Genomic DNA, 57671 nt, shown 5'->3' on the forward strand with positions numbered 1-57671 from the left:
TATTTACACGGATTATGTTATTTAATTAATTATTAATAATATCTATATCATTAACGGACCGAAAAATATTTCATGGCGGCCGCATGAGATTTAATCAATTCAGGCATACATGAGAAATTTAAAAACCATCACTGTAAACATGACATATTACTCAGGGTAATATTGGTGAGTAAGTTATAATAAATAACTATTTATCTTAACAAAAAGTCATCACACATTGTTTTTGCGGAAGTTTTTGCGGAAGTTTTTAGCAGAACAGTATTAAGGAGGCTTGCAGAATTTGAACATCGGGATGAGGAGCAGGTGGCGTCAGGAAAGAGATTTTCAACACGTCGGCGACCGCCACATTGATGCTGCCGGTCGCCGTAATGTTACCTGGTGTTATCAGAAGCTGTAGTTTGCCGTCACCGACAGGTTACGCGGTTCGCCGTACACCACATACTGATTCACGCTGGTGTCGTACTCTTTATCAAACAGGTTGTTGACGTTCGCCTGCACCGACAGTTGTTTGGTGACCTGATAGCGGCTGAACAGGCTGACCAGCGCATAGCTGCCTTGTTCCGCATGACGGGTGCCATCGCCATCCGGGCCTGAGACGTCATCCCAGACGTGGGTCTGCCAGTTCACACCGCCACCGACCGTCAGATCCTGCAACATCGGTAAACGATAGCTTGTAAACAGCTTCAGCTGGGTGCGCGGCAGGTTCGGGTTCACCGCTTCACCATTTTCATCTTCTGCAATATAGCGGGTACCGCCGAAGGTCATCTGCCAGTTGTCGGTCACCGCGCCATTCACTTCAAATTCCACGCCACGGCTGACGGTGCCGTTTTTCCCTTCATAGGCGGCATCTGTCGAGCCAGGAATGGTACGGCCTGTGGCCTGGGCGACGTTATCCAGCTCGGCGCGGAAAATTGACACCGAGGTGGTCAGACGGCTGTTCATCCAGTCGGATTTCACACCGGCTTCGTAGTTTTTGCCGATGACCGGCGACAGGTACGCGCCATTGATATCGCGGTAAGTCTGCGGCTGGAACACCGATGTGTAGCTGGCGTAGGTTGACCAGTTTTCGCTGATGTCATACACCAGACCGGCGTAAGGCGTGATGTTGTTCTTCTCGATCTGGTCCGTCAGGGTGTGCGAATTCCAGTTGGTGTAACGCGCGCCCAGGATCAGGTGCAGCGGATCGGCGAGAGAAAGGCGGGTGGCGACATAGCCGGATTTCTGGCGAATGGTGTCTTCCTGCGACAGGCTGCGCGGGCTCCATTCGGTTTCCGGGAACTGGCCGTTAAAGTTATTAAAGTTACCCAGCTCTTCCGTGGAGATATTGGCGAAGGCGCTGTAATAGGTGTTCTGCTGCTTGCTGTAGCTGATTCCGGTCATCAGCTCATGCTCACGTCCAAACAGCTCAAAGGGGCCGCTGGCGAACGTATCCACGGAATCCACTTTACGCTTACCGGTGTTGTAGCCGGTACCGCCCACGACCGGATAACCGGCGTAAGAAGAGACGCCCGCGCCGGTGGTTTTATCGAAATAACCGTCGATATACATCTGTTTGCTGTCGATCAGCGTTTCGTTATGCGTGCCGTTCAGCGTCACCACCCAGCCGTTATCAAAGGACTGTTTGAGGGTGGTGAACAGTTTTTTGCTTTCTTTATTGTTGTAGGCCCAGTCCGGTGCGGAGTTAAACCCGCGACGGTAATTTGTTTTGCTGCCGTCTATGTACCAGCGCGGCATTCCGCCCCAGGTCGGGCTGTCGGCGTCGGTCTGCTGGAATTCGTAACCGGCGGAGAGCAGGGTGGAATCGGTCACGTCGGCATCTACTGCGGCATAGACGAACTTTTTGGTTGCGCCGTAACGTTCGACGTAGCTGTTATTGTCCTGATAACCGGTGATCAGACGGCCACGCACGTTGCCCGATTCACTCAATGGTGTGGACAGATCGGCAACATAGCGCTGTTTGTTCCAGCTGCCGTAGGTGGCGGAAACGTTGCCGGTGAATTCTTTGCTGTCGGCGTGTTTACGCACCATGTTTACCGACGCGGACGGGTTACCCGGCCCGGTCATCAGACCGGTTGCGCCGCGCACCACTTCGATACGTTCGTACAGCGCGGTGTCAGATTCGGCATCGCCCAGGTTCCAGCGCGGCTCAAACACCGTAGGAATACCGTCGGTCATGTAGTTATCGATGAGAAAACCGCGCGAGTAATACGTGCGGCGATCCATATCCGCGACGTTTTGTGTAATGCCGGTGGTGTTATTGAGTACCTGACCGAGCGTTTGCAACTGCTGATCCTGCATACGCTGTGTGCTGATGATGCTGACCGACTGAGGAATATCGCGCTGCGTCAGCAGCATTTTGGTGCCTGCGGTGGTGACGGGCACGCTGTAATCTTGCGCGGTGCTGCCGGTGTCGTTGCCCGTCTGACCGGTGACAACCACGGTATCGTCGGCGGCTTTCGGCGCGGCGGTTGGTGCAGCCTGCACGGAATGGATCGAAGAGGAAACAAAAACGGCAATAACGGAAAGCGAAAGCTTCCGGCCTAAATGGTTATTCCCCTTACGGGCTGATTTCACTGTATGACTTTCTGTTAAGGACGGCCCTGAAACGAACAACATTGTTATTCTCCAAACGATTATTTATTTTTTGATACTGCTTTTACGTCGCCACTGCTTTTATGTTTTATGTTCGCGTTACCGCCCGCCATTTTTCGCCAAACCCTGATAAACACCGGGATGGAGGGGCAGATAATGGGTGTGGACAATAAAGCGAATGAGAATAATACGCATTGAGCTTTCAGGTGTAAATAAATATAACAAAGGTAAAGTTCGTGGCGGAATTGGGAAAGGGCAGGGATAAGGCATAAATTTTATAATGATGATACTTAAGTGAAATATCAGTGCAGAAATGCCGGAGAACCGGCTTTTATCATTGCGTTCATTTATTTGCGCTTTGCATCGCATAGTTGCGATGAATGTTTTTTTGCATAGTTTAGCCATTAAGAAATCTAGACATCTAAACGTTCGTTTTGTAGAGTGGAGCCACCTCGCGGATCAACATCACGCAGCGCTTGATTCGGTTAAGAAAAACACCAGGTGACGACACAATGATCAGTAACATTAAAATCCTCGATGGCGGCATGGGCCGCGAACTGGCCCGCATGGGCGCCCCCTTTCGTCAGCCTGAATGGTCGGCGCTGGCGCTGATGGAAGCCCCGCAATTTGTCCGGGCTGCGCATGATGCCTTTATCGCCGCGGGTTCTCAGGTGATCACCACCAACAGTTATGCCGTCGTGCCTTTCCACATCAGCGAGCCGGTGTTTGCAGAGCAGGGCGCGGCGCTGATTGCGCTCTCCGGCAAACTGGCGCGTGAAGCGGCAGATTCGTCACCGTCTGCCGTGCAGGTCGCGGGTTCGCTTCCTCCGGTTCTGGGATCTTATCGTCCGGATCTGTTCGAACCGGTAGCCGCCAAAAAATTGCTGCGCGTGCTGGTGGATAATCTGACGGATTACGTCGATGTCTGGCTGGCCGAAACGCAGAGTTCTGTGGCCGAAGTGGAAGCCGTTCGCGAGGTGCTGGGCAATGACCCGCGCCCGCTGTGGCTTTCGTTCACCCTGCAGGACAACCTTGATGAATTCGGCAACGCGCTGCTGCGCTCGGGTGAATCAGTGAATGTCGCGGTAAACGCAGCATTGCGGGTGTCTGCGGGGGCGGTGCTGTTTAACTGCAGCCGCCCGGAAGTGATGGCGACGGCGGTCAACACGGCACGCGCCGCGCTGACGGCACAAGGTTCCGCACTGGATATTGGCGTGTACGCCAACGCATTCGAGCCTTCCGATAACAAACGTGGCGCGAATGAAGGGCTGAGCAAAATGCGTCAGGACACCGATCCTGCCGGTTATCTCGACTTTGCCAAAGACTGGGTGGCGCAGGGCGCCACCATGGTCGGCGGCTGCTGCGGCATCGGGCCGGAACACATTGCCGCGCTGAAACAGGCATTTACTAAACAATAACGCATAACAAAACGTCAGAACGTATTGACGACATTTGAGGGCGCAGGCCCTCCCTGACAGGGGAAAACCATGATTGATCGTCGTTCATTTATTAAAAGTGCGGGGGCACTTTCCATTGCGGCTGCCACCAGCTCCACGTGGCTGGGCAAAGCCTTCGCCGCTGAGGCTGAAAAACCGAAGAAGGGCGGCCACTTAGTGGTGGGCGTCGATAACGCCTCCAGCACAGACCGCCTCGATCCGGCGTTCTGGTTCGAAACCTACATGTATTTTGTCGGTTCACAGCTGTTCAATAATCTGGTGGAAATCGATGAAAACGCCAGACTTGCGCCATCGCTGGCCGAATCCTGGGCATCCGCTGACGGCAGCAAAACCTGGGTACTGAAAATCCGTCAGGGCGTGCAGTTCCATGATGGCCGCTCGCTGGGCGCGAAAGACGTGGTCTACTCCCTCAATCACCACCGTGGCGAAAAATCCACTTCACCGGTGAAGGGATACTTAGAATCCGCCAGCTCGATTGAGGCTACCGGCGAACATGAAGTGACGATCAAACTGAATGCGCCGGATGTCGAATTTGTCTGGCTTCTCAGCGCCGTGCATTTTGCCATCACCGCAGAAAACGAAAGCTTTGATAAAGGCATCGGCACTGGCGCGTTCATTCTGGAAAAATTCCAGCCGGGCGTCACCACGTTGACCAAACGCAATCCGAACTACTGGAACAGCGAACGCGGCCACGTCGATTCTGTCGAAACGCTGGCGATGAACGACTCAACCGCGCGCGTGGCGGCGCTGGTCAGCGGCTCTGCGCAACTCATCAACCGCGTGAACCCGCGTATTGTCAGCCGTATCGAACGGATGCCGAACCTGAAACTGGTGCGCGCCAAAGACAGTATGATTTATACCTTCCCAGGCCTGTCGAATCTGGCACCCTTTGATAACGTCGATGGCCGTCTGGCGCTGAAATACGCCATCGACCGTCAGCAAATCATCGATACCGTGCTCGGCGGTTACGCCAGCGTGGCGAACGACAACCCGATCTTCCCGTCGAACCGCTACTTCGCCAAAGACATTCCGCAGCGTCCGTACGATCCTGAAAAAGCCCAGTTCCACTGGAAAAAATCCGGCTTCAGCGGCCCGTTGACCCTCAACGTGGCGGATGCCGGTTTCCCCGGTGCCGTCGATGCTGGTCAGCTTTATCAGCAGTCAGCGGCCAAAGCGGGCATTAACCTGAATGTGGTGCGCGTGCCGGACGATGCGTTCTGGAATGATATCTGGCAGAAGAAAGCCTTTGTGTCGTCGAACTGGGCAAACCGTCCGACCGCGGATGCACTGCTTTCACTGGTATTCACCAGCCAGTCTTCGTGGAATGAATCGGCGTGGCACGTACCGGCCTTTGATGCGATGGTCAAAGCCGCGCGCGGTGAGCCGGACGAAGCGCGCCGCAAGCAGATTTACCACGACATTCAGGTCATGCTGGTGGATGAGGGCAGCGAAATCATTCCGCTGTACGCCGATGCACTGGACGGGTGTTCCACCAAAATCAAAGGGTTCACCTCTGTGCCGGGGATGCCACTCAGTGGCAACCGTGCGGCAGAGAAAGTCTGGATCGAAAGCTGAACCGGGTAAAATAATGTCAGATTTGTCCTCTCAAAAAGTGACACAACGGCCTGCGGGCCGTTTTTCGCACTCCCGTTCCGGCCTGCTGAGCATGGTGCTGGTACGCCTGTTTTACGGCGTACTGATCGTCCTCGCGGTGTCGGTGCTGATTTTCGCCGGTGTGCAGTTGTTACCGGGTAACGCCGCCACGGCGATCCTCGGCCAGAGCGCCACGCCGGATGCCATTCGTGAACTGAACCTGCAACTGGGGCTGGATAAACCGGCGATCAGCCGTTATCTGAGCTGGCTGTTTGGCATCCTGCACGGCGATTTCGGCACCAGTTTCTCCACCCGCGAAGCCATCAGCGGCCCGTTGTTTACCCGCCTTGGCAATACGCTGTTTCTGGCGGGCTGCACCGCGGCCATCGCCGTACCGCTGGCCCTGCTGATTGGCTTTATCTCGGTGCGCTTTCACGGCAGCTGGGTAGATACCCTGCTCAACGCCATCACCCGCGCCACCGTTGCGCTGCCGGAATTCTTCTCCGGTTATCTGTTGATCCTGATTTTCGCCATCACGCTGGCGTGGGCGCCGAGCAACAGTAGCATCACGGCGGACATGCCGCTGGCGGCAAAACTGTCGGCGATTTCCCTGCCGTGCGCCACGCTGGTGCTGGCGATCCTCGGGCACATGAGCAACATGACCCGCGCCGCGCTGATTGCCGCGCAAAGTTCTGCTTACGTGGACACCGCGCTGCTGAAGGGGCTGTCGCCGTCGCGCATTCTGTGGCGTCACGTTCTGCCCAACGCGATCGGCCCGATCATTAACGTCGTGGCAATCAATCTGGCTTATCTGATGGTCGGCGTGGTGATTGTCGAGAACGTGTTTGTGTATCCGGGGCTGGGACAGTACATGGTCGACAGCATCAGTAAACGCGATATTCCTGTGATGCAGGACTGTGCGTTGTTACTGGCGGGGATTTATATCCTGTTGAATTTGCTGGCGGATGTGATGGCCCTGGTTGCCAATCCGCGTTTGCGCCACAACCGTTAAATCTTAGGAATTGCTGCAATGCCCGCTTTCGCTTCACTCAGACCCGCCTCCGCTCTTGGCCTGCTGGTGCTGAGCCTCTTTATTCTCATCGCTGTTTTTGCGCCGTGGCTGGCACCCCATGCGCCGGATCAGACTCTCGGTATGTCGTGGGATTTGCCGGGGCCGGACGCCATTCTGGGCACCGATAATCTTGGCCGCGATCTGCTTTCGCGCCTCATCTGGGGAACGCGCGTTTCTCTCGGCGTGACTGCACTGGCGACGCTGGTGGCTTTCGCCGTCGGCTGCACCTTAGGCTTTATTGCCGGTCTGCGCGGTGGCTGGCTGGATCAGGTGATTTCACGCTGTAACGATATTGTGATGGCGATACCCACGCTTATTCTGGCGCTGATCGTGCTCGCGGTGCTGCCAAAAACCATTCTGGTGCTGACGCTGGTGCTTGGCCTGCTGGAATCTACCCGCGTGCTTCGGGTGGCGCGGTCCTTAGCGGTGGATATCAGCGTGATGGAGTTTGTTGACGTGGCGCGGCTGCGCGGCGAAAGCCTCGGCTGGATCCTCTGGCACGTGATTTTACCCAACGCGTTGCAGACGCTGATCGCCGAATTCGGCCTGCGTTTCATCTTTATTTTGCTGTTTCTCTCGGCGCTCTCGTTCCTCGGTTTAGGCATCCAGCCGCCGACCGCAGACTGGGGCGGGCTGGCGCGTGATAACAAAGACGGCATCTTGTTCGGCGTCTGGGCGGCACTGGTGCCGGGCGGTGCGATTGCCGTGCTGGCTCTGGCGGTGAACGCCGTGGCGGACTGGCTGATGAGCGGCACCACGCGCGTCTGGGGGAGAAAAGCATGAGCGGGAATTTACTGAGCGTCGACAATTTACGCGTGGTTTCACAGGGAAAAAATCCGCGCACGCTGGTGGATAATGTGTCATTCACCGTAAATCGTGGCGAAGTGCTGGGGCTGATTGGTGAATCCGGTGCCGGGAAATCGACCATCGGGCTGGCAATCCTCGGCCATTGTCGTCAGGGGATGCGCATCGAATCCGGCAGCATTTTGTTCAACGGTCAGGAGCTGACCACGCTTTCCGATCGCCGTTTACGTCAGGTTCGCGGGCGGCATATTGCCTACGTGGCGCAGTCTGCCGGGGCGGCGTTTAACCCGGCGATCACGCTGGGCGAGCAGGTGATAGAAGCCGCGCTGAAACATAAGGTGGCGGATCGCCGGCAGGCGCAGGCAAAAGCCCTCGAGCTGTTTGAATTGCTCGGTTTGCCTGAGCCGCAACAGTTTTATCAGCGCTATCCGCATCAGGTGTCGGGCGGCCAGTTGCAGCGCGCGATGATTGCGATGGCGCTGTGCGCAGGCCCCGAATTGCTGATTTTCGATGAGCCGACGACCGCGCTGGACGTCACCACGCAGCTCGGCGTGCTGAAAGCCATCCGCGACGTGATCCGCCTTTCCGGCGTGGCGGCGATTTACATCAGTCACGATCTGGCGGTGGTGGCGCAGTTAAGCGATCAGATCATGGTCCTGCAACAGGGTAAAACCGTCGAACAGGCGCCCACTCCTCAGTTGCTGACGCAACCGCAGCAGGATTACACCCGGCGGCTTCTTCATGCGCAGGGAGAGGTGAAAACGCCGCAAACCGGCGACGCACCGGCGGCCCTGACGATAAACAACATCAGCGCCCGTTATCATGCGCAGCCGGTATTGCGCAGTGTGTCGCTGCGTCTGCCGCGCGGGCGCACGCTGGCGGTGATCGGTGAATCCGGTTCGGGGAAATCGACGCTCGGCAAGGTCATTTGCGGCCTGCTCAGCCCGGAGTCGGGAGAGGTGAGCCTGGGGCAGGAGCGTCTGCCTGCGAATCTGCGTCAGCGCAGCCGCCTGCAACTGCGTGACGTGCAGCTGATCCATCAGATCCCCGACACCGCACTGAACCCAAAAGAACGCGTCGGCAGCCAGATCGCCCGCGTGCTGAGCTGTTTTTCCGATCTCAACCGCAGCCAGCGCGATGCCCGCGTCAGGGAGCTGCTGGCGCAGGTCGGCCTGCACGCTGAACTGGCAGAACGTTTTCCGGCCGCACTCTCCGGCGGGCAGAAGCAGCGCGTCTGCATTGCGCGGGCGCTGGCGGCAGAGCCAAAACTGATTGTGTGCGATGAACCGACATCGGCGCTCGATCCGCTGGTCGCGCGCGACGTGCTGGCGCTGCTGCGTCGCATTCAGCAGGACACCGGTATCGCCTATTTATTCATCACGCATGATTTACAGGTGGTGCGTGAAATCGCCGATGAAGTGGCGGTTCTGAAAGAGGGCGTGATTGTGCGTCAGGGGCCGGTGGCGTCGACGCTGGTTGAACCGCTGGATGAATACACCCGCGAACTGCTGCGCTCGGTGCCTGAAATGCGCGTCGGCTGGCTGGAAGAGAGGTTTGCCAGCGTTATTCTCTGACCTTAATCCTCCTCACACATCCTCCCTCTTTGCAGGGGAGGATGTGACCCCGCTTTGTTCAGTAACGTTATAAATTCATTCACCTCTTTTTACACTTTCCATTCTGCTGTGCGCCTAAAGTTCCCCTTATTTCTACCGATAACCCCTCTGAATTAAATAAGATATTTGAAAGTAGTTTCGCTATGTAATCGTCAATATTTTGAATTATTTTTGATGGTATTTGTTTTTTATAGTCAGGAAATAAGGGAAAAAATGTTCAATTTTATCAGCAATATGAAGGTAGGCGCTCGTCTGGGCGCCGCCTTCGGTCTGGTTGTTTTGTTATTAATCATCGTCAGCGTTACCGCCATCACCAAAATAAGCAGCATTAACGACGCCGTAGAACAAATTATCGGCGATCGCTATGTCAAAGTGCGTCTGGCTTTTGATGTTCGTGACAGCGTCAATTCACAGATTAAATTCCTGCGCGGCATTGTTATTGATATTAAAAACCCTGAGCAAAATAAAAATCGTTATTTGCAGCTTGATAGCGCAACTCAGGAAACGAATTCCTCAATGAATAAAATTGCCGCGATCCAGAGCACGGTGACCGGAAAACAAAAAATTCAGGTGTTGCAAAAGGCCGGTGAAACGTTCGAAACCGCCAAGCAGGAGCTGATCGCACTCACCCGCGCCGGGGATGTGGACGGCGCCAATGAATACGTGTTGCGTAAACTGACCACCTCGCAAAACGCGTTCTTAGACCTGGCGAACGCGTTCGCGAATTCACAGGACCAACAACTGCGCGCCGAAGGCAAACAGGCCGTCGCAGAGGGCGCAACGGCCATTCAGCTGACGCTTATCTTCTCCGTCATCGCCGTTCTGCTGGCGATGATCATGGGCTATTTCCTCACCCGTTCCATTACCCGTCCGCTGGGCACGGCGGTGCAGGTGGCGGAAAGTGTCGCCGCCGGGGATCTGACTACGGACATTCGCGTGACCTCCACCGATGAAACCGGCCAGCTGATGCAGGGGCTGAAAAATATGAATGAAAACCTGCTCAGGATCGTCACCGAAGTGCGTTCGGGTACGCAGGCCATCAGCAGTGCGTCCAGTCAGATTGCGGCGGGTAACCTGGATCTCTCTTCCCGCACCGAACAGCAGGCCAGCTCGCTGGAAGAAACCGCGTCGGCCATGGAAGAAATGACCGCCACCGTGAAACAGAACGCCGACAACGCGCGTCAGGCGAATCAGCTTGCCGCACAGGCTTCGCGTGTTGCCGTCGAAGGCGGTGAAGTGGTCGGGCAGGTGGTCAGCACGATGGAAGGCATTAACGTTTCCTCACGCAAAATTGTCGATATCATTTCTGTGATTGACGGCATCGCTTTCCAGACCAACATTCTGGCGCTAAACGCCGCGGTAGAAGCCGCCCGCGCGGGTGAGCAGGGGCGTGGATTTGCGGTGGTGGCCTCAGAAGTTCGCAACCTCGCGCAGCGCTCCGCCTCTGCGGCAAAAGAGATCAAAGTGCTGATCGACGATTCTGTGTCGAAAGTCGATAACGGCACGCAACTGGTGGCGAAAGCCGGTGCCACCATGGCGGAAGTGGTGTCCAGCGTGAAGAACGTGACGGATATCGTCGGTGAAATCTCCATCGCCAGCCATGAGCAAAGCACGGGGATCGAAGAGATCAACAAAGCCATCACCCAAATGGACGAAGTGACCCAGCAGAACGCCGCGTTAGTGCAGGAAGCCTCGTCGGCTGCGTATTCCCTTAACGAGCAGGCCGAGCGTCTGGCGGAGTCCATCAGCATCTTTAAAGTCAGCGCGGCGGGAGTGAACACGCCGGTGCGTCAGGCGCCGCCGTTGAAAAGACCGACGTTGCTGTCTCACCGCATGAATTCTCCGCTGGACAAAAGTGATGAAGGATCCTGGGAGACGTTTTAATTCCGGGTTGATCGTCTCTTTCCGATAAACCGCTGACGCCAGCCCACGGGCGTCAGAGGTTGCTCAGCCTCTGTTTCTTATTTTGATAGCCGCTTTTTCTCCCGCTGAAAACCTCTTTCATTGATCCCGCCGTATAATGCGCGCCATTAAAAATACGCATCAAAAATTTAAATGTATGATGTCAGCGTTACCCATTGTTGATATACTGTGTATAATTACAGTATAAGGAGTGAAATCATGGCTGTTGAAACAAAATTTGTGGTAGTCAGAAAAGGTGAAGAAAAAATGACATTTGCCAATAAGAAAGAAGCAGACGCCTACGACAAAATGCTCGACATGGCAGATACTTTTACTGACTGGCTGTTACAGAGCAACATTGAAATCGACGAAGCGCTGGCGGAAAACATCGCCATGCACCTCGCCGAGCAGAAAGACGCCGTTCAGCACATCCTGCGCACCAGCAAACTGCCTGAAACGGAAAGTGCCCCGGCGAACGTCGCAGCTCAATCAGACGTGACGGAAGAGGCTGATGCACAAGACGAGCATACCGAAGACGCGCAAATGGAAGAACAGCCGGAAGAAGCGGTAAAAACCAAAAAGGTACGCGCCGTCAAAGCGGCCTGATGACCTGACGATAACGCCCTGATCGCGGTTTCCCGCTGTCAGGGCGTTTTTGCGTGGGCAGGCGGGCGACGCGCACTGACACCGGGATCGGATCAGGAACACATCTCTATACAGAAACCATAATTGTCCGCGTTATGTAACGCGTATTGTGGATCTTTATCGCGTAAGTTTTTTGCCTCGTGGGCATATTTCTCGGCAGAGTAGTTGCCCGTTTTCCGGTTAGTGCCAATCACCAGATGAGAAAGCTCGTGTGCCAACGCAATAATCTGCACGCCGTTGTTATTCCGGTTTTTCATCAGATATTTCACCCGGTCATTGGTCTGTGCGGTACAGAATTTCCTGGTTAAATAAATGGCGGGAACACGTAAAGGATCATCGAGACGCCGGGAATAAGTATACGCAATCGCGGTGGGAATATTGGCAAGGGGATCAAAAGCAATCGTCAATGGCTTGGTTGAATTAACGAAGTTCTGTAATAACGTCAGCCTGGCCAGAAGTTCCGGTGACGACTCCATGTGCTTTCCAAACCAGCTTTGCCGCGCCCAGCGCGCTCTGGCGGTATCCTGAGTGCAATATTGCAGGCCTGCCACCACTGCATTCCATGCCTGCATAATCACTTCGCGCGGGGCGATATGTTCAATGACATCGTGGGTAATATGAGGAGTCATAAAAACCTTAATTATGTGAAGCGATCCCGCCTCGTTATCTGAATGGACGAGTAGCATACCTTTTTATTCAGGCTGTTTTTAGCCGGGCGTCGTTAATTCGTTATTCCGGAGGGCGTTATTTCAGAATGATATTTTTCAGGTTGGCGGAAACAATTCAATAAATATTTATGCCATCAATTATTTTTAATTCATATATTCTAATTTCGAATGTATTTTTTCATTATTACGGGCGCGGCATCACGGCTTTGCTTTTTCGCGCGCACCGACCTCTGTGGGTAAACCCACGAAAATCCTCATAAAAAACAAGCATAACATCGCCCTGCGGGGGTAAACTGTTTGCGTTCATGAACTGACTTCATGAGTGCCACCTTCTGCCGCCATGCTTTTTAAGGAATACGCCATGCTAAAAGAAAACTTCAATGAGCTTCAGGTCTTTCTGGTTGTTGCCAGAGAGAGAAGTTTTACCAAAGCAGCGGGTAAACTGGGCGTCTCGCAGTCAGCGTTAAGCCATGCGATTAAAGGGCTGGAAGAGCGGTTAAACCTTCGTCTTCTCACCCGTACCACCCGCAGCGTCGCCCCGACGGAAGCGGGAGAGAGCATTATTGCCTGTCTTGAGCCACGCCTTGCCGATCTTGAGCAGGAACTTGACACCCTTCTTCAGAGCAACCGCGCCCCGTCCGGCAATATCAGGATTTCTGCGGGTGAGCATGCCGCCCAAACTCTGCTGTGGCCAAAGCTAAAACCGTTCTTGTGGGAATACCCGGAAATTAATGTCGAACTGGTGGTCGATAACGGCTTCGTGAATATCGTCGATGGCCGGTTCGATGCCGGGGTTCGTCTGGGCGAGAGTGTGGATAAGGACATGGTGGCGGTCAAAATGGGGGGAGACATGCGCATGGTGGTGGTCGGCGCACCGTCGTATTTCAGCGATTACGGCACCCCGCGTACGCCGCATGAATTGCAGGATCACCGGTGTATTAACATGCGGCTGCCTACTGCCGGAGGCATATACCACTGGGAGTTTGAAAAAGAGGGCAAACCGTTGCGCGTGAGGGTCGAAGGGCAGCTGATTTTCAATCATCTGGCTGAAAGAATTGATGCCGTGTTGTCCGGATTTGGTATTGCCTGTGTGCCGGAAGATTTGGTGGCAGAGGCGGTTAAATCGGGAGCCCTGATCCAGATCCTCGACGAATGGTGCCCGTCATTCCCGGGCTATTACCTGTATTACCCGAGCCGCAAGCAGCACCCACCGGCTTTCGCCCTGATGATTGATGCGCTGCGCTACAAAGAATGAATGACCGGCGGAATCTGCGAGAAACCGCCGGTCAGATGGCTTAACGCCCGACCCGCGCCTGCAATGCCGCCGGATAGCGCTCGCCGGTAATGTTGACTGAGTCCAGAGCCTGCGAGATTTTTTGCAAATCATCCGGTGAGAGCATCACGTCGGCTGCGGTCATGTTCTCTTCCAGACGATGCAGCTTAGTGGTGCCGGGGATAGGAACAATCCACGGTTTTTGCGCCAGTAACCAGGCCAGCGCAATTTGCGCGGAGGTAACGTGTTTTTCTGCCGCCAGTTTGGCCAGCAAGACCGTCAGGTGTTCATTGGCCTCAAGCGCTTGGGCGGCAAAACGTGGCACTATGCTGCGGAAATCATCCTCGCCAAAGGTGGTACCCGTTTTGATGGCCCCGGTCAAAAAGCCTTTCCCTAACGGGCTGAACGGCACGAAGCCAATGCCCAGTTCTTCAAGCGTCGGTAAAATCTCTTGCTCAGGCTGACGCCACCACATGGAGTATTCACTTTGCAGTGCCGTCACCGGCTGAACCGCATGAGCCCGGCGAATGGTTTCAACACCCGCTTCGGACAACCCGAAATGCTTCACTTTCCCTTCGGCAATCAGGTCTTTTACCGCTCCTGCCACCTCTTCAATCGGTACGTCAGGATCGACACGGTGCTGATAAAGCAGATCGATAACATCCGTTTTCAACCGACGCAGTGAACCTTCAACCGCCTGACGAATATGCTCCGGGCGGCTGTTTAAGTTCTGCTGTTTATTATCGTCGCCAAAGGTGAAGCCAAACTTGGTTGCAATAACGACCCGGTCGCGAAACGGTTTTAAGGCTTCGCCGACAACATCTTCATTCAGATAAGGGCCATACACTTCGGCGGTATCAAAAAATGTCACGCCGCGCTCAACGGCGGAACGGATTAACGCGACTGCCTCGCGGGTATCCGTCGCCGGGCCGTAGCCGTGGCTCAACCCCATACACCCCAGGCCGAGCGCTGAGACTTCAAGCCCTGAATTACCGAGATAGCGTTTTTGCATTGTTCAGTTCCTCACGATTTAGGTGAATCACAGGCGATGACATATCGCGGTGATGAATGAAGAGTAGCGGTAACCCATTAATAAATAATGGCGTGTAAACGGATAGACTCTATGAACTGAGCTCATGAATAGGGCGTTCACCTGACAATGACGTCATGCCGGGCACGCATGGCTGAGACTACATGGCGTCTGCCAGAGCAGGGTGCGGAAAGCGTTGCTATGCGAAAAAGGCGCTGATTATCTTTTTAGTGAGATCAAGCTGATAGTCCTGCGAACGAGAGGAGCGGGGGTTTATCCACGCCAGGAGCATTGATCTGAAAATCTCATCAACTATACTGTATATAAACACAGTAATTGATGTGAGAACCCCTTATGATGCTTTACAAGATCGCCGCGCGGCAGCAAAAAACGAATATTCCTTTGTATTTAAACAATATTTCAGCAGGTTTCCCCAGCCCGGCTGCCGACTATGTGGAGAAAGGGATCGATCTGGTGGCGCATCTGATCGCCCATCCTTCCTCTACGTATGTGCTTAAGGTGTCCGGGGATTCTATGCGGGACGCAGCGATTATCGATGGTTCCATGCTGCTGGTCGATTTCAGCCTCAAGCCTGCCCACAATGACATTGTTGTAGCCAGCCTCGATGGGGAATTCACCGTCAAAAGGCTGATGCTTCATCCTTTTCCGCATCTGCGCGCTGAAAATCCGGCTTATGCGCCGATCCCTCTGAATGAGGACCGAGAAGTCGAGATCGTCGGCGTGGTGACAACCGTTATCAGCATGATGCATCGCAATGTACGCACTCGCTGATGTGAACTCGTTTTACGCGAGCTGCGAAGTGGCCTGGCGGCCCGATCTGCAAGGCAGACCCGTCGTGGTGCTTTCCAACAATGACGGCTGCGTGATCGCACTGTCTGCGGAAGCGAAAGCGCTCAACATAAAAATGGGCGCGCCATACTTCAAACAAAAAGCCATTTTTCAGCAACATAACGTGGTGGTGTTCAGCAGTAACTATGAACTTTACGGAGATATGAGCCAGCGCGTGATGGATACGCTCGAGCAGATCTGTCCACAGATTGAAATTTATAGCATTGATGAAGCCTTTCTCGATCTTCGCGAGTTACCTCACAACACGGATTTGCACGCATTTGGCAAAAAGATACGGCAGACCGTGGGGCAGCATACCCGCCTGAAGATCGGCGTCGGCATCGCGCCGACCAAAACGCTGGCAAAACTCGCCAATTATGCCGCCAAAAAGTGGACTCAGTCCGAGGGCGTGATTGATCTGTCTGATCCCGCACGCCAGCGTAAACTGATGGCGCTTCTGCCCGTTGACGAGGTGTGGGGCATCGGGCGAAGGACATCAAAAAAACTGCATGATGCCGGTATCGATAAAGCCCTCAAACTGGCCGAATGCGACCTGGGATACATCAGGAAAAACTTTAGCGTGGTGATGGAAAGGACCGTGCGTGAACTGCGCGGAGAACCCTGTCTCGGATTTGAAGAATTTGCACCGGCTAAACAGCAAATTGTGTGTTCGCGCTCTTTCGGCACTCGGGTCAGCGCCTATCAGGAGATGCGCGAAGCCATCTGTTTTCACGCCAGCCGCGCGGCTGAAAAACTGCGTGGCGAGCATCAGTTTTGCCGGCAAATCTGCGTATTTATTAAAACCAGCCCTTTCGACAACGGCGGCATTTATTACGGCAACCTCGCCAATACCCGGCTGATGACGCCGACGCAGGATACCCGCGACATTATCTCGGCGGCGTTACGCTGCCTGGATAACGTCTGGAAAGAGGGCTACCGCTACCAAAAAGCGGGCGTGATGCTGGGTGACTTTTTCAGCCAGGGTGTGGCCCAGCTGCATTTGTTCGATGAGTCTCCGCCCCGGCCCAACAGCGATGCACTGATGACACTTTTTGATGACATCAATAAGAAAAGCAAAGGCACGCTGTGGTTTGCCGGGCAGGGCACCGACCGGCGCTGGCAGATGAAGCGCGACATGCTTTCACCGGCCTGGACCACCCGCTGGAGCGATGTGCCGACCGTGCGTGCGTGATGCGGGTGCAGCGGCCAGACGGGAGCCTGGCCGCGGAGAAAAGTCCCGTTACGCCAGTTTCTAAAACTTCTCAATAACCTCAGCTTAACTGGATAAAAAAACACGTCAGGTTCCACTGTCTGCATGAGGGTATTTGCAGATTTACTGCATCAGTGACAGGTCGAATTGCTTAAAAGTATCTCTTACTCTTTTGAATTACTTGATATTTAGCACAGCTTAATCGCATGTAAGTATTTGTGCTTTGCTCATTTCAGGCACGCGTTGTTACTATGCACTCCGTTAAGCAAACGCTCTAAAACAAAGTTAAAACCCAGCGAGCAGACTCTGCTACGCTTCACAATGAAATTCTTTGGTTTTGGACGTTTTTTTAACTACATCAAACAGGGGTTTGAGACGGCATATGGTGAATAAAGAATTTATTTCTAATATCCAAAAAATGCATGGTTTTGATTTAAATCTCCTGTTGGTTTTTGAAGTCGTGTTTACCTACAAAAGCGTCACGAAAGCCGCACAAGTTCTTAATGTGAGTCCTTCCGCGATCAGTCAGTCGCTGACCAGGCTCCGCGATTTCTTCTCTGACGCATTGTTTATCCGTAGCGGAAACGGGTTAGATGCGACAAAAACCGCAAAAGACTTGCACGTGCATTTGAACACGAACTTCAACCTTCAGCAGTTATTGGGAAGTTTGAACGATTTTTCCAACGTCATGGCAAAGAAAAAAATCGTTATTCATGCCACGCCTTATGTCGCATTGAGATTATTGCCTGCCATTTATACCGCAGTGGATAATGCAGGGCTGAATTGTGAAATTGTTCATATCAGTGCGGATTTAACCGAGAACAGCGCTGAAGATATTTTGACATACAGAAAGGCGGATATTGTATTTGATATAAAGCAAAATTATTCGTTCGCTACGATTTCAAAACATCTTTTGTCTGAAAAGGCTGTGCCTATTTGCAGAAAGAATCACCCGCGATTAGGAACGACATTAAGTCCGGAAGAGATGCAATTTGAGAAGTCTACGTTCCTGAACGTAAACTCTGATGGGCTTAAGAAAACCCAGGCTGATATTCAGAATTATTTTAGTAGTCGCAATTTTTTGTTCAGCAGCGGCTCGATGTTCGTGAATGCCAGCATTGTTGAAACCTCGGATATTGTGAGTTTTGTTCCTAAATGGTTTGCGGATAAATTCGCGACCAGCTTTAATTTTAAAGTACTCGAGTGTTTATATGAGCCTGAGCCAGTAGATTTTTATATGATATATAATAAAAAATCACTTGATGACAGTCATTTTGTAGAGCTTTTAGAAATAACCGATAGATGTAAAGAATCAAACGTATGGAACCCTGCGCAGTAAAGGAATTACTTCAAATAGTCGTTAATTACTGAAGGAATTAATCTATCGTCATTGCACGATAGATCCTTCTGTTATTCAACTCATAAATCAATCGGCAATCACTATCTTCTGTTTTGCTATCTTATTCTGTTTTATTACAGAAGGCATGTCAGCAAAAAAACAGAATAGGATCGGAATCAAATGAAAAGAAAATGTGAAAAAGTCTTTATATTAAAAAAACTATATAAAGAGTTGTCGTCTGCTTGTAAATCAATGCAGCACAACAATATGAATAATGCCTTTACTGGTTCTGAAAACATAACCCGTAATACTCTGATCAGTATTCTGGGTGGCGGCGCACTGCTTTTGGGCGGCTCTGCCTATGGTGCATCTGCCGACTGGACAGGTGCGGCTGATGACAACTGGAGTGAAGCATCAAACTGGTCATTATCATTGGTGCCAAATAGCGCAGGGACCAGTGTTAACTTTATTCATAATGATGCTGTTAAGATTGATGGAAAAACCGTTTCCCTCGGAACGTCCACCAACACGATTGGCTCGCTTTCCATTGCGTCAACCGACATTTCCGCTATGTCGAATTTTGGCATTTCCGGCGGCACACTGAATTTCGATAATCTCGGCTCTGACTCGCTGATTTCTCTCTTAGACAGTATTAACGCGACGATTGATTCGAAAATCACCACCAGCAACAACCTGAATATTACCAATGACAGCACCTACGGCGCAAAACTGACGCTGAATGGGACGATTAATGGTGGCGGGAAAAAATTAACATTTGAAGATGGTACAAATACCAAGATCATTGTTAATGGGGCAATATCTAATGCATCTTCCGTTAATAAAGAGGGTGTGGGAAGCCTGGCTTTAAATGGCGCGAACTCCTTCAATGGTCAGTTTAATTTCAATGCCGGTATCGTTGCTGTGGGTAATAATGCCGCATTCGGAAATTCTACCATTGTTTTAGCCGACGGTGGCGATCAAGAATTCGATGTTTCATCCGGCAGTCGTACCCTTAGCAACCAGGTTACGCTTAATGACGGATTCAGCGTTGCCGGCGCAGGTAAAACGCTAAAATTAAATGCTAATGAAATCGCCACTCTGACAAAAGACTTAAATCTGGAAGCCGGTAATGGCGCAACATTAGATTTCGGATCTAATTTCGCATTGCAGGGTAGCAGTGCCATCAACAAAACCGATAAGGGCACCCTGGTACTTGAATCAAAAAATAACACCTTCTCCGGTGGCCTGAACATTCAACAAGGCGCTGTCGGCACTGGCACAGTTTCCGATACATTAACGATCGGTAATGCCAGTGGCACCAACCATATGCTCGGCACCGGCGATATTGACGTTTCGAGCGCATCTTCAATTCTGAATATTAATACCTCTGCAACAGGCAATGTCGATTTTGCAGGCAGCACCACCAAAATAACAGATGGTGCGACGATTAATGTGTTGGGCGGAGGTACGACTACATTATCTGGCGGTACTATTGATTTTGGTAATAGTGCAACCAAAGGAAGCCTTCACTCCAGCGGCTCAGTTGTTTTGGGCAATACCACTTTACTTAATAGTAATGGCGTAATACTGGATGTAGGGAAAGACCTGACGATATTGTCAGGTTCTACCAGTGTGCAATCCGGAATAGGCATTACTATGGATTCCGCCTCAGCACAGAACATTAACGGTACGGGTGCCATTACAGGCGTCGGGGCGTTGACGAAGTCAGGAAAAGGCACCCTGACTGTGCAAAGCGGAATAACCGATTTGAGCCTTCTGTCGCTCACCGCGTTAGACGGAACTCTGGATCTGGGCACCGCCAAGATAGCCACCTCTACCGTCAATTTAGGCGGCGGTACGCTTGTCATGAATCAGGCTGATCAGATTTCCCCGTGGATGGATCTCAATTTAGTTCAGGACACTGATTCAACACTGAATTTTAACGGCTATGATCAACACTTCACCGGCGTAAACAGCGGCAATAACAGTTCACTGACCGTCAATATGGGCGGTACAGGGGGAAGCTCCAACCTGGTTGCTTTGGGTACGCTTTCCGGTGCAAGCGATGCACTGCGTATCGGTGGCTGGGAAGGCAATCTGGGTTCATCGCTGGATCATGTCACTGTTGATAACACGCTGACTGCCGATCAACTGAGTTCTGTCTGGTTCCAGGGCTTTAACCAGGGCGCAGTTCAGGTGGGTGACGAACTCCGTCCGCTTGAAAACATGACGGCAGAATGGAGCGGTGCGGCAGGAAGTTCTGTGTGGGGGGACGGCAAAAACTGGGTTGGAGGAGATACCTATAATATTCCTGACCACGCAGGTGCATCTGTCATATTTGGTGCCTCCGCAACCGGCCTCAGCAGCCTGAGTTTAGGGGGCACAGGTCGTACCATTGGTTCATTAACCGTAGGTACTGGCGCAGCTACCGGTTATGCCATGACGGTAAGCGGAGGAGCTCTGATTCTTGATAGCGGCGATGCTAACACGCAAGCGGCTATCACCCTGAGCGATCACGATGGTACGTTGAACTTTAACAGTGTTCAGTTAAACAGCGATACAGTAGTGACCACCGACTCACAAAGGTCAATCGGGGCTGTGGGCGTTGGTTTTTACAGCGTAATGACAGGTGCCGGGCAACTGATCGTCAATGGTCTGGTAAATCTGGGCCAGAGCCTCGATTCTTCTAATTTCAGCGGCGATATCACTCTTCTTTCAAACTCTATGCTTCGACTCGCTAATTCAGTGGGCACCGGCGAGATAACAATTGAAAACGGGGCATCCATTGTTTCCAATAATATCGGGCTAGATTCGATTGCTGTCGTGGATAACGCACTGAATATCAACGGTGATTTCTCGGCGCAAAATATAGATTTCACCCATGCTCAAGATTTCAACTTAGACGGTATTGACAGAACGATCCGTGTAAATGGGCAGGTCACCTTTGAAAGCGGGACCAACTTCACCGGAAATGGCTCTCTGACGTCAGTATCCAATGGCTATGGCGGCGGAGTTTTAAACCTGGAGAGCGCCAATAATACCTTTGGCGGCGGTCTGTTTGTCACGAACACGGGAAATGCCGAGGGAGGGGTTACAACCTCATTAACCAGCGATTTGAATATCGGTCAACTGGAAGCCGGTCATAACTACCTGGGTTCCGGCAATATTACCGTGAGTAACGGCAACAAGGTCACGATAGACAGTCATGGCTATAACACCACGCTCAACGATTCCACACTGACGCTGCAAAACAACGGTGGATTGGATTATTTAGACGGCGGCAATTTCACTCTGGCCAGTGGTGTACTGGACGGCGGGACGGCGAGTAGCAAAGGAACGCTGGGCGTATCAGGGGATCTTATTTTCTCTGGCACGACGCTGGTCAATACACCCAATATCGTTATGAGCAGCGAAGATTCAAATACCATTAGCTCAACGGTTGGCGGCACAATTTCTGGTTTGGGGCATGTCTCTAAATTAGGCTCCGGCACGGTAAAAATTGATGACAGCATCACGGATTTATCTGCCATCGACCTGAATATTACCGAAGGGACAATCGAATTATCCCGGGATAACCAGATCACCTCGTCTACTAATCTGGTGCTTAATGGCGGTGCGCTGGATACCGATAACTATCAGCAAAGTTTAGGCTCATTATCCTTGCTGGATAACTCCACTATTCTGATGGATAACGGTGGAATAACCGTAGCCTCACGTAATAAAAAATCCAATGGTTGGATCGACGGCAAGATATTAACGCTGGCAAGTTCCAGTGCCTGGGATCAGGTGGGTGGCTCGTATCTGCGCTTCGCCGCGGACCCAACGTTTACCACTAAGCAATTATCTAATGTGGCGTTTACCGGCTATGAATCCGGTGCGTATGTCTCAAACTCGCTGTATAGCGGTTACTGGACGCTATTACCGAATGGCGATGCGACCAACGAATGGAATGGCGCGACGTCAAATTCCGATTACCTCTGGAGTGATGCAGCAAACTGGCTGGCGGGTATCGTGCCTGATGCCGTCGACCAAAGTGCAACCATCCGCGATCTCGATGGCAAGTTAAATGGTAAAACCATCAAGGTCGATGGCGATTATACGGTAGGCCACCTTATGATTGAGGCGGTCGGAAAGGAAAGCTTTACGCTGGGAGGGAATGGCTCTCTTACCTTTGATGACAACAGTGACGCCATCCTGCACCACTCGGGTAACAACATCGTCACTTTCGCTGCCGATGTGCATCTGGCTGATACGCTTAACTATATTGATGATGTTGCCAAAACCGTCGGTTATCTTGACTGGACGGGCGATGTCGATGGCAGCGGTGGCATCAACAAAACTGGCACGGGTACGCTGCGTATTTCCGGCGGGTCGGCAAACTCTTATACCGGCGGGTTCTTCTGGAAAGATGCCTCGGTTATTCAAATTAACGAAGACGGTTCACTGTTCGGCACCGCGGGTTTAACCGTAGGTAACGGCGCCGCCGGCACCTATACGCTTGAATCTCGTGATGGGGATCATACCGTGGACGGGCCGTTAATCATTGACGGTAATCTGGCATTACGTCGTGATACGGATGCCGGCATCATCAGCACCAATGGCGGTGACCTGACATTTACAGGTTTAACAACATTAGCCGCGGGTCAGCATTCCCTTGATGTCGGCTATGGAAGCCAACTGATTCTGGATGGCGATATCTCCGGCTCGGGTGGTATCAGAAACATCGGCTCCGGTACGCTGGTTCTGAATGGCGCTAATAATACCTTCACCGGTGGTGTATTGCTCGATGGCGCTAATGTGGTGGTTGCCCACGACCAGGGGTTGGGAACGGGTACGATCTCTGTCACTAATGGTTCTGTAAGCCATGGGATAACCTATAACAGTACCGGTAAATCTGACTTCCTGGAGTTAAGTAATGAGCTGAATTTAGCCGGCGGCATGACACTGTCAGGCAATATTAACTTCGACCACCAGGGGACCAGTATCGTTTCTAAAGTTAACGATATGGGTGCGAGTAGCGGTTCTCAGGTCGCATTTGGCAAGGACCATATTCTGGATGGTGCCGGTGGGTTTAACTTTGGTCGTATCGGTTCATACACAAACTCCGGCAGCTTCGTATTTCTGGGGGAAAACACCTTCAGCGGCGGGGTTAACGAGGCGTCTGGTCAGCTATATGTTGGCGCGGACTCGGTTAAAGATGCTTCAGGGAATATCATCAGCGGTGCGTTGGGGACCGGTGCGTATACCTCGAACGGTGGCTGGCTGGGCGCTTACAGTGAAACCGGCAGCGGGATCACCTCTCGCCGCATGTCTAATCAGATTGTCCTCGCGGGCTCAAACATCGGTATTACAAGTAGTGGCGATGCCAAAACCCTGATTTGGGACACCTCAACGATCGATTTGTCATCCACGAATATGACTTTATCGAATAACACCACCCTTTCTGTAGAGTCACAGTTTGTCGACAATCAGACGGGTAAACCCAGCCTGCTTGCGATAAGTGGTCCAGGTACTGTGGAATTAAAGAACGGCGACAATCAGATTTCAGCTGGCATTAAGGTCGGTACTTTGTCTACGTTGCTGGCTACAGCAACGGGCGATGTGACGACCGGAGCAGTCGACCAGGGGCATAACTACTTCGGTACAGGCCATCTCAACCTTGATAACGGTTTGACCAAAATTGTCACCGCAGACGGTTCAACTGTTCGCCTTTCTGGTGACGGTATGACCATGAGTAATGGTGCAAAACTGGTCATTGAGGGGGGCGCGAACACTAACACCGTGTTCGATGGTAACTCAGCCTTTACCGGTACGAATACCACAGGCTCTATCACGACCTCAGGTAAACTGATTAAGAAAGGTGCCGGCACCACCACATCTGTGGGTGCCAGGTTGATTACCCCTGAATTGCTGATTGAACCTGATGCCATTCTGTCCCTGACGAATGCCAATCTGGTCGGCGTTGTCGGAACACTCACTCTTAACGGCGGCACTCTGGCGGTGAACGGTCTTAATCAGACCTTCAGCTCAGCCTCGCAAGTGGTGCTGAACGCTGACAGCCATATCGATTTTGGTGATGGTGCCAGTATCGTTACCGTGGGTTCCCTTAATATGACCGCCGACGGAAAATATGTCGGTCGCTCAGACCTGACCTTAAACCTTGATAACTGGGACGGTAATGCCAGCTCAGGCGGCGGTGCGGATCAGTTCGTGGTGCTCAATGGCCTGACGGACAATCAGAAGATCCAAAACATCTGGTTCACCGGCGGGTATGCGCCGGGTGCGAAAACGCTGATTAACCCGAATGGCAGGATTGAACTGGTTCCAGTAGGCCTGGCGTATGTCTGGGATGATCATACTAATAACGATCTGTGGTCATCCAGCAACTGGACCGATGTCGGCTCACCAAACGGTGCTGGCGATTCGGCGGTGTTTGATAATACTGACGCAAATCTTGATGGCAGCACGATTTCTCTCGGCCGAAATACGACTATTGGGTCTATTTCGTTTGAAAGCGACCAGGGCCAGGCCTTCACGCTGAGCGGGGGCACTATCACCCTCGATAGCGGTGATGTTGATACACCAGCGCTTATTCGTGTCATGAGTAATACTGCGCCAACCATCGCTTCACAGATTCTTTTGCAAAGTAATCTGAACATCTCTGAAGTGGATGCGCTCTCGGTACTGAACTTAACCGGTACGATCAGCGGTCCGTTTGTCGGTATTACTAAATCAGGCTTCGGTACTCTGGGTCTGATGTCTGCCGATTCAAACTACACCAACGGGACAACCATTGAAGGTGGCCTGCTGCAAGTAGGTGCATCCAGTTCACTGGATCAGTATGGCCGTGTGCTGAAAGGGCCTGCAGGTCTGGGGGTGTTGACCCTGGCAAGCGGCACCAGTATCGAAGCAACCGGTGGCAATCAAACCTTACATAATAGCGTGGTATTCAACGGAAACGTGGGTGTCATGGGTGCCAATACCCTGACGCTTCAAGGCTCTCAGGGGGGTGAAGGCAAAATCGCGTCGGCGACGACGTTGAACGTGGCTGATGCGGCTGGCGCACTGACATTTGGCAGTGATCTGTTGCTGACCGGCACCGAGAACCTGACCAAAACCGGTTCGGGTACGGTTAACTTCAATTCCACGGCCACCAATTTTAGCGGCAATGTTCTTGTTAATCAGGGCAGCGTCGGTATCGGCACCAATAATGGCTTTGGTCAGGGATCTGTTTCTCTGGCGAACGGCACCACTCTGGTTGCCAACACCAACGGGCTGGCGGTCGATAGTAATATTTCCCTGGCTGCAGGTACTGAGTCCATCAACAGCGGTGCTCATAATCTCACCCTGACCGGCGACATTACTGGCGCAGGTAAGCTGAACAAAACCGGTAGCGGTACGCTCACTCTGGACACTGTCTCCACCTACAGCGGCGGCACATCCGTGTCCGAAGGCGCTGTGGTCATGACTAACAATGACGCAGCGGGCGCAGGCAATATCAGCATCGCATCAGGGGCAGCTCTGAATGCTAATTTCTCAGGCGATACGCTGAGCAATGTGCTGACAGGCGCAGGTACCCTGAACATCAAGGGTACTGATGTGAAGGTTGCTGCGGATAACTCCGGTTTCAGCGGTGTGCTGGACGTTAATGACAATGCTTCTGCCATCGTGAACGATGCTGTAAGCCTCGGGCACGGCAGTGTGGCACTGAGCGGCAACGGCGAACTCACGATTGCTCCGGCAGATGCAGATTTCATCTTTGATAATCAGCTTTCTGGTTCCGGTCTGCTGACCGTCGATTTGGGGGGTACCGATCACCAGTTCAACTTTGGTGCAAACACCGGCTCAGCCTTTACCGGTACAGCGGATATCGCTCATGGTATTGCGAATCTGGATGCCAACGCATCAACCGCGTTAGCTAACGCAACGCTGAAGCTTGAAGCAGGCAGTAAAGCAACCATGACCGGTAACGTCACGGCAGGTAACACGACGCTGAACGGTGGCAGCTTGCTGACCACGATGAACTCATCAGGTGTGATCGATGGGAAAATCACCACCAATACGCTCACGCTGAACAGCGGTTCCGTGCAGCTGGATCTGGCAGCAATGAATTCTGCTGCGGGTCTGTTGCTGGCCGATGACGGTGTGACGAATCAGCTGATTGCCGCCACCACCATTGCCGGTGATGTTAAAAACCTGCAAATGGTTGACGGCAAAGGCGCGGTAATGGGTGCTAACAGCGTACAAAACATTACCCAGGGTGGGAATGTTGTCGCGAAAGGCAACTACAGCGAATCTCTGGCAAGCACCGGCGCGGGCGGCAACGGACTCTACGTTTCCTACCAGCTGGATCAGGTTGATCTGCAGGATAATCAAACGCTGTCTCTGAACGAAGGTACAGCAACCAACACGGCTGCTGAACTGAAAGCCAAACTGACAGGCGCAGGTAACCTGGATATCGCGGCGACCAATGCCATCACGATTTCAGGTGTTAACAATACTTATACCGGCACGACAACCGTTTCATCCGGCACCGCGAAAGCGGGTGGCGTGAATGTCTTTGCCAGCAGCAAAGCCGTTGATGTTAAAAAGAATGCCACGCTCGATCTGAACAGTAACGCGCAGCAGCTGAATAACCTGACTGGCGCAGGTACCGTACTGGTGTCTGCAGCATTGACGGCCAACAACACCGCAGACAGTACCTTCAGTGGTGTACTGAACGGAACAAGTTCATTAACCAAAACCGGCAGCGGCAAGCTGACCCTTTCCGGCGACAACACGCTGGGCGGCACCACGCAGATTAATGCGGGTACCCTTGCGTTGCAGAGCAATAAATCGGTGGGTACTTCGGCGGTTTCTGTCGCTGCGGGTAGCAAACTGGATCTGGCATTTAGCAAGCTTGGCTTCAGCAACACGATTGCCGGCAACGGCACAGTGGACATTACGGGTACCGATGTTGGCCTGACGGGTGTCAATACGCTGGCAGGCATGTGGAACATCGTCGGTTCCGCGGCTGTGACTGCGATGAACAACCTCGGTACTGCGGGCGTTAACCTCAGCAGTGCTGCGAGCATACTGAATGTCACGCCGGCAGCGGGCAATATTGCCTTCGGCAACAAACTGACCGGAAACGGTACGCTGAATGTGCAGCTTGCTGACAACACGAAATCGTTTGATTTCACCTCAGCAGCGGGCAACGCCTTTACGGGTACTGTCGACCTGAAACAGACTTCATTTGCTCTGAATGGCGACAATACCTCAGCGCTGACAAATGCCACGCTGAAGGCCGACAAGGACTCCATTGTGACGGTCGGCAGCGGCAATCAGCAAATCGGCGGTCTGACATTTGCCGGTGGTAAAGTCATTTTCGATGCCACTATCCCGGCTCAAACCCAGGCTAACGGCATTATTACAGCCAAAAACATCGACATTAACGGTGCAGGTACCGTGCAGGTAACGACGCCAACGTTGATGCCAACGGCGCCATCCGCAGGCGGCAACACCAATATTCTGTCTCAGGATGACTCAGGTGCTATCACTAAGCTGGCCGGTGCAGGCTCCATTACCGGTGCAGGCGGCGCGCTGACGCTCGTTGATCAGAACGGCAAGGTCATCAGTAACGGGCAGTCCATTGATATCTCCAGCGGCGGCAAAAAAGTTGCAACAGGTATTTATGATTACCGCCTGAATACCGGTGATAAAAATGACGGCATGTATGTCTCTTATGCTCTGAAAAGTGTGGATGTTATCGACGGCGAGACGTTGTCTCTGACGCCTGATACCAGCGCAAGCGGTCTGGCAACAGACATGTCGGCCACCATTACCGGCAAAGGGAATCTTGATATTTCCGCCGGTGCGGGGCACACGGTGTCACTGACCAACGCATCTAATGCTTATACCGGGAAAACAACCGTTACCACCGGTACCCTGGCAGCAGGTTCCAATAACGCATTCGGTAAGACAAGTCTGCTGGATATCGCCGCGGCGGCAACAGCAGATCTGAATGGTTACAACCAGACGGTAGGCAGCTTCAGCGGTGCGACAGGCTCTACGCTCAATGTTCACGGCGGGACATTGTCGATGACCAACGGCGGGACCTCTGACGGTGCATTAACCGGTGCAGGTCAGCTGAATGTTAATGGCGGTGATTTCTCAGTGAAAGGGGCTAACACCTCTCTGAGCTCGAATGTCTCTGTCGCTTCCGGCGCGTCTGCAACGCTAAACAACGTGGCAGGTCTGGGTAACACCGGCACCGTCACCACGGCGGGCAAACTGGAACTGAACAATGCGTCTGGCGTAATGGCGAAAAACATTGCCGGAAGCGGTTCTCTGGATCTGACGAATGGTTCAAACGTCACAGTGACCGGAACTAACACACTGTCCGGCGCGATTAACATTGCGGTTAATAACTCCGTGACGGCGTCACGTGCAGCCAACCTTGGCACAGCGACCATCAACAACACCGGCGGCTTTATTCTGGATACCGCCACCAACTGGACATTCACTAACGCCCTCACCGGTACGGGTCTGTTCACGAAAAATGGCACAGGTAATTTGACCATCAGCCGCGCGAATAATCGCACCGGCAGTACCAACATCGCCGCAGGTAAAATGACCCTGACCGATAAAGGCGCTCTCGGAACGGGTGTGGTTAACGTCAATACCGCTGCCGGAAACAGTGCACAAGGTCTTAACCTGGCGTTCGGCACGGCACAAAGCTTCGCCTCCACGCTGGCAGGTGCGGGTGTGACGTCAGTCACCGGCGCAGGTACAGCAACGATCACGGGCGCAAACTCTGCGTATACCGGTAACTGGAATATCAGTGGCAAAGCGGCAGTCGATGCGACAGCCACCACGTCCGGTCAACACCTTGGGACGGGTGCCATTAACCTGGTCAGCGGCGGTGCACTGAACACGGATACCACAGGGGCATTTGTTTTCAACAATCTGCTGACCGGTAACGGCACGCTGAATGCATCGAATGCGGGTAACGCATTCTCCTTCGGCAGCGGTGCAGGCCATGCATTCGCCGGTACCGTGGCGCTGACGGATAACACCTTCAGCTTGTCTGGTGACAATACCGCGACCCTCGCCGGTGCAACATTGTCGTTAGGTGCCGGCAACGTGACCACGGTGGGCAACGGTGTGCAAAACATCGGTAACCTGACGCTGGCGGGTGGTCGCATTGATTTCAGCAACACCACCATCCCGACGGATATCGTGGCGAAAGGCAGCGTTTCAACCGGCGTACTGGATGTCACGAAAGCCTCTGAAGTGAGCATCAGTGCAGCGGCGGCGGCGCAGGTCATTAACCCGGCACCATCAGGCACGTTGAATCTGATGTCTCAGGATGATGATGCAAAACTAAAACTCATTGACTCCACCTCGATCGCGGCAGGCTCCTCTGTGGGCAACCTGACGCTGGTCGACGCGCAGGGCAATGCGATCAGCGCAATGAACATCAATGACATCATTGAAGGCGGAAACACGGTGGCGATCGGTACTTACGATTACACCACCAGCTTCGGTGATACCAATGATGGCCTGTACGTGGGTTACGGCCTGAAGAAAGTGGATCTGCAGGCGGGTCAGTCCCTGACGTTGACGCCTGATGCCGGTGCCGCCGGTGCCGCAATGGACTTCAGCACCCAAATTACAGGTACAGGTAACCTGGCAATCAACGCTGGCGTGGGTCGTTCGTTGTCGCTCTCTAACAACATGAATGATTTCACCGGTGAAACGGTTGTTCAAACGGGCGACTTAAAACTTGCTGCAGACGATGTGTTGGGCAAAACCGCCAATCTGGCGATTGACGGAGGTGCATCGGTTGATATGAATGGCCGTTCACAAACCATCGGCGCGCTCGCTGCGTATACCGGCAGCGTACTGAATCTCGACGGGACACTGACAATTTCTGACAGCCAGCGTTCTGCGGGTGATGTATCCGGTGGATTTGCGAGCGATAACACGCTGTTCGGCAACGGTAAACTGGTTATCGATCCTTCCGTCATGAGCGTAGCGGGTACTCAGCTTGGCTTTACCGGCCAGATTGATGTCACCGGCGGTTCACAACTGTTCCTCAATACCGCCGAAGCGTTTAACAATGCGCAGGGTATTACGCTGACCACTGACAGTGACAAAGTGACATTCGCTAACCTGTCAGCGCAGGACGCGTCCTGGACTTCCACACCAGATGGCATCAGCAGCGTCGGTTTCTCTGGTCTGGGTAGCGTTGAACTGCGTGATGGCTCGAATGTAGCCTTGACCGGTGACAGCTCGGCATTCGAAGGACAGTTTGATGTTGCGAAAGACTCAACGCTGACTGCTGATGAGTCGAAAAATCTGGGTACCGCAGACCTGCTGCTGGATGGCACATTCAACGCCAACGCTGAAACTGACTGGACATTCAGCAATAACGTGACCGGCAACGGTGAGTTCAACAAACTCGGTTCAGCGACGTTCATGGTGGATTCCCAACTGAGCGGTTTCAGCGGAAATACCACCGTCAGCGATGGCGTGATGATGCTGGGTAACCGCACATCATCAGCTTCAACGATGGCGGGTGACCTGAACATCAATGCGAACGGTACCTTCTCCGGTATCGGTGCGGTGAATGGCAGCGTCAATAACGAGGGTCGTATTGTTTCTTACAACGTACTGCCTCTGGTTAACGGCGGCGGTGATAGCGCAGTGTCTAACCTGACAGTGGGGTCATTGACCAACAGCGGTCTGGTACAACTGGCCGGTCAAAATGTCGGTAACTCCCTGACGGTTAAGGGCGACCTGATCGGTGCGGGCGGTACTGTTGCCATCAATACCGTTCTGGGTAACGACGCCTCCGCGACGGATAAACTTATCCTGGATGGCGGTAAGACTACCGGCACAACCTCTCTGGCTGTCTTCAATAATGGCGGAGCAGGTGCTAAAACTGATATCGGCATTGAAGTTGTTGACGCCATCAATGGCGCAATCACGGAAAACGGTTCATTCACGCTTTCTTCACAGTCAACGGGCTATCGTTCTACCACCGGTACCCTGGCGATAGGGGCCTACGATTACGGTCTGGTGCGTGGCGGCAAAGGGGGCGATGCAGAAAGCTGGTACCTGAGCTCAACCAGCACAGAAGCTGAAGACGGTAATGAAGGTAACGAAGGTGATGACGATAAAGGCGGTGATGACGACAACAACAATAACAGCAACGCAGGTCTGCGTCCGGAAGCCGGGGTCTACGCAGGAAACATGCTGGCAGCTCAGTCCATGTTTGAAATGACGCTGCACGATCGTGAGAGCTATAACCGCTCAACCGGTCAGAACGGCGTTGAAGATGAGCATGCAAGTTGGGCGCGTGTTACCGGCAGCCACTCCTCAGGGAAAATGGCGAATGGCGCACTGTCAAACTCTGCGGATATCTCTTCTGTCCAGATGGGTGTTGATCTGCTGAGCAAACCGGATACGCAGTTCGGTTCAGTGTATGCCGGTGTCATGGGCGGTTGGGGTTCTGCTAAGACCTACGCCAAAAAAGATCAAGGCAATCACATTCACGCCGATGGCTCTGTAAGTGGTTACTCAGCCGGTGTTTATGGCACCTGGTATGAGAAAGACAAAGATCTGGGCGGCGCCTATGTCGATTCATGGATGCAGCACAACTGGTTTGATAACAGCGTTCATGGCTTCGGTTTACCAGAGGAATCGTATGGTTCTCAAATGGACACCGTTTCAGTGGAAACTGGCTATGCTATTAAGCTGAGTGATGATGAAAACACTAAGATTTTCGTCGAACCTCAGGGCCAGTTGAAATATTCCTCTTACCGTTCAGACAACCATACAGAAGTCGGTGGGACGAAAGTGAGTACAGAGGATGCGGAAGGTGTTACCGCGCGTGCAGGTGCTCGTCTGTATGGCGTTCATACGCTGAAAGGCGGTCAGACGATTCGACCGTTTGTTGAGGTCAACTACTGGTACACACAGAACACCGGCACAGTCGTGATGAATGACGACGCGATTAAAAGTGGAGCACCTAAATCGTACGGAGAAGTGAAAGCAGGGGTTGTCAGTGATGTGACGAGAAACCTGCAGGTCACGACGCAGGTCGGCGGGCAGTCTGGAGATAATGACTTCACCTCATTGTCCGGCCAGATCGGTATCAAATACTCCTGGTAAAGCCATTTTGTAATATCAGGAACAGTGCCCGGTTGAAATCCACCGGGTACTGTTCCCCCGAGCATTCATTAATCTCACCGCGACGCTTCGCGTGTGGAAACCCTATTACTTACTCCCGGGCCTTGCGCCCACAAGGAATTAAAATGTCTACAACAATGCTTTTCTATAAAAACGTTACTGCACTTTCCCGTGATAGCCATAAGAAGTTAAAACTCGATCCCGTCAACGGGTTTGATATGGCAGCGAATACCCATTGGTTACCGGTTGTTGGTGGAGAGTTTTATCAGGCATCCCCGCATTATCCGATCGTATTCGCCGCTGAAACCAAAGAGGGGACAGAAGTGATCACCCCCATTCTGCTGTTAGGCCTTGAGGCGGGTCATAATGATTATGTGGCTAAGGATATGAGCTGGAAGGCCGGGACTTATTTACCTGCCTTTGTTCGTCGTTATCCATTCGTACTGGCATCAACAGATCAGGCGTCAAAAGACTTCACTATTTGTTTTGACAAAGATTTCGCGGGCTTCAACGAGAAGAAAGGGAAAGAGCTGTTTAATAAAGACGGCTCAAACAGTGAGTTCCTGGATGAGACAATCAAATTCATGAATGGATTCACGGTTGAAATGGAGCGGACGAAAGAGTTCGTGGCGTTGCTGAGCAAATTCCAGCTTCTGGAAAAACGTAATGCAGAAATCACCAGCAGCACTGGCGCATCCTTTAAAGTTCAGGATTTCCATGTTGTGAGTGAAGCTAAACTGGCAAAACTGACCGGCGAAGAACTGGTTGAGCTTAACCAGAAAGGCTATTTGGGTTGGATCATTGCTCATCTGATGTCATTAGCTAATCTGCCAAAACTTCTTGATATGCATTTGGCGAATCGCAAAAGCGCTAAGTGAATTAAAGAAGCGTGAGTCGTATATTTCTACTATCTGAACAATAACCTGCTTAAGCTTTGTTAAATCGACTCGTGGAGTCCGCGCACTCCCGAGTCGAGAACCTTCCCGAAGACCTTTCCCCCTCTCAAACCCGCAGACAGAATGCACTGTTTTCGCTTTGAACTACCCTTGCCAGTTCAACAGGTGAGAGTTGATCCCCTCGATGATTTGTACAAATGAAGAGTTATTGAGCGATGTTTTGTTATAAATCATGTAAATAGACACCGGCTTCATACTCAACTCCGGTTTCAACATTTTGATGTCATAACTGCCCTTCATTTTTTCAAACAGGCGTTTAGGGATTGCACCGACCAGATCGCTTTTTTCTGTCGCGGCGAGAACACATAAAAGTGAACGCGTTCTCATGCCGATGTTTCTTTCGCCAAAATGGTTGTCAGCGTAGACCTGAAACTCGTTAATCACTTCGCTGTCTGTTTCTAATAAAACGAATTTCTCATGCCTGGATTGCTCAACATCTAGCGTATCAGTAAGACGCGGGTGCGTTTTACTGCATATAAAAACGATTTCTTCTTCGAATATTTTTTTAGAAACGAACTGCATACTGAAATGCGGATTGGAATCAAAGATAATGTCTGCCCGCCGGTAAATCAGCGCCTCTTCAGCGGAGTTCGACGTAGGGTCACTGATGGTATGCACGATCTCGCATTGTGGGATGCTGTCCAGGACTAACGTGGTAATGACGGGAATGAGGATGCCTGAAAGATACGCTGAACAGTCAATCACCAGACGATTGTGAGAGGTTTGTTTCGAGACTTTCTGAAAAGCAAACAGGAAATTATCAAAGCTCGGGCTCAATGCCTGATGAATACTGACAGCCACTGTCGTGGCACTTAATGATTTCCCTTCCCGAACAAACAACGGATCCCCAAAGTACAATCTGAGTTTTTGCAAAGACTGACTGACGGAAGAAGGCGAGAGGTCGAGAGATTCAGCAGCCATGGTGACACTTCCATAGATGTATACCGCTTCAAACATGACTAACAAGTTGAAGTCAAAATCTTTTGTAGTCCAGAATACATCGGTAATGTTACCTGACTGCATGCTCTCTCCTTATAAACGAGTGGCTATATTTCGCGGGGAAATGATAGTCATAATTATAAGTCACGGTTAAAAATTTGCTGCAGTTTTTCTTCCGTCAGGAAAAGCAAATCATCCAATACCGGCGTTATCCTGGAGCCTCTGATAAGCACTAATACCGGATAATCGGTGGGATGGTTAAGCGATAACTGATTTTTATAATCAGACCACTTTTTAATATGACCATCAGACTCTGCGCTGGCCATAATGAATACGGTGGTAATGAATTCATCGTACTCATATAGGTTATTCAAAAGGAACATAAAACCTCACTCGCTATTAATAAAATGACAATGTAGGAAATAAGAAGTTACAGATGTAGACTCCTTAAGCAGATAATATTTCAACGGCTCATCCTCCAGAAGTTTCGAGTCAAAGACAATGCCATATCCTGAAAGATGTTTTTGCAAATCTGCATGAACCCTTATGGGCGTTACTCTGTCTGTATAACTGCTCTGGCTCAGCGTTACTCTCAGGATTGAAAGTTCTCATCAGACGTCAGTCTGGTGCATGAGATTAAATTTATCGCCATAAAAAACCGCACTGAATGGCATAAATTCCTGACAAGGTGTTTTAATATTTACACGGTAAAACAGCGAGTTGCATTCATGTGGTGAGTGGATGTTGATTTTTAGAATTGATCATTCAGCAAACGATATTGCAGCGGGGGTTGGGTAAGAATATTATTTTCGCAAGCAGGAGGTCTGGCAAAGGTTAATAGAGTTCAGATTCTTAATGACTGCACTACTTATATATAAACCCGGCGCGATGATGTTCTGTCTTTTCATCCTCCGTTAATTTTTCTCCAGCAATATGATAGGTTATTTTTTATCATTCAGGTCAATACGTAATATGAAGAAATTATCTTTATTTACGCTGGCAGCAATCACATTCTGCCCGCTGATGAGCAGTCATGTTATTGCCGCAGAAAGCCTGCTATTGCCAGATTTAGGCAGTGCTGAAACGGTAAAGAATAACGCTTCTGCAGAAGATCTTTCTGCGCAGACAAATAACGGTTTTGCAGCTAAAACAGCGCAAACCGCTGTGAGCGAAGCACAACAGAATTTTGAAAATTTAACGCCGGAAGGGATGAAGTCTCAGGCCTATCAATATGGCAAAAGTGTTGCTACAAGCGCCGCACAGAATCAGATTGAAAAAACGCTGTCGCCTTATGGCCATGTCAGTACCCAAATCAGTCTCAATGACGACGGAAGTTTAGACGGGTCATCGCTGGATTATCTGATCCCCTGGTATGAAGGTGAGAGCAATTTAATTTTTACCCAATTCTCTGCTCACAATACCGATGATCGTACCATTGCTAACTTCGGGGCAGGGTTACGCCATAACCTGAATAAAGACTGGCTGGTGGGCGTCAATGCCTTTTACGATTACGACCTGACCCGAAATCATCGCCGTTACGGCGTAGGTGCTGAAGCCTGGACTAACTACCTGAAGTTTAGCGGCAACTATTATATTCCGCTGTCTTCATGGAAAAATTCGCCAGACCTGGAAGATTACGAAGAGCGCCCATCCAGAGGGTGGGACGTTCGTGCGCAGGCTTATTTACCGGCATACCCGCAGCTGGGCTCGTCGGTCATCTATGAAAAGTATTACGGCGAACAGGTTGCGCTGTTTGGGACTGACAGTTTACAGAAAAACCCGTCGGCAGTGACGTTGGGAGTGGATTACACCCCGGTACCGATGATCACCATGGGGCTGGGCTATAAAAAGGGTAACTCTGATAACACCGAACTGACTGCCAACGTGGCGCTGGATTACCGCATCGGTGTGCCGATGGCGCAACAACTGGACCCTTCAGCCGTCGCCGATATGCGCAGCCTGGCGGGAAGTCGCATGGATTTCGTCGATCGTAATAATCATATTGTGCTCGAGTACCGCGAGAAAAAGGATCTGGATGTCGGCCTTTACCTGAAACCGACCGGCACGCCCGCGCAATGTATTCTTTCTGATGCGCCGGATGAAGCTCAGGCTTATGAGGGGTGTCACTGGACAGTTAACGCCACCATTACGTCGCATCTGAAAATTAAAGACGCGCAGTGGGTTCCGCTCGGCGGTTTCTCTGCGGAAAGCAAGCTGGCCTTACCGGCCTTGTCTCCACAGCAAAATATCAGCGCCGGTCAGAACAACCACTGGACGCTGACGTTCCCTGCATGGGTTGATTCCGCCGATCCTGAGGCCAACAAATACGCGCTGGCGGTGATGCTGGTTGATGATAAAGGGCACGCGAAGCAATCCAATATCGTCAACATTGAAGTGTCTGAAGCGCCTGTTAATTATCAGCTGGTGATTAACGATGCCGGTGAAGAGAAAAAAGCCATCAAGGTGTTATCTAACGGTAATGATGTCGTCACCCTGCATTCAAGCGGCAGTAAAGTTGCCGGGCTGGCGGGTGAAACCACGGCTCTGGCGGCTGAAAGTCTGAATATGACATTCCATGCTTACAAGATGGAAGATAAAAGCCACGCTCAGGAAGTTGAGATTCACGCGTCGAAAAGTGACTGTGAAACGCATACGCAATGTCTGTTTTATGAACAAAAACCGGAGCGGGGCGAGGCGGTGATCGGCAGTACAATGAGCGGTGTTTACTCTGTCATTGCCAAACCAGAAAATAAAGCGTCACAGAAAACCAATGCGGTTGTTATTGATTTCACCCCTGCGGATAAAATGATTTATACCGCTATCGTCGATAAAGAAAATCCGACAGTGAATTTAACGGCTACGAAGGGTAATAAATTACAGTTAGGCCATGAATATGAATTTAAAGTGGCCTACGACAGTAATAATAACGGGCAATGGGATGCCAGTGACCGTGAGACAGTAACAGAAGAAAATAAAACGCCGATCATCTCTTTGATGAATTACCGCTGGCAATTCACCAAAAATAGCGCGAACGGTACGCCGGGTGGGTTTGCCACTCCTGCGACGGATAATCACAATATTATCCTGCCGAAAACCAATGCTGAAGCCAGCACCGTATTTTCCGCTGCCGGACCAGACGGGGTCCAGGGATATGAATTAAGAGTTGACTATCAGTTGACTCAAACAGGAATACAGACTGTTAAAACGATGAATAAGAAATAATATTTCCTATCGCGATTTGACATTAACTCACCCATTTTACTTTAATGAGATATGATCCAATGAAAACGTTTAACAAAACACTTCTTGCCACATTATTAATTGCCAGCTGTGCGCCAATGGCTTTTGCTGATACAACAGCCAGTGCCGGTACAATTGAAGGTAGCTCTCCCATTATATACGGAACAGGTGCAGGCGCAGCGGCGCATACCGTGACATTTGCTAACGGGCATGAAAGTGGTTCTGTCAACGCAATGTCGCCGGGAGATAAAATTACCCTCAGCTATATTTTGAAAGATAATGAAGGTGATGCTGATGACAGTATAAAAACCATTACGTGGTTTACCACCTCGGATGGCCATGGTGCTGATAAAAAAATCATCAGTGGCGCTGCCGGTAAGGAAACGTACACCCTGCAGCAGGCGGACGCCGGGCTTTATCTGGGGGCAACCATTGATGAAGCCACTCTTACCGGGAGTCCTAAAGGGGGTCAGCGGATCACCATAAATGATGTCAGTACCAACGACGCGACGGACAATATTCCGGACGGTCCGGTAGTAGGCGGCACGGTGGCAACCATGATTGTGGATACCACATCACCAGATGATAACCTGATCGGTAAATCGAGCAGCAGTCTGATTCTGGGCCATACGTATCAGTTCAAAATCTGGTATGACACCAACGGTAACAAGGTCTGGGATGCGGGCGAACTGGATGCGTCATCCAACTACAGCTATAACTGGATCTTCGACGGCACCTCAGCGACCACGGGTACGGCGGGCGGTAAAGCCGTCAGTTCAACCGATAACAAGGATCTGAAACTGCCGTTGACTAACACCGAAGCGAAATCTGTCTACGCCAATGCGGGTGCTGACGGTATCCAGGGTTACCAGCTGCAGGTAGATTATACCGCTAAAGTTAAAGCAGTATTGAAATCCGTTAAACGCAAATAATAATCCGTAATATTAATTAACCTGGGCGCTCTGGCGCTCAGGTTAATTAATCCGTGTGATGTAAATTGCCATACCTTAAAGCATGGTGACGTGATGAAAAGTAAATTTAAAAACAAGGCACGGATAGCGTTGTTTATAGCACTCCTGATCAATACACCCTTTCTGGTTAATGCCAATGAAATGACCGGTCGGACAGGGGCAGTATCAGGAACTCCACCTGTTCTATATAACAAGGATAACAAATCCGGGCATGTCGACGTCGTCAGAAAAAGAGGCGGCATTGAGGATGACGACCAGCTCGATATTAATGACAGTTTGTCCCTCGCGTGGCGATTTTTTGACGGTGAGGGGGATGAGGAAATAACACTTCCCTCCGTAGAGTGGATTTGTACCGACACCAATAATAGCCGGCACGTCCTTGCGACGGGTACTCTGGAATATATTATTTCTCCAAATGATAAAGCCTGTACTATCGGGGTCAATCTCACGCCGAAAACATTGACCGGCGCGCCTCAGGAAAATACGGCGATCGAAATCGCGGATATCAGCACGTATATTGATAATGATTCTATTCCTGACGGACCGGTAAATCCGCACTCCATTAATATGACGGATTACACTGTCGCGCCGAATAACGCCACCGCCAGAATGACCGTTCCCGCCAATGCGAAACTGACGACGGCTTTTTCGGGAGCAGAGGTGCAGTTAGAAACAGATAACATTCCTGATGAAGTAACCTGGAGCAGCAGCAATGATGCTGTTGCGACGGTGTCTGATACCGGTTTAGTGACCTTTAAAGGGAAGGGGGCGGTGAAAATCACTGCGCGTCATAATGAACAGAGTGTCTCTATGACCCTTAATCCTCAGTTGTTCTTTGTCATGGGTTCGACAAATAAGACGTGGGATGACGCAAAAACGGAGTGCGAAGGTATGGGCGGACGTTTGCCTACGATCAGCGAGCTGAGCGACGGAACAAACATTCGTAACGTTCCGGGTAATGGATTATGGGAAGAGTGGGGGCAAAGTATTCTGGATGTCCGACATACTGGCGTTGTGTTCTGGTCTTCATCGTCTAACGGTGTCGACAGTTATTCATACGCTTATCTTTCGGATGGGCACATCAGCTCAAACAGATCTAGTGTTACGGAGGGCTTTGCCTGCATCCTGAACTGAAAACGGTTCTGGCTACCGTCAATATGAAAGAAAAATACGCGGCTATAATAAGAGGCAGGTTGATTTTCACTGTTTAAGAGTAAATCTATGACACGCCCAAAATCTGAAAACCTTATTGTAGCCGCGCCGGTGAAGCCCGCAGAGTCCATCAGTAAACTGATAAATTCTCTCTCGGGCCTGTCCCGGCCTCTGGCGGCAACCCGTGGACGCGAGGGGATAAAGCTCATTGATGAGCATTCAGAATTCATCGTAATTCTGATTTTAGAAGGCAGCATTGAGATCTGGCGTAATCGTGATGAACTTCTGGTCGCCACCTCTTATGCCCCGGCGATCATCGGGCTGCAAGGTTCTGAATTCCGCTATCAGACACACACCTTCACGCCGCAACCGGCAAGTAAGATTGCCTGGTTATCACGCCAGGCGGCGCTGGATGCCATCAAAGCGCATGATCTGATGGAAGACATGATCACTTATCAGTCGTATATGAACGACCAGCAGACGTATCGCGACTTTCTGATGATCAACAGCTCCAGTTATGAAATTATCTGCCGGCTATTGACCGAGATTTCTGAACGTCCTGATTTCCACGAGATTCGTGTTGAACAATACATTCTGACACGCACGCGGCTGGCGCGAAGCGGTGTGATGAAAATGCTTGCTGACCTGCGTTTCGGCGGATTCATCGAAATGGAAAAAGGAAAACTGTTGCGTATCAATCTCCCATTCCCTAAAAATTACTAAAATCCGCGTTGAGGAAGCGGAATCGCCTGCACGCTCGTTTATGGAGAATGACAATGAACCCGTCCCAACAACGTTTTGCACTCACCACCGTCCCGCCACCGAAAACCTTTCCCCACGTGAGCACGCCCGTTATCAGCGATAAGGTCATGGCGCTGCGTCTGAAGAACATTGTGACGGCTATGCATCAGCACAAGTTCGATGCGCTGGTGATTTACGCCGATAAAGAGCATGGCGGAAATTTTGAATACCTTGCGGGCTTTATTCCCCGTTTTGAAGAAGCGCTGCTGATGGTGACCGCTGACGGTCAGCTCAGCTATGTGATGGGCAATGAGAACCTCAAACTGGTGCCCCATGCGCGAAACACAGGTAAATGCCTGCATGCTCCGGCCTTCTCGCTGCCGAATCAACCGATGGATAACGATGCACCGCTGACAGAGGTTTTGGCCGATGCGGGGCTGACGCGCGCAAGCCGGATTGGCGTCGTCGGCTGGAAGTTGTTCACCAGCACGCTTCACGATATGCAGTATCAGTTTGACGTACCGGCTTTCATTCTTGACGCGATTATTGATACGGCTGGCGAGCGGAAAAACGTGATCAATGCGACCGCGCTGTTCATCTCGCCCGCGCACGGCGTGCGTCGTTTAAATACGGCCAGTGAAATCGCTTTTTATGAGTTCGGTGCCAATCTGGCATCCACCAACATATTGGCCGCGCTGGATAACATTGCGCCGGGTAAAACGGAAAGACAGATAGGTCAGTTACTGGCTGCTGACGGGCAACCGGGCAACGTGGTGATGATTGCCGCCACCGGCGATCGTTTCGCTAATGCCTGTTTATATCCCACAGACAAAGTGATCCAACGCGGCGACAAATTCTCGCTGACCGTTGGGTTCAAGGGCGGGCTGACCAGCCGTTCAGCGTATGTTGTGGCGGCAGAAAATGAACTGGCGCCTGACGTGGCCGACTATCTGCCGGCGCTTGCGATCCCTTATTATCGTGCGGTCACCACCTGGCTGGAAACGCTCCGGCCCGGCCTGACGGGCGGTGAGCTTTATCAGACCATCGAAAACGTCATGCCGAAGGCGCAGTGGCACTGGCATCTTAATCCGGGGCATCTGGTGGCCGATGAAGAGTGGCTCTGCTCGCCAGTCTATGCCAACTCGCCGATAGCACTTGAGAGCGGCATGATATTTCAGATCGACATCATTCCTTCGCTGCATGGCTACGGCGGGTGCAGCATTGAAGACACGGTCGCACTGGCGGATGCGGCATTGAGACATGAGTTGCAAAGCCTCTTCCCGGAGGTCTGGCAACGCATGGAAACCCGCAAAGCCTATCTGCGGGATGTGCTGAACATCAGCGTGTCAGAGGATGTCATTCTTCTCTCTAACACGGTGGGATATCTGCGTCCGTTCCTGCTGGATAAAGGCAGGGCGTTGGTGCGTCAGCCCTGAACATATCGCCAGCGCCTCGTGTGGCTGGCGAATAATACCGCTGTTATTTTCGTTATCCTCCCCGATATTCCAGAAAACGCCTCTCCCGAATGATTATTACAAAATTGTCATCAATTTGACATTAAGCTGTTAGCCACCAGCAGGTAAACTCTGTGTTATTCAAAAAATATGAACCGATGTCATCACGTCATCTGTTTAAATAAACTCAGACGCCGGGTGTGTTAATAATTCACCCTCGCGGATAATTAAGCCATTGTCAGAGATAACCTCAAAATCAAAAAGGATGAACGCATGTATAAAAGTAAATTGTTATTGGCCGGTATTATTCTGAATGCTCTTTATATGACATCTGCCGTTGCAGCGAACCCTCTCAGCGTTCATGTTTTAAACTTACAAAGCGGGCTGCCGTCAGCCGGTGTAAGCGTCTCTCTCGACAAGCAGGAAGGGGATAAATGGGTGCATCTGAGTAATGGTGTGACCAATGAGCAGGGGCGTATTCCTTCTCTTTACCCGGATGAAAAAGTGATCGAAAAAGGGAATTATCGCGTGACGTTCAAAACCGGAGAATGGTTTGAAAAACACCACACGCCGACCTTCTTCCCGGAGATCCCAATTATTTTTAAAGCGGATGGTTCAGTGCCGCATTATCATATTCCTTTGCTGATTAGCCCTTATGGTTTCTCAAGCTATCGCGGAAATTAATAACGGTTTTTAAACCATCAGTTATCCCATTAAAAATACAATGTGTATTTTCTATTCTTTAACCGTCCTCTGAGGACGGTTTTTTATTGCGGGGTATAATAGCTCCCGCCCGGTTTGCCGATTGCAGCCCGAATCCCGCAGCAGACAGCGTGGGAGCGCCTGCTCACATTTCGTTTTTTCAAAATAGCGCCTGACACCACCCAGATCTGCCTGCGGATTACGCTTTGCTCAGATTTGAGTCAAATCAATAAACGCGCAGGTATTGTTGCGAAGGCGGGATCGGAACGATAACTTCCCTGTTAGCGAGGTTTGATGAGATATTTATTATTTTAATGACTTCCAGTTATTCCGTTCATTTTCGGGTCGGCGGTTACCCGGTTTTGTAGGATAATGATGTACGGTTTACGGGAAACAACGCTTTAATAACAGGGTGATGGGATGCTTGAACTGTTTGACGTGAGCTATGAAGAGCTCAGAATGACCAGAGTAGATGAACTTTACCGTCTAAGAAAAACAACTTTCAGTGATCGTTTGGGATGGGAAGTTGTTTGCCAACAAGATATGGAATTTGATGAGTTCGATAATGACTCAACACGCTATATTCTCGGGCTGTATAAGGGGAAACTCATTTGCAGCGTGCGCTTTACCCCTCTCGACCAGCCAAACATGATAACTCATACGTTTCGTGCGTGTTTTGATTCGATCCCACTTCCTTCTGCGGGCGTTGAGTCGAGCCGTTTTTTTGTCGACAAATTGCGGGCCAGGGAGCTTCTCGGCGAACGTTATCCTGTGAGTCAGGTACTTTTCCTTGCCATGATAAACTGGGCTCAGGACAACGGACATACCGGTATTTACACCATCGTAAGCCGTGCCATGTTGACGATATTGAAGCGCTCAGGCTGGCAAATACAGACACTTAAAGAGGCATTTCTTAGCGAGCGGGAACGCATCTATCTGATCTATCTTCCTGCCGGAGAGGACGATCAGCGGATCATGGCCAGAGGACTCAACGGCCAAACAGCCTCTGTGTTTACCTGGCCGCTGACGCTGCCGGTATAATCAGCTCCAGTTCAACGCCCAGCCTGATTGCCTGGCGGGCGTTACTGACACCCAGCTTAGCAACGACATTTCCCATATGAAATTTTATCGTGCTGACTGAAACGCCGATAATCGTCGCAATCTCTGCATAGGTCTTCCCCATACTGGCCCAGTAAAGCACCTCATTTTCACGGATGGTGAAAATGTTATTTTCCTTTCTTGCCGTAATTTGACGCCCGCGGGCTGATAAACCGCCAACAAGCCGATACATCTGTTCATTAATATCGATGAGAAGCATCTGCAGGTTCCCACGTTCAGACGTTAGTCGCTCTTCCAACTCTTGCTGGCTGTGGTCGGCAATGATGATAGACAGCAATGCCAGGTTTCCCATCTGATCATGCAGCACAAAGGTATAGCCATTGAGAATGTTGTACTGTCTTGAAAGTGTGAAGATTTTTGTAAATTTCAGGTCAGACATGAGCGTGATATTTTCATCCCACGCAAAGGGAGAGGTTCTTTTGAATGCGGTGAGTATTACCGGGTCGGTAAGCTGAAAGTTGTTGGCCCGATAGAGATTGACCCACTCATCAGGATAACTTGAGATGATAAGGACTTCCGCAGGGTTTTTTTTCCTCACAACTGTATAAGCGTAGTCGGGGCTGCCAAGCGGAGACAGTTTCCGCTCGATATAATCTTTCAATGTTTCAGTGATCGTGTGATTTTGTTCAAAAGCACTAAACATACTGACTCCCTGAGGGGCTGCTTATCCCTTAATGCCGACATCTATACTTAAGTACAGGTTTTTTCAGGACTTAAGTATAACTTACGGCCCATTACTATGAATGATACTTTCATCAACGAAAAAGAAACCTCACACACTGCTCCGAACAATGTGTGAGGAGGCCAATGGACGGCCAACACTAGGGAAACACTCGTTGTAAAAAAACATAATAAATTAAATTTTAAGAATATAAAATTTTTTTGATACAAAAGCGCCCATTGGGTGCTTTTTTTTGCCAAAGTAACCCGATGAAAAGACGAGTAAATTTGTCTCCCAGCGGGCATATCCGCAAGCGCATTGGTTCAAGGAAGAAGAGAGGAACGGGTATTAACAGGTGAATATTTGAGCGAGTTTTTTTATACCGTCAACGATTTCTGCGGGTGAGTGCGCAGCAAAACCCAGCAGGATGGCCTGGCTTGTTTGGGGTGTCTGGCAATATCGCGAAAGAGGCTGTGCCCCTAAACCCACTTTACGGCACTGATCAATCATATAAGATTCATCAATTTCCTCCGATAACCAACAGACAACGTGGATGCCTGAATCTGAAGGTTTGGCGAACATAATTTCGGGTAAATGTAACTGTATGGCTTCAATCATAACCCGCTGGCTTTCGTAGCATGCTTTTCTCACCCGCCTGACGTGACGTGCATAGTGTCCTTCAGAAATGAAGGTGGAAAGTATCATTTGCTCTAAATAAGACGTGCGAGTATCTGCATAATATTTAGCAATCAGGCGTTTTATGAGGTTCAGTTGTCTGAAGACATTACAAATGAAACATGGAAGCGTTTTTTAAATCCTGATGAAGAGATGTATTGCGCAGTGGCAAAGAAAGGGCAGGAAATTCTCGGGTTCGTTCACTACGTTTTTCATGGTTCAACATGGTCTGTAAATGAATTCTGTTATTTAGAAGATCTTTTTGTTGCCGAAAATACCCGGGGCAAAAACATAGGAAAACATCTTATCGAATATGTTAAACAAAAGGCCAGCGAGAAACAATGTGCAAGACTCTACTGGCATACACAGGAAAAAAACGTCACCGCGCAGCGACTTTATGACCGGGTAGCAGAAAAACCAGGTGTCATAGAGTACAGATTACCTCTCTAAACAAGAAAAGGGGGAGAAGTTTTCAGCGTTTTTTATTTCAAGCTGATGTTATTATTATTCGCCCATTTCCTTATTCTGCCATTAGCATTGGCATAGGGTGAGGATGTGTTGAATGATATCATTCTCCCCATAGTCCATTTTGTGTACCAGGGTTTACCATATAAATCGCAATCAGTGCGTTCATCAATAAGTTTCACTATGTGATCTTTTACTGACTCGAGCTCAGTCATTAACGCCCTGTAATTCAATTCGCGATAATCAGAGTAAAACTTTTGCGCCAGAAGCCCAAGTTGATTCCATTTAAAACCGGTTTCAGGAAAATCAACGGGCAATCCTTTCTCATCGTAAGTGATCCACTTTACAACCAGAGTATTCCAGCCGATCAGATAGGAAACCAGATTGTGAATACTCATTTCAGTGCCTTTGCTATGTCCTTCCATTGATTTATCGGAGGTGAGTTCAGGGGGAATGACATTGAGATAGCTGATTAATTTATTGAAATTTTTATCAATGGCTAAAAGCAATTCGGATTTTGTCTGCGGCACATTCATACTGAGTTACCCCCGCTTCAGAAGAAAACTATCAAAACGCTATCTGATGTCTCACTATCAATAAATTATGCACTTCCTGCCTGAAATAATCCCCCTTTGTCTTCTTTCCCCATAGCGAAAAATGACTACTGACGCCCAGAGATTTCCCCGCCGCTACTTAACGGTAGAAAGAACGAAGGCGCGGGCCGAGGGTGACAAATGGCGATAGCCGATGACGAGGTCGAATTCAATTCCAGGGCCTGATAAGGGATGATAGCTAATCTGGTCACCCCGAAAGCCGCTCATACTTTGAGGAACGACAGATACGCCTCCTCCGACAGACACCAGTGACAGCACGGCATGCATCCCGTGAGCTTCCTGATTAATGATCGGCACAAAGCCTGCTTCAGCACAAAGGCGGATAACCTGCAAATGAAAGCTTCGCCCCTCAGGCATTGGCCACAAAATGAAGGGTTCACCCGCAAGCCCGGCAAGCGTAAGGTCTGAACGCTTACTCAAAGGATGATCTTTTGGGATAGCCATACACAGACGATCAGTGTCGAAATTTACCTGTTCGATGTCATCAGCCTTTTCAACCGGGGGGATCAGTACACCGATGTCCAACGTCCCGTCTCGCAGAGCAGCAATCTGTGCGGCGGTTGTGGCTTCTCGCAACTCAAGCCGTACCTTCGGATGGCTTGCCCTGAATTCACGAATAATATCGGGCAACCGGCCGTAAAGTGCGCTTCCTACATAACCCACGCGTAAAAAACCCGTTCGACCTTCAGCCACATCCAGCGTAGAAACAATGGCTTTTTCAGCCTGCCGGAGGGTTTTGCGTGCCTCACTGACAAACTTTTCTCCCGCAGGCGTCAGGCCAAGCACGCGGTTACCACGCTCGATAAGAGTGACGCCGAGATCTTCCTCCAGCTTCTGTATGGCACTGGTCAACGGAGGCTGCGACATGTTCAGACGTTCCGCGGCCCGATGAAAATGTAACTCCTCCGCGACAGCAATGAATTGCTCCATTCTGCGTAAAGTGATCCGTGCCCGACTCACTGTCGTCATCTCCGCCATCCTTCTTGTTAGTGAGCCAATCTTCTCACGATACAATTAAAGTATTAAGAAGCCACCTAAAGAGTATTTTATATATCAAAGGTATCACTCTATGTTGTTTTCACAATAACTGAATGGAAACGACGAGGGGTGCATGGTGGATTTTAAAGGTCGGGTAGTGCTTATCACCGGTGCGGGGCGCGGATTGGGATTCGCGTATGCCCGCTGTATTGGTCAGCTTGGTGCAATGGTTTTGATTCAGGATATCGGTGCCAATTCTGACGGGGAGGGGGCCAATCCTGATATTTCAAAACGGGCGGCAGAAACACTTCGGCTGGAAGGGCTGAATGTACACGCAATCTCAGGGGATCTGGCCTCACGCGAGAGCTGCCATAAATTGTGTGCAGACGCCCTCAACGTCGCAGGCCGGCTGGATGCTGTGATCCACAATGCGGGTTGGGTGGCGTACGAGAATATCGAGTCAATAGAGGAACGTTCTTTTGATCATATGATGGCCATTGCCGCTAAGGCACCTCTCTGGCTTGCACAGGCGGCATGGCCTGCGATGAAAGATGCGGGTTATGGCCGTATCATCATGACGACATCTTGCCGGGCGCTTTATCCGCAGTATGTTCAGCAGGGTCTTGCCTCCTATGCGGCAGCCAGGATGGCGGTAATAGGACTTACCCATGTCCTTGCCAGTGAAGGCAAAAACGATGGCATTATCGTCAATGCTATATCACCCGTCGCCAAGACGAGGATGTGGGGAATTGAGGGAGAACCTGACGAACTCCACCCTTCGGAAGTGGCACCGGGAGTGGCCTATCTTGCCTCAGCAGAATGCACAGAAGGGGGATGGATCCTGCGCGCCGCGAACGGGCAATTCCATGCAACCAAAATGATGGAGGCCGCCGGTGTGGACTATCCGCGAAATCTTCGCGCTGTTAAAGCGTCCACCGCTCAGGAGGTTGCGCAGAAATGGCAGTCGATCGCGATACCTCATGTGGAAACGCGACAGTGAATGGCGTAACGGTGGCATTTCCTGGCAAGGCCGTACTGGGCGAGTCACCCCTCTGGAGCCGCTCAAGAGCCCGGCTTTTATGGGTTGATACTCTTCGGGGCTCTCTCAATTTTTTTGATCCCGCCACGGGCCGGAATGTGGCACACGCCATGCCCGGGCCGCTGGGGTTTGTCGTGGAAAAAAATACGGGAGAGTTGATTATTGGCCTGGGTTGCCATGTTGAGCTAATAGACAGAGCAGGGAAGAGGCGAAGGATCGCCACTGCGCCACACGCACAGGAGGGCTTTCGGCTCAACGATGCGAGCCTGGACTCCGCGGGTCGCCTGTGGGTTGGGCTGATAGATGAAGAACTGAAAGACGGTTCAGGCTATTTATATCGTCTCGATCCAGACGGTAAGTGGCACACCGTCGATTCTGGTTTCACGCTTATCAATGGAATTACCTGGAGCCCCGACGGCAAAACACTCTACGTGACGGATTCCCGGCGTGGCATCATTTACGGATACGATAACGACCCTGGCTCAGGCGAGGCCAGTAACAGAAGGGAAGTTATCAGCATTCATCCAAAAAAGGGTAAGCCTGACGGACTTATCGTTGATCAGCATGGATTTCTCCTGAGTGTCCTCTTTGACGGTGCTGCCATCGCGCGGATATCTCCGCAAGGAGAAATCGAGCGATGGATTCATCTTCCGGTTCAGCGACCAACAAGTTGTTCCTTTACAGATGATGATCGTTATCTGTATGTCACCTCAGCACGACTTGGCCTGTCGGAAACGCTTTTAAAAACGATGCCTTATTCAGGGGCTTTGCTGAGAATCGACTACAGGCGTGCACTGGAACGGTGAGTGTGTTTTGCAGACTGCTTTTTGCCAGTTATGATGAATACAAATAAAGCAGAGAGGTATTTATGGCATTGCAGCATATGAGGATAGCCAGACCTGTCAGCACACTAAGCAAAAGTTGTGCAATGTACTGTAACGGGCTTGGATTAGAAAAAATCGGTGAGTTTACAGATCACGATGGATTCAGCGGATACATGTTAGGGATGGATGGTTTACCCTGGCACCTTGAATTCACTCAGTGTCATGCACATCCAGTGTTACCTTCGCCTTCTGATGAAGATCTCCTGGTTCTATATTTTCCTGAGAAAGACAGTTGGCTAACCACCTGCGCAAATATGGATGATGCTGGCTTCGCCAGAGTTAAATCATTTAATCCCTACTGGGACCGCAAGGGGGTGACCTTCCAGGATATGGATGGATATAGGGTTGTTATTCAGAACATGCACTGGGGCAAGCTCTGAGTTCAGTTTGTGGACGGGGGTTATATTTAATTTTTCCCAAACGGACATTCAATGCATCGAAGGGGGGATGCGAAATTCCACACCTGAAATGATTAAATGCACCAGTTATTTAACATAATATACATTATGCGCATCAAAGTTGTCAGCGCAAAGCGATAATGTCGTGTTCGGAGATGCGGATGTTTTGTTGGATTGGTTATGTTGTGATCCCCAGATGCTGCCGGTACTTACCGGACTCATTGCACCCAATGATACTTGGACGCAGATAAATTCTTCCTGCGTCGTGCTTGCCCAGTTTCTGCCATAGCACATTTCATTTTTGCCCCGCCCGAAGATGCCTTCACTCGCCGCGTTATCCGACGACCAACCTTTGCGCACATGGACTTTTTAAGACCCGATGAGAAAAAATCAAACACTCATGCCCTTTTAAATCTTCCGGTTTGTTAAACACTGTTGCGCGGGCTAAATTATGGTTAAAAAGCATACTTTAGAAGTATGCTTTAGGTAAGATCAGGAGTTATAGGGTTCTGAAAGTTCTTGTCCTTCAACTCCGGCATAGACAATGATCACTTCGACCGGCTCATCTGTGGTAAAACCGCGATGTACGTCGTCTACAGATTCATTAAAAGCTTCACCTGCTTTAAACTTATGACTTGTACCTGTTTCTTTATCTTCAATGGTCAAGGATCCAGAAATAATATAGGCAACATTAGGCATCGGGTGAGTGTGCCAGGGCAAAGTGGTATTTGCCTCAAAGTGCATTTTCATGACGGTTAAATGCGGCTTTCCTTCCGGGTATTTTTCGTAAGCTTTACCATTCCATGCGCTGCCACTACTTACTAGCTCTTCCGATTTTACACCTTCTGATTCAAATTCAGACGTTTGGTCAGTTTGCTTTTTAGAATAAGTAGACATAAATCGCTCCATATTTGTGTTGAACGTGATTACATATTAAAAAACTATTATCTAGCACGTAGTCTGAATGCTTAAAAATAACGTTTACGTCGCATAACAGCCCTGTCAGGCGTTTACCTGGACTTTATCCCGACGAAATACCAGTGCGTTAACGCCTATGCACATCAGTAAACTAAACGCAGATAACCACATTCCATACGCCATACCCTTTGAAAATGAATGCAGTTCACTGTGGGCAATCATGGCGCCAAACAGACCCACACCAATAACGCCACCAATTTGTCTTGCAGATGCCATCAGACCAGAAGCCATTCCTGCATCGTCCTGAGATACCGAAGAGAGCATAGAATTGGTAATTGAAGGTACAGACATTGCGCTGCCAATACCGACCATCATGATAGTGCCGTTCAGGAACCATAAAGAGCTGGACTCAGTTAACTGTGACAGCAAAATAAATCCGATTATCTGAACACTAAAGCCGGTAGTGATAATCCGGATATCGCTGACTTTTTTTGCTACCCGAGTGGAAACCATTGTAGATATTGTCAGCACAGCCGTTAATGGAATAAAAGATAGTCCGGTTTTGATTGCATCGTAATGAAGAATGCTCTGGAAATAGATGCTCAGGTCAAAGACAGTGCCATAAAACGTCAGATTGATTACCGCACCGCAGAGCGCTGTGGTGGCTAAAACCTTATTTTTGGCCAGACGCGGGGGCAGCATAGGGAATGCAGCGCGCCTCTGAACCAGGATAAATAGCGCTAAAAATATCGCCGCAACGCCCATCATGGCTAAAGGTCCCCGGGTCCATCCCTCAGAGCTTGACTGAGTTAATCCATAGGTTAATGCCGCAATACTTATCGCAATCGTTCCCTGGCCTAATTCATCGACTTTTTTATCTACCCGTGGCGAGGGTGGAGCTGAACGCAAAATCAGGAAAATCGCGAGTAAGCCCAGTGGCACATTAATGAGGAAAACGCTGCGCCATCCGAAATACTCAATTAAAACGCCTCCTAAAACTGGCCCCGCAGCTAAGGCTATTCCCCCACAGGCCCCCCAGGTTGCTACCGCGGTTCTTCTCATGGCCGGATCGGTAAATGACAGTCTAATTAGTGTCAGTGACGTAGGCACAAGCAGGGCTGCTCCCATACCCTGCACTCCTCTCAGTGCAATGAGCACAGACATGCTATCTGCAAGGCCACATCCGATGGAGCCAATCGTGAATAAGGAAAACCCCCAGGTAAAAATGTTTCTCGCCCCTAACTTGTCCCCAAAAGCCCCACCAATAATCAGCAACGCTGCAAATACTAATGCGTAGCTGTTAATCACCCACTGAAGACCAGTAAGGTTGGTATTGAAGGCATTTTTAAGAGAGCCTAAGCCAACATTGACAACGCTCACATCGAGTTGAACTACGAGGAACCCCATACAGGTGGCGAGCTGTATGGCTATCAACGAAGGGGTATATTTTGACATTATGTCTATCCGGCAATTGAAAAACTAATGTCATAATAAGGCTTGCCTGAACATGTATAAATACTAAAATATGCACACTATCCATGCAAAAGTGCATACATAATGAATTGGGAAAATCTTCGTTTTTTCGTTGCCATAGCCAGAGCAGGAACGCTATCAGGTGCAGCTAAAGCCCTGGATGTTGATCAGGCGACGGTGAGCCGCCGTCTGATGTCACTTGAGGCTGAACTTGGATTGAAACTTATCGAGCGGCTTCCTCGTGAGGCAAGGTTGACCGAACCGGGGCGAATTATTCTTGCAGAAGCGATTGAGATAGAGGCATACACTTTTAAAATTGAGCGACTGTCTATAACGAATAAAGAACAAAGAGAGAAGTTGACTATTTCCGCCCCACCTATCCTGTCCAGGCATTTCTTTGCTACAAACATGTGGGCATTATCCCAGGAATTACCTCTAATCCTCATATCGATATTGAGCGATGTCCACTTTGTCTCTCTATCTCGTCTCGAAGCAGACCTTGCCGTTAGATTATCCCCAGGAATTAAAGACACTGATATCATAAAAAAAGTCGGTAAAATGAATTTCGCTTTATATGCAGCCAGTAATTATGAGCATCTTGAATCGCCTGAATTATGGGAATACATAGCCTATCCTGAACGCGTTAACAATTTTGAACATAAACAATGGTTGGATGGAATTATCGGTGAAAAGCGGGTTTCATGTGAAATGGCTGATCTAAGCCATCAGTATGAAAGTGCTCGTTCAGGAGCTGGCGTTGCAGGTTTGCCATGCTTTCTTGCAGATAAAGATAAGCGTTTGGTTAAGCTCGAGGTAGATGAATCTATGCTCAACCTGGATATTTGGATAGCAAAGCACCCTGATCGTCGTAATGATCCCCTCGTGGTGCACGCCTCAAACGTCATATCTATTATACTGAACAAGGTTGGGTTAGGATTGAAATAATATAAACCACTTTTCAAATCAGTTGGTCATAAGCCTGGTTGTTTGTCTGCCGGAGATAAATACGTTCAAACTGGTCTGACTCATCAATACGAAAAGTCAGACCAATAAATCCCCTCGCGTAAGCCGGGGCTTCAGCAACAATCAGCAGTATTTTCGCCTCAGGAAGCAGACAAATATCCAGTAATACTGCCTTGACCTTATTTACTTCCCAGAAAAGGCGCAATACTCGCCCAGACGGCATCAAAATTTACGGCAAAAGCAGGATGTGGGGCATCAGGAATGATTGCGAGGTGCGCATCCGGCAGCATTTTATAGGCAGCGATCACGGTATCAATTGGTGCATTCATATCCTTTTCACCTGCCATAACAAGCACCGGCGCATGGATTGTCTGGAACAGAGACTTACCGACGATAGTCTGATCGTATTGTCGATTAGCTTGTTTATACCACTCAGTCACTTTATCGTGCTGCGGACGAATTTCTGCCTGCTCAGCCCAGTACCGTGGATCAAGGTCGATAACAGACTGTAAGGGGATATCACGATCTTTACGCCCGCCCTGGACAAAGCCTTTAGCCCATTCACCTGCGCCAATCGCGACGAGTTTGTTGGTCTGCTTTGGATAATCAGCGGCGAACTGGTACCCCGTATAGGCACCGTCACTAAAACCGATTATATCTGCTTTAGAAATGTTTAAAGCCAAAAGTACCTCAAGAAGGTCTTTCGCTTTTTGTTTATAGTCTGGTGTGACTGACCCAATGTCCGATTTTCCGTGTCCACGGGTGTTCACCAAAATGACCAGGTGATTGTTTTTAAGTTTGTCAGCAAATTCGCCCATTTCTGCCATGGAGCCGACAATTCCTCCGTGCAGCAAGACCACAGGTTCACCAGAACCGTAAACCTCATAATAAATTTTAGCATCACCAGACTGCACATAGTGTCCGGCTTTCGTGTTATTGCCGTAAGGGGTGGCACTTTGGTAGCTATTTGACTGCTGTCCGAACCAGTGCAAAGGTTGATTTGGGCGTATTTCAGCAGCGTGTGCTGTGATTGCAGACATACACAGTCCTATAAACGTTGTGAACATTCTGTTCATTCAGATGATCCTTCCCACTCTGATTGGGGGCATAAATCCCTATACTGAAAGAGTGACAGACATGGGTTCACGTAGCGATGTCGTCATTGAGATTAACCCGGGTTCCCAGGGCCATCTCTCTCCGCCATGCATCAATCTGTGGCGGCCAGTGAATCCCTTTTACGATAGATAATGAGCGCAGCAGCGGAAAAAGACGGATATCCGTGAGCGAAAAATACTCAGAGTCTCTCTCTTGCTGTGCGAACAGCCCTTCAAGAATCTCAAGTTGTACATTCATTTCGTTAACCATGATTTCGGTTTGTTCCAGCAAACGTTGGAACGGACCGAAAACAGCTTCTTTTTTGTTGACGAAATATTGTCTCGCAGCATCTTGTCGGAATTCTTCCAAGTCCGAGTTTGCCCAGCGCGGGATTGCCAGCGGATATATCAGTTTTGTTGCTTCTTCCATCCAGGTTTCGATTTCTGGATTATCAGACATTTTCAGGACAGACGAACCGTAAGTCTCATCAATGTATTTGACGATGTCCAGGCTCTCACCCATCGCTTCATTGCTTTCAGTGACAAGGACGGGAAGCATTTTTTTGCCAATGAGGCGCGCTGGCGTTTCTTCATCATCGTTTGGCAGAGTAATGATTTCACACGCAACCTCTTTCAAGCCAAAAATCATGCGTGAACGTACGCAGAAGGGGCAATGATCGTAAACGTAAAGTTTCATAGCAGAATCTTTCATCACTTTAAATCTAAAAAATTAACGGGTAAATCCATCAAAGGGTGTCATATACACGGCACCAAACGCATCTAACCGTTTGCGGATTTCATCATCGGGTTCGCCATAAACTGTCAGGCCGGTAATGGTGACTAAAGAGAGAAATGTTTCGGCAAAAGGTGCGAACGTGTGATCAACATGGCTCACCACATCTTCCTGACGATAACGCTCAACGATGTGTGCCGTTTGCTGATCTTCACTGACGCTGTAGACATAACTCAGCGTGCCGGGCTCTTTACGGGTGGCGTCCACCACGCGTGATACTAATTCTTTGAATGCAGGGAATTGTCCGTCACGGACGGCCAGGTTAAACACGCAGGTAATTTCATTTTTCATTGTAATCTCCAAAATAAGGGCGGCAGGAAAGTGGGCAAAGAAGAGCGGGAGACATTCGCCGCAAGAGGAATACGCCGTTATGCGCGAAGCATAACGGCGGATAAAATCAAGAAACGCAGGATGTCAGTTCGATTTTTTCAGTGTTTCAGAAAAAAGCTCACCTGAAATGGCCCAGTTATCAGTGGTGACGTCGTTGAAAATGACATAGACATACTGAGGATCAACGTTGGCATGAGTGGCGATAGCGTCGGTCACGGCTTTTGCGATAGCAGGTTTAGCCTCATCACGACCTTCAAACATCTGGATATTGACTACAGGCATGGCAGAACTCCTTCAGGTATGGATAAAAGGTCAGTCAGGCTGACGTTGAAGAAATCCTACGCGGATAGCTTAAGTGGATAAACAGGGTAAAAGAGGACATAGTGTAGAACTGGAGTCTACAATCACTCGAATGCTTTCCGCGCGGCTAACTCAATTAACTCATCAATAATAAAGCGAACACCAGGCAGCAAATGCCGGGCGCGTGGCCATATCACATTGAGTTCGGTGGGCGCGGGATTGCAGGTGCTCAGCAGCGGCACTAACCTGCCACTCTGAATATGCGGACGCAGTAACGCTTCGGGAAACTGAATTAAACCGGCTCCGGCAATACAAGCATCTATCATTGCATCGCCATCACTGATTTGATGAAAAGGCGTAGGTTTAAGTCTGATCTCCTTCCCACCCTCATCACGGATCCGCCAGCTAAGCGGCGCCCCACCCCGCCAGGCCAGAATGCAGCGGTGGTGTGCAAGATCGGCCAGCGTTTCAGGGGTGCCGTAAGTAGTAATATAGGCAGGAGACGCGCAGATAATCAGATGCTGATCGTTGAGTTTGCGGGCGATGAGATCGGTGGTGTCTTTCACCGGACCAAAGCGGATGGCGAGGTCAAAACCTATATCCAGCGGGTCTATGATGCGGTCATTAAACGTGATGGTCAGCTTCAGATGCGGATAGCGTTTTGTCATGTCCATCAGCACCGGCATCATCACCGAGCGGCCAAAAGCCGCAGGCAAATCGATCCTCACGGTGCCTGTGGGTTCAGTGAGCTTAGAACGCAGCGCCATTTCTGCCATTTGCAGCGTTTCAAGTGCACTCTGGCAGCTCGCCAGATAGGCCTCGCCCTCAGTAGTCAGACTTATCTTACGCGTGGTGCGATGAAATAGCGGGATCCCGAGGTTGTGCTCAAGCCGCTGTATACTCTTGCCAATTGCCGATTTGGAGACGCCCAACTGCTCAGCCGCTTCGGTAAAGCTTCTTGAGTTTGCAGCCGTCACAAAATGGACGATGTTGCTAAAAGATTCGGTAGAAATGACGGTTGACATCGGTTACGCCAGGACAAGTAACAAAAAGATACGTTAGCGTAAAGCCGAAACGTAAAAAAACGCAAGCGAAGGGGTAGCGCCGTTCCCAGATTTTACTCCAGTAATCTGATACTTTCCCAATGGCTGATTTAGAGATACCCAACTTATACGCAGGTTCGGTAAAACCCTGGGCATGAGCCACCATCACAAAATGCACAATGCGTGGGAAAGAATCAAAAGATGAAAGTACAGGGATTATATATTTCAGGCTCGCCAAAACGTCATGATTTTTATTCTACCTTCTGAGGATGTGCATCTGGTAATTCGCTGCTGATTTTCAGGTCCTTGAAATATGCAATCGTGCCAGATTCGATCCATACCCCGACACCTCCACGTGCTTCACTGCCTAATTTCAGGTCATTGACGATTAAAGCAGGTTTAGGACTATGATCCAGATACAACCTGGCCTGCTGGCCAGAAACGGTAATTTTCATATGAATCCACCGTTCGGTGGCAATATCAGCATAGGTTTCGTACTTTTCCGGTGTCTCTTTCCTCAGTCGTTCAAAGGTGTAATCCGGATAAGCGAAGTATTGCACCGAATGGTTTCGCCGAACCTGATCGTCAGCCTGACTGTTTGTTGGACGCAGATAGATATTCTCAAACCGTTCTTCTTTATCAATTCGAAATGATAAGCCGAGGAAGCCTCGGGCATAAGCCGGGGCATCGTGAGCTAGCGTGCTGGCAATATCCGCCTCGATTGTCCCGTTATGAAAATCAACCGGCAACCATGCCATGAATGTTCTGTCTGTAAGCACTTCTTTTGCTGGATCCTGAAACTTTTCGGAAGGCATTTGCATTTTTATCGCTTTTTTTCCCAGATAATCCTCATGCTTCAAAGAAACCCCCGCGCGCATAAAATCAGATAACGGGAATGTCTTTTGTGACGCAAGATGTTCGGCTGATTGTGCTGCCACGAATGAAGAAAATCCTGTCATAAGAACAAGTAACAAATTGTTTTTCATAATACACCTTACTTTATGGTTAGGTATGCCGAAGCTGATTTTCATGCCCCACAGGAAAGGGATAGTTAGATATCTTAACTCCAGGGTATTGCGGGGATAAAGACTGATAAAGGTTAGGCATTTGAAATGAACTGTTTCTAATCAACATCAGGCCGGTATTCCCCCATAATATACTATCCCAGTCGCAGAACGCGTCCGGGAGTAGCCACGATTTCAGACTTCCTCCGAACTCTGCCAGTCCGTAATCAGCTCGCCATAGATAATTTCCGCTTCCTCCAGACGGCTCAGCAGACAATATTCATCCGTCTGATGCGCCATGCCCGGTTCACCTGGCCCGAGAATAATGCACGGTGGATGCTCGAGCGCCGGTAACAGCAGCGACGCATCGGTGAAGTACGGCATGATTTTCGCCTTCAGCGTGGCGGAGTGCAGCTTCTGACAACGCCGGTAAACGCCGCTTATCCAGCCGTTTTCCTGCGGGCTGAGCACTGCGGGTAAATCCACCAGCGTTGAAATGGTGACGTTGTCACCGAGTGCTGTCGTGAGATTCTGCCGGAT

The 57671-nt window shown here is 50.3% G+C and carries 42 protein-coding genes and 2 pseudogenes (1 of these 44 running past the window's edge); 25 read left to right on the forward strand and 19 right to left on the reverse strand.

Features of this window, described 5'->3' with window-relative positions; translation table 11 throughout:
• Positions 1-384: 384 nt before the first annotated feature.
• Positions 385-2574: a ferric-rhodotorulic acid/ferric-coprogen receptor FhuE gene (gene fhuE, locus J1779_RS10390; protein WP_338019857.1), complete on the reverse strand. Its 2190-nt coding sequence runs from the start codon at positions 2572-2574 to the stop codon at positions 385-387.
• 530 nt (positions 2575-3104) lie between these two features.
• Between fhuE and J1779_RS10395 the strand changes: the two genes are divergently transcribed.
• From J1779_RS10395 to J1779_RS10425, 7 genes are all read left to right on the forward strand, one after another.
• A complete protein-coding gene (locus J1779_RS10395) occupies positions 3105-4010 on the forward strand; it encodes a homocysteine S-methyltransferase family protein (protein ID WP_056772543.1) in 906 nt (301 codons plus the stop codon).
• Between the two features lie 72 nt (positions 4011-4082).
• Positions 4083-5624, forward strand: coding sequence for an ABC transporter substrate-binding protein (locus J1779_RS10400; protein ID WP_200930281.1), 1542 nt, complete (start codon positions 4083-4085; stop codon positions 5622-5624).
• A gap of 91 nt (positions 5625-5715) precedes the next feature.
• Positions 5716-6654, forward strand: coding sequence for an ABC transporter permease (locus tag J1779_RS10405; protein WP_217203799.1), 939 nt, complete (start codon positions 5716-5718; stop codon positions 6652-6654).
• Positions 6655-6672: 18 nt separating this feature from the next.
• Positions 6673-7497, forward strand: coding sequence for an ABC transporter permease (locus J1779_RS10410; protein ID WP_217203707.1), 825 nt, complete (start codon positions 6673-6675; stop codon positions 7495-7497).
• Entirely contained in the window at positions 7494-9092 is a 1599-nt protein-coding gene (locus tag J1779_RS10415) for an ABC transporter ATP-binding protein (protein ID WP_217203708.1), read from the forward strand. The genes J1779_RS10410 and J1779_RS10415 overlap by 4 nt, the downstream gene beginning before the upstream one ends.
• Positions 9093-9344: 252 nt before the next feature.
• Positions 9345-11015: a methyl-accepting chemotaxis protein gene (locus J1779_RS10420; RefSeq protein WP_217203709.1), complete on the forward strand. Its 1671-nt coding sequence runs from the start codon at positions 9345-9347 to the stop codon at positions 11013-11015.
• Between the two features lie 237 nt (positions 11016-11252).
• Positions 11253-11639, forward strand: a complete 387-nt coding sequence (locus J1779_RS10425) for a YebG family protein (protein WP_217203710.1) — start codon at positions 11253-11255, stop codon at positions 11637-11639.
• 92 nt (positions 11640-11731) lie between these two features.
• Here the strand turns inward: J1779_RS10425 and J1779_RS10430 are convergent, their stop codons facing one another.
• Positions 11732-12364, reverse strand: a complete 633-nt coding sequence (locus J1779_RS10430) for a M35 family metalloendopeptidase (protein WP_122096625.1) — start codon at positions 12362-12364, stop codon at positions 11732-11734.
• Between the two features lie 343 nt (positions 12365-12707).
• Here J1779_RS10430 and J1779_RS10435 point away from each other — a divergent pair, with 343 nt between their 5' ends.
• The gene (locus tag J1779_RS10435) at positions 12708-13601 is read left to right on the forward strand and encodes a LysR family transcriptional regulator (protein ID WP_122096626.1); all 894 of its coding nucleotides are present in this window, start codon (positions 12708-12710) and stop codon (positions 13599-13601) included.
• Between the two features lie 40 nt (positions 13602-13641).
• Here J1779_RS10435 and J1779_RS10440 read toward each other — a convergent pair whose 3' ends face one another.
• Positions 13642-14631, reverse strand: coding sequence for an aldo/keto reductase (locus tag J1779_RS10440; RefSeq protein WP_217203711.1), 990 nt, complete (start codon positions 14629-14631; stop codon positions 13642-13644).
• 372 nt (positions 14632-15003) lie between these two features.
• On the opposite strand from J1779_RS10440, the gene umuD reads away from it, so the two are divergent.
• From umuD to J1779_RS10465, 5 genes are all read left to right on the forward strand, one after another.
• Positions 15004-15441: a translesion error-prone DNA polymerase V autoproteolytic subunit gene (gene umuD, locus J1779_RS10445; protein ID WP_056772519.1), complete on the forward strand. Its 438-nt coding sequence runs from the start codon at positions 15004-15006 to the stop codon at positions 15439-15441.
• Positions 15425-16690 carry a translesion error-prone DNA polymerase V subunit UmuC gene (gene umuC, locus J1779_RS10450; RefSeq protein WP_217203712.1) on the forward strand — a complete coding sequence of 422 codons (1266 nt, stop codon included), beginning with the start codon at positions 15425-15427 and terminating at the stop codon, positions 16688-16690. Before umuD ends, umuC begins: the two co-directional genes overlap by 17 nt.
• Positions 16691-17090: 400 nt before the next feature.
• Positions 17091-18047 carry a LysR family transcriptional regulator gene (locus tag J1779_RS10455; protein WP_056772515.1) on the forward strand — a complete coding sequence of 319 codons (957 nt, stop codon included), beginning with the start codon at positions 17091-17093 and terminating at the stop codon, positions 18045-18047.
• A 267-nt stretch (positions 18048-18314) separates the two neighbouring features.
• Entirely contained in the window at positions 18315-32207 is a 13893-nt protein-coding gene (locus tag J1779_RS10460) for an autotransporter-associated beta strand repeat-containing protein (RefSeq protein ID WP_217203713.1), read from the forward strand.
• 143 nt (positions 32208-32350) lie between these two features.
• On the forward strand, positions 32351-33103 hold the full coding sequence (locus tag J1779_RS10465) for a SapC family protein (protein ID WP_217203714.1): 753 nt from the start codon (positions 32351-32353) through the stop codon (positions 33101-33103).
• Positions 33104-33265: 162 nt separating this feature from the next.
• On the opposite strand, the gene J1779_RS10470 is transcribed toward J1779_RS10465, so the two are convergent.
• Both J1779_RS10470 and J1779_RS10475 read right to left on the reverse strand, forming a co-directional pair.
• Entirely contained in the window at positions 33266-34204 is a 939-nt protein-coding gene (locus J1779_RS10470) for a LysR family transcriptional regulator (protein ID WP_217203715.1), read from the reverse strand.
• Positions 34205-34257: 53 nt separating this feature from the next.
• Positions 34258-34503 (reverse strand): hypothetical protein, encoded by a 246-nt coding sequence (locus J1779_RS10475; protein WP_136375849.1) that lies wholly within the window; start codon positions 34501-34503, stop codon positions 34258-34260.
• A 589-nt stretch (positions 34504-35092) separates the two neighbouring features.
• Between J1779_RS10475 and J1779_RS10480 the strand changes: the two genes are divergently transcribed.
• From J1779_RS10480 to J1779_RS10510, 7 genes are all read left to right on the forward strand, one after another.
• A complete protein-coding gene (locus J1779_RS10480) occupies positions 35093-37342 on the forward strand; it encodes an inverse autotransporter beta domain-containing protein (RefSeq protein WP_217203716.1) in 2250 nt (749 codons plus the stop codon).
• A 59-nt stretch (positions 37343-37401) separates the two neighbouring features.
• Positions 37402-38292 carry a SinI family autotransporter-associated protein gene (locus J1779_RS10485; RefSeq protein ID WP_183849159.1) on the forward strand — a complete coding sequence of 297 codons (891 nt, stop codon included), beginning with the start codon at positions 37402-37404 and terminating at the stop codon, positions 38290-38292.
• Positions 38293-38385: 93 nt separating this feature from the next.
• Positions 38386-39465 carry an Ig-like domain-containing protein gene (locus J1779_RS25530; RefSeq protein ID WP_238485129.1) on the forward strand — a complete coding sequence of 360 codons (1080 nt, stop codon included), beginning with the start codon at positions 38386-38388 and terminating at the stop codon, positions 39463-39465.
• A gap of 87 nt (positions 39466-39552) precedes the next feature.
• Entirely contained in the window at positions 39553-40206 is a 654-nt protein-coding gene (locus tag J1779_RS10495; protein WP_217203717.1) for a helix-turn-helix domain-containing protein, read from the forward strand.
• Positions 40207-40259: 53 nt separating this feature from the next.
• The gene (locus J1779_RS10500; RefSeq protein WP_217203718.1) at positions 40260-41660 is read left to right on the forward strand and encodes a M24 family metallopeptidase; all 1401 of its coding nucleotides are present in this window, start codon (positions 40260-40262) and stop codon (positions 41658-41660) included.
• Positions 41661-41951: 291 nt separating this feature from the next.
• Positions 41952-42362 carry a hydroxyisourate hydrolase gene (gene uraH, locus J1779_RS10505; RefSeq protein WP_122096639.1) on the forward strand — a complete coding sequence of 137 codons (411 nt, stop codon included), beginning with the start codon at positions 41952-41954 and terminating at the stop codon, positions 42360-42362.
• Positions 42363-42800: 438 nt separating this feature from the next.
• Complete coding sequence (locus tag J1779_RS10510; protein WP_122096641.1) at positions 42801-43421, forward strand: acyl-homoserine-lactone synthase; 621 nt, start codon at positions 42801-42803, stop codon at positions 43419-43421.
• Here J1779_RS10510 and J1779_RS10515 read toward each other — a convergent pair.
• A complete protein-coding gene (locus J1779_RS10515) occupies positions 43393-44142 on the reverse strand; it encodes a helix-turn-helix transcriptional regulator (protein ID WP_056772482.1) in 750 nt (249 codons plus the stop codon). The genes J1779_RS10510 and J1779_RS10515 overlap by 29 nt on opposite strands.
• Before the next feature lie 366 nt (positions 44143-44508).
• Positions 44509-44778: a hypothetical protein gene (locus tag J1779_RS10520; RefSeq protein WP_238485130.1), complete on the reverse strand. Its 270-nt coding sequence runs from the start codon at positions 44776-44778 to the stop codon at positions 44509-44511.
• A gap of 132 nt (positions 44779-44910) precedes the next feature.
• Between J1779_RS10520 and J1779_RS10525 the strand changes: the two are divergent.
• Positions 44911-45285 (forward strand): annotated as a pseudogene (locus tag J1779_RS10525) (GNAT family N-acetyltransferase); the annotation flags it as partial.
• A gap of 32 nt (positions 45286-45317) precedes the next feature.
• Here J1779_RS10525 and J1779_RS10530 read toward each other — a convergent pair.
• Positions 45318-45836 (reverse strand): ClbS/DfsB family four-helix bundle protein, encoded by a 519-nt coding sequence (locus J1779_RS10530; protein ID WP_217203719.1) that lies wholly within the window; start codon positions 45834-45836, stop codon positions 45318-45320.
• Between the two features lie 153 nt (positions 45837-45989).
• Entirely contained in the window at positions 45990-46883 is an 894-nt protein-coding gene (locus J1779_RS10535) for a LysR substrate-binding domain-containing protein (protein WP_217203720.1), read from the reverse strand.
• A gap of 142 nt (positions 46884-47025) precedes the next feature.
• Here J1779_RS10535 and J1779_RS10540 point away from each other — a divergent pair, with 142 nt between their 5' ends.
• The 3 genes from J1779_RS10540 (at position 47026) to J1779_RS10550 (ending at position 49195) form a co-directional block, all read left to right on the forward strand.
• Positions 47026-47892, forward strand: coding sequence for an SDR family NAD(P)-dependent oxidoreductase (locus tag J1779_RS10540; protein ID WP_056772466.1), 867 nt, complete (start codon positions 47026-47028; stop codon positions 47890-47892).
• Positions 47850-48737, forward strand: coding sequence for an SMP-30/gluconolactonase/LRE family protein (locus J1779_RS10545; RefSeq protein WP_238485131.1), 888 nt, complete (start codon positions 47850-47852; stop codon positions 48735-48737). The genes J1779_RS10540 and J1779_RS10545 overlap by 43 nt, the downstream gene beginning before the upstream one ends.
• Positions 48738-48799: 62 nt before the next feature.
• A complete protein-coding gene (locus J1779_RS10550; RefSeq protein ID WP_056772464.1) occupies positions 48800-49195 on the forward strand; it encodes a VOC family protein in 396 nt (131 codons plus the stop codon).
• Positions 49196-49391: 196 nt separating this feature from the next.
• On the opposite strand, the pseudogene J1779_RS10555 reads toward J1779_RS10550, so the two are convergent.
• The 3 genes and pseudogenes from J1779_RS10555 to J1779_RS10565 form a co-directional block, all read right to left on the reverse strand.
• Positions 49392-49567: pseudogene (locus tag J1779_RS10555) on the reverse strand (IS3 family transposase); the annotation flags it as partial.
• A gap of 138 nt (positions 49568-49705) precedes the next feature.
• Positions 49706-50110, reverse strand: a complete 405-nt coding sequence (locus J1779_RS10560) for a cupin domain-containing protein (protein ID WP_217203721.1) — start codon at positions 50108-50110, stop codon at positions 49706-49708.
• Positions 50111-50215: 105 nt separating this feature from the next.
• Positions 50216-51586, reverse strand: a complete 1371-nt coding sequence (locus tag J1779_RS10565) for an MFS transporter (protein WP_217203722.1) — start codon at positions 51584-51586, stop codon at positions 50216-50218.
• A gap of 102 nt (positions 51587-51688) precedes the next feature.
• On the opposite strand from J1779_RS10565, the gene J1779_RS10570 reads away from it, so the two are divergent.
• Positions 51689-52549: a LysR family transcriptional regulator gene (locus J1779_RS10570; RefSeq protein ID WP_217203723.1), complete on the forward strand. Its 861-nt coding sequence runs from the start codon at positions 51689-51691 to the stop codon at positions 52547-52549.
• A 197-nt stretch (positions 52550-52746) separates the two neighbouring features.
• Here J1779_RS10570 and J1779_RS10575 read toward each other — a convergent pair whose 3' ends face one another.
• From J1779_RS10575 to J1779_RS10605, 7 genes are all read right to left on the reverse strand, one after another.
• On the reverse strand, positions 52747-53607 hold the full coding sequence (locus tag J1779_RS10575; RefSeq protein ID WP_217203724.1) for an alpha/beta fold hydrolase: 861 nt from the start codon (positions 53605-53607) through the stop codon (positions 52747-52749).
• Positions 53608-53710: 103 nt separating this feature from the next.
• Positions 53711-54358, reverse strand: a complete 648-nt coding sequence (grxB, locus tag J1779_RS10580; RefSeq protein ID WP_217203725.1) for a glutaredoxin 2 — start codon at positions 54356-54358, stop codon at positions 53711-53713.
• Between the two features lie 33 nt (positions 54359-54391).
• Positions 54392-54745, reverse strand: coding sequence for a putative quinol monooxygenase (locus J1779_RS10585; protein ID WP_217203726.1), 354 nt, complete (start codon positions 54743-54745; stop codon positions 54392-54394).
• A gap of 123 nt (positions 54746-54868) precedes the next feature.
• Positions 54869-55066: a tautomerase family protein gene (locus J1779_RS10590; protein WP_217203727.1), complete on the reverse strand. Its 198-nt coding sequence runs from the start codon at positions 55064-55066 to the stop codon at positions 54869-54871.
• 122 nt (positions 55067-55188) lie between these two features.
• Positions 55189-56109: a LysR family transcriptional regulator gene (locus J1779_RS10595; protein ID WP_217203728.1), complete on the reverse strand. Its 921-nt coding sequence runs from the start codon at positions 56107-56109 to the stop codon at positions 55189-55191.
• Between the two features lie 269 nt (positions 56110-56378).
• On the reverse strand, positions 56379-57113 hold the full coding sequence (locus J1779_RS10600) for a hypothetical protein (protein ID WP_217203729.1): 735 nt from the start codon (positions 57111-57113) through the stop codon (positions 56379-56381).
• Between the two features lie 213 nt (positions 57114-57326).
• Positions 57327-57671 carry the end of a M20 family metallopeptidase gene (locus J1779_RS10605; protein WP_217203730.1) on the reverse strand. The gene runs 783 nt beyond the window's last position, so the window shows 345 of its 1128 coding nt (coding positions 784-1128); its start codon lies beyond the right edge, outside the window — the gene reads right to left on this strand; its stop codon occupies positions 57327-57329.

The sequence above is a fragment of the Rahnella rivi genome (genome assembly GCF_019049655.1).
Classification (GTDB): domain Bacteria; phylum Pseudomonadota; class Gammaproteobacteria; order Enterobacterales; family Enterobacteriaceae; genus Rahnella; species Rahnella rivi.

What these genes read in the sequence shown, in the direction of transcription:
- J1779_RS10440 (WP_217203711.1), bottom strand. Translation starts at nt 14,631, where the DNA reads ATGCAAAAACGCTATCTCGGTAATTCAGGGCTTGAAGTCTCAGCGCTC.
- J1779_RS10500 (WP_217203718.1), top strand. Translation starts at nt 40,260, where the DNA reads ATGAACCCGTCCCAACAACGTTTTGCACTCACCACCGTCCCGCCACCG.
- J1779_RS10575 (WP_217203724.1), bottom strand. Translation starts at nt 53,607, where the DNA reads ATGTCTGCAATCACAGCACACGCTGCTGAAATACGCCCAAATCAACCT.
- J1779_RS25530 (WP_238485129.1), top strand. Translation starts at nt 38,386, where the DNA reads ATGAAAAGTAAATTTAAAAACAAGGCACGGATAGCGTTGTTTATAGCA.
- J1779_RS10430 (WP_122096625.1), bottom strand. Translation starts at nt 12,364, where the DNA reads ATGCTACTCGTCCATTCAGATAACGAGGCGGGATCGCTTCACATAATT.
- J1779_RS10480 (WP_217203716.1), top strand. Translation starts at nt 35,093, where the DNA reads ATGAAGAAATTATCTTTATTTACGCTGGCAGCAATCACATTCTGCCCG.
- J1779_RS10565 (WP_217203722.1), bottom strand. Translation starts at nt 51,586, where the DNA reads ATGTCAAAATATACCCCTTCGTTGATAGCCATACAGCTCGCCACCTGT.
- J1779_RS10495 (WP_217203717.1), top strand. Translation starts at nt 39,553, where the DNA reads ATGACACGCCCAAAATCTGAAAACCTTATTGTAGCCGCGCCGGTGAAG.
- J1779_RS10570 (WP_217203723.1), top strand. Translation starts at nt 51,689, where the DNA reads ATGAATTGGGAAAATCTTCGTTTTTTCGTTGCCATAGCCAGAGCAGGA.
- J1779_RS10465 (WP_217203714.1), top strand. Translation starts at nt 32,351, where the DNA reads ATGTCTACAACAATGCTTTTCTATAAAAACGTTACTGCACTTTCCCGT.
- J1779_RS10420 (WP_217203709.1), top strand. Translation starts at nt 9,345, where the DNA reads ATGTTCAATTTTATCAGCAATATGAAGGTAGGCGCTCGTCTGGGCGCC.
- J1779_RS10550 (WP_056772464.1), top strand. Translation starts at nt 48,800, where the DNA reads ATGGCATTGCAGCATATGAGGATAGCCAGACCTGTCAGCACACTAAGC.
- J1779_RS10410 (WP_217203707.1), top strand. Translation starts at nt 6,673, where the DNA reads ATGCCCGCTTTCGCTTCACTCAGACCCGCCTCCGCTCTTGGCCTGCTG.
- J1779_RS10545 (WP_238485131.1), top strand. Translation starts at nt 47,850, where the DNA reads ATGGCAGTCGATCGCGATACCTCATGTGGAAACGCGACAGTGAATGGC.
- J1779_RS10520 (WP_238485130.1), bottom strand. Translation starts at nt 44,778, where the DNA reads ATGATTGAAGCCATACAGTTACATTTACCCGAAATTATGTTCGCCAAA.
- J1779_RS10470 (WP_217203715.1), bottom strand. Translation starts at nt 34,204, where the DNA reads ATGCAGTCAGGTAACATTACCGATGTATTCTGGACTACAAAAGATTTT.
- umuC (WP_217203712.1), top strand. Translation starts at nt 15,425, where the DNA reads ATGTACGCACTCGCTGATGTGAACTCGTTTTACGCGAGCTGCGAAGTG.
- J1779_RS10415 (WP_217203708.1), top strand. Translation starts at nt 7,494, where the DNA reads ATGAGCGGGAATTTACTGAGCGTCGACAATTTACGCGTGGTTTCACAG.
- J1779_RS10455 (WP_056772515.1), top strand. Translation starts at nt 17,091, where the DNA reads ATGGTGAATAAAGAATTTATTTCTAATATCCAAAAAATGCATGGTTTT.
- J1779_RS10435 (WP_122096626.1), top strand. Translation starts at nt 12,708, where the DNA reads ATGCTAAAAGAAAACTTCAATGAGCTTCAGGTCTTTCTGGTTGTTGCC.
- J1779_RS10585 (WP_217203726.1), bottom strand. Translation starts at nt 54,745, where the DNA reads ATGAAAAATGAAATTACCTGCGTGTTTAACCTGGCCGTCCGTGACGGA.
- J1779_RS10595 (WP_217203728.1), bottom strand. Translation starts at nt 56,109, where the DNA reads ATGTCAACCGTCATTTCTACCGAATCTTTTAGCAACATCGTCCATTTT.
- J1779_RS10475 (WP_136375849.1), bottom strand. Translation starts at nt 34,503, where the DNA reads ATGTTCCTTTTGAATAACCTATATGAGTACGATGAATTCATTACCACC.
- grxB (WP_217203725.1), bottom strand. Translation starts at nt 54,358, where the DNA reads ATGAAACTTTACGTTTACGATCATTGCCCCTTCTGCGTACGTTCACGC.
- J1779_RS10405 (WP_217203799.1), top strand. Translation starts at nt 5,716, where the DNA reads ATGGTGCTGGTACGCCTGTTTTACGGCGTACTGATCGTCCTCGCGGTG.
- J1779_RS10540 (WP_056772466.1), top strand. Translation starts at nt 47,026, where the DNA reads ATGGTGGATTTTAAAGGTCGGGTAGTGCTTATCACCGGTGCGGGGCGC.
- J1779_RS10460 (WP_217203713.1), top strand. Translation starts at nt 18,315, where the DNA reads ATGAATAATGCCTTTACTGGTTCTGAAAACATAACCCGTAATACTCTG.
- J1779_RS10590 (WP_217203727.1), bottom strand. Translation starts at nt 55,066, where the DNA reads ATGCCTGTAGTCAATATCCAGATGTTTGAAGGTCGTGATGAGGCTAAA.
- J1779_RS10600 (WP_217203729.1), bottom strand. Translation starts at nt 57,113, where the DNA reads ATGAAAAACAATTTGTTACTTGTTCTTATGACAGGATTTTCTTCATTC.
- J1779_RS10560 (WP_217203721.1), bottom strand. Translation starts at nt 50,110, where the DNA reads ATGTCTACTTATTCTAAAAAGCAAACTGACCAAACGTCTGAATTTGAA.
- umuD (WP_056772519.1), top strand. Translation starts at nt 15,004, where the DNA reads ATGATGCTTTACAAGATCGCCGCGCGGCAGCAAAAAACGAATATTCCT.
- J1779_RS10530 (WP_217203719.1), bottom strand. Translation starts at nt 45,836, where the DNA reads ATGAATGTGCCGCAGACAAAATCCGAATTGCTTTTAGCCATTGATAAA.
- J1779_RS10535 (WP_217203720.1), bottom strand. Translation starts at nt 46,883, where the DNA reads ATGACGACAGTGAGTCGGGCACGGATCACTTTACGCAGAATGGAGCAA.
- J1779_RS10395 (WP_056772543.1), top strand. Translation starts at nt 3,105, where the DNA reads ATGATCAGTAACATTAAAATCCTCGATGGCGGCATGGGCCGCGAACTG.
- J1779_RS10425 (WP_217203710.1), top strand. Translation starts at nt 11,253, where the DNA reads ATGGCTGTTGAAACAAAATTTGTGGTAGTCAGAAAAGGTGAAGAAAAA.
- J1779_RS10515 (WP_056772482.1), bottom strand. Translation starts at nt 44,142, where the DNA reads ATGTTTAGTGCTTTTGAACAAAATCACACGATCACTGAAACATTGAAA.
- J1779_RS10510 (WP_122096641.1), top strand. Translation starts at nt 42,801, where the DNA reads ATGCTTGAACTGTTTGACGTGAGCTATGAAGAGCTCAGAATGACCAGA.
- J1779_RS10485 (WP_183849159.1), top strand. Translation starts at nt 37,402, where the DNA reads ATGAAAACGTTTAACAAAACACTTCTTGCCACATTATTAATTGCCAGC.
- uraH (WP_122096639.1), top strand. Translation starts at nt 41,952, where the DNA reads ATGTATAAAAGTAAATTGTTATTGGCCGGTATTATTCTGAATGCTCTT.